Annotated in this window: 63 protein-coding genes and 2 pseudogenes (2 of these 65 cut by a window edge); 28 read left to right on the top strand and 37 right to left on the bottom strand. The window is 43.0% G+C overall.

Features of this window, described 5'->3' with window-relative positions; genetic code table 11:
- Positions 1-256, bottom strand: the 5' portion of a protein-coding gene (locus J7I96_RS08150) for a YugN-like family protein (protein WP_214773116.1). The gene continues 149 nt to the left of window position 1, outside the view; the window shows 256 of its 405 coding nt (coding positions 1-256); its start codon is at positions 254-256; its stop codon lies off the left edge, out of view.
- Between the two features lie 414 nt (positions 257-670).
- Between J7I96_RS08150 and J7I96_RS08145 the strand changes: the two genes are divergently transcribed.
- On the top strand, positions 671-1951 hold the full coding sequence (locus J7I96_RS08145; protein WP_214922546.1) for a M20 family metallopeptidase: 1281 nt from the start codon (positions 671-673) through the stop codon (positions 1949-1951).
- A gap of 704 nt (positions 1952-2655) precedes the next feature.
- Here the strand turns inward: J7I96_RS08145 and J7I96_RS08140 are convergent.
- Together J7I96_RS08140 and J7I96_RS08135 are read right to left on the bottom strand one after the other, a co-directional pair.
- Positions 2656-4002 carry a glucose-6-phosphate isomerase gene (locus tag J7I96_RS08140; protein WP_214773114.1) on the bottom strand — a complete coding sequence of 449 codons (1347 nt, stop codon included), beginning with the start codon at positions 4000-4002 and terminating at the stop codon, positions 2656-2658.
- Between the two features lie 147 nt (positions 4003-4149).
- Positions 4150-5313 carry an iron-containing alcohol dehydrogenase gene (locus J7I96_RS08135; protein ID WP_214922548.1) on the bottom strand — a complete coding sequence of 388 codons (1164 nt, stop codon included), beginning with the start codon at positions 5311-5313 and terminating at the stop codon, positions 4150-4152.
- A 204-nt stretch (positions 5314-5517) separates the two neighbouring features.
- On the opposite strand from J7I96_RS08135, the gene J7I96_RS08130 reads away from it, so the two are divergent.
- Positions 5518-5751 (top strand): DUF378 domain-containing protein, encoded by a 234-nt coding sequence (locus J7I96_RS08130; RefSeq protein WP_034310308.1) that lies wholly within the window; start codon positions 5518-5520, stop codon positions 5749-5751.
- A gap of 136 nt (positions 5752-5887) precedes the next feature.
- On the opposite strand, the gene yugI is transcribed toward J7I96_RS08130, so the two are convergent.
- Positions 5888-6292, bottom strand: a complete 405-nt coding sequence (yugI, locus tag J7I96_RS08125) for a S1 domain-containing post-transcriptional regulator GSP13 (RefSeq protein ID WP_034310304.1) — start codon at positions 6290-6292, stop codon at positions 5888-5890.
- A gap of 344 nt (positions 6293-6636) precedes the next feature.
- Here yugI and J7I96_RS08120 point away from each other — a divergent pair, with 344 nt between their 5' ends.
- Both J7I96_RS08120 and J7I96_RS08115 read left to right on the top strand, forming a co-directional pair.
- Positions 6637-7980 carry a sodium-dependent transporter gene (locus J7I96_RS08120; protein ID WP_214773112.1) on the top strand — a complete coding sequence of 448 codons (1344 nt, stop codon included), beginning with the start codon at positions 6637-6639 and terminating at the stop codon, positions 7978-7980.
- A 139-nt stretch (positions 7981-8119) separates the two neighbouring features.
- Positions 8120-8467, top strand: a complete 348-nt coding sequence (locus J7I96_RS08115; protein ID WP_214773111.1) for a helix-turn-helix domain-containing protein — start codon at positions 8120-8122, stop codon at positions 8465-8467.
- 159 nt (positions 8468-8626) lie between these two features.
- Here the strand turns inward: J7I96_RS08115 and J7I96_RS08110 are convergent, their stop codons facing one another.
- Positions 8627-9796, bottom strand: a complete 1170-nt coding sequence (locus J7I96_RS08110; protein WP_034310296.1) for an aminotransferase — start codon at positions 9794-9796, stop codon at positions 8627-8629.
- Positions 9793-10293 (bottom strand): Lrp/AsnC family transcriptional regulator, encoded by a 501-nt coding sequence (locus J7I96_RS08105; RefSeq protein ID WP_214922550.1) that lies wholly within the window; start codon positions 10291-10293, stop codon positions 9793-9795. The genes J7I96_RS08110 and J7I96_RS08105 overlap by 4 nt, the downstream gene beginning before the upstream one ends.
- 304 nt (positions 10294-10597) lie before the next feature.
- Here J7I96_RS08105 and J7I96_RS08100 point away from each other — a divergent pair, with 304 nt between their 5' ends.
- Positions 10598-11440, top strand: coding sequence for an alpha/beta fold hydrolase (locus J7I96_RS08100; RefSeq protein ID WP_214922552.1), 843 nt, complete (start codon positions 10598-10600; stop codon positions 11438-11440).
- A 277-nt stretch (positions 11441-11717) separates the two neighbouring features.
- Here J7I96_RS08100 and J7I96_RS08095 read toward each other — a convergent pair whose 3' ends face one another.
- Entirely contained in the window at positions 11718-11978 is a 261-nt protein-coding gene (locus J7I96_RS08095) for a DUF1871 family protein (RefSeq protein ID WP_048882924.1), read from the bottom strand.
- 103 nt (positions 11979-12081) lie between these two features.
- Here J7I96_RS08095 and J7I96_RS08090 point away from each other — a divergent pair, with 103 nt between their 5' ends.
- Positions 12082-13257 (top strand): MalY/PatB family protein, encoded by a 1176-nt coding sequence (locus J7I96_RS08090; RefSeq protein ID WP_214773109.1) that lies wholly within the window; start codon positions 12082-12084, stop codon positions 13255-13257.
- Between the two features lie 39 nt (positions 13258-13296).
- Here J7I96_RS08090 and J7I96_RS08085 read toward each other — a convergent pair whose 3' ends face one another.
- A complete protein-coding gene (locus J7I96_RS08085) occupies positions 13297-14052 on the bottom strand; it encodes a TraR/DksA C4-type zinc finger protein (protein ID WP_095390931.1) in 756 nt (251 codons plus the stop codon).
- A 143-nt stretch (positions 14053-14195) separates the two neighbouring features.
- On the opposite strand from J7I96_RS08085, the gene J7I96_RS08080 reads away from it, so the two are divergent.
- Positions 14196-15053 (top strand): manganese catalase family protein, encoded by an 858-nt coding sequence (locus J7I96_RS08080; RefSeq protein ID WP_053536722.1) that lies wholly within the window; start codon positions 14196-14198, stop codon positions 15051-15053.
- A 40-nt stretch (positions 15054-15093) separates the two neighbouring features.
- On the opposite strand, the gene J7I96_RS08075 is transcribed toward J7I96_RS08080, so the two are convergent.
- The 4 genes from J7I96_RS08075 to J7I96_RS08060 all read right to left on the bottom strand — a co-directional run bounded on the left by J7I96_RS08075 (position 15094) and on the right by J7I96_RS08060 (position 17340).
- Positions 15094-15708 carry a PH domain-containing protein gene (locus J7I96_RS08075; RefSeq protein ID WP_214773107.1) on the bottom strand — a complete coding sequence of 205 codons (615 nt, stop codon included), beginning with the start codon at positions 15706-15708 and terminating at the stop codon, positions 15094-15096.
- A gap of 40 nt (positions 15709-15748) precedes the next feature.
- A complete protein-coding gene (locus J7I96_RS08070) occupies positions 15749-16225 on the bottom strand; it encodes a GNAT family N-acetyltransferase (RefSeq protein WP_214922554.1) in 477 nt (158 codons plus the stop codon).
- A gap of 166 nt (positions 16226-16391) precedes the next feature.
- Positions 16392-16616 (bottom strand): hypothetical protein, encoded by a 225-nt coding sequence (locus J7I96_RS08065; protein ID WP_034310272.1) that lies wholly within the window; start codon positions 16614-16616, stop codon positions 16392-16394.
- Between the two features lie 133 nt (positions 16617-16749).
- Positions 16750-17340, bottom strand: coding sequence for a peptidylprolyl isomerase (locus tag J7I96_RS08060; protein WP_034310270.1), 591 nt, complete (start codon positions 17338-17340; stop codon positions 16750-16752).
- A gap of 178 nt (positions 17341-17518) precedes the next feature.
- Here J7I96_RS08060 and kapB point away from each other — a divergent pair, with 178 nt between their 5' ends.
- Positions 17519-17905 (top strand): kinase-associated lipoprotein KapB, encoded by a 387-nt coding sequence (gene kapB, locus J7I96_RS08055; protein WP_214922556.1) that lies wholly within the window; start codon positions 17519-17521, stop codon positions 17903-17905.
- A gap of 37 nt (positions 17906-17942) precedes the next feature.
- On the opposite strand, the gene kapD is transcribed toward kapB, so the two are convergent.
- Positions 17943-18566 (bottom strand): 3'-5' exonuclease KapD, encoded by a 624-nt coding sequence (gene kapD / locus J7I96_RS08050; RefSeq protein WP_034310264.1) that lies wholly within the window; start codon positions 18564-18566, stop codon positions 17943-17945.
- Between the two features lie 269 nt (positions 18567-18835).
- Here kapD and J7I96_RS08045 point away from each other — a divergent pair, with 269 nt between their 5' ends.
- Complete coding sequence (locus J7I96_RS08045; RefSeq protein WP_214922558.1) at positions 18836-20695, top strand: transglycosylase domain-containing protein; 1860 nt, start codon at positions 18836-18838, stop codon at positions 20693-20695.
- 621 nt (positions 20696-21316) lie between these two features.
- Here the strand turns inward: J7I96_RS08045 and J7I96_RS08040 are convergent.
- A complete protein-coding gene (locus tag J7I96_RS08040; RefSeq protein ID WP_214773194.1) occupies positions 21317-21874 on the bottom strand; it encodes a DUF5366 family protein in 558 nt (185 codons plus the stop codon).
- Between the two features lie 333 nt (positions 21875-22207).
- Between J7I96_RS08040 and J7I96_RS08035 the strand changes: the two genes are divergently transcribed.
- From J7I96_RS08035 to mnhG, 7 genes are read left to right on the top strand one after another with little or no spacing between them, the layout of a single operon-like run.
- Positions 22208-24613, top strand: coding sequence for a Na+/H+ antiporter subunit A (locus tag J7I96_RS08035; RefSeq protein WP_214922560.1), 2406 nt, complete (start codon positions 22208-22210; stop codon positions 24611-24613).
- Positions 24610-25032 (top strand): Na(+)/H(+) antiporter subunit B, encoded by a 423-nt coding sequence (locus J7I96_RS08030; RefSeq protein ID WP_034310256.1) that lies wholly within the window; start codon positions 24610-24612, stop codon positions 25030-25032. Before J7I96_RS08035 ends, J7I96_RS08030 begins: the two co-directional genes overlap by 4 nt.
- Positions 25032-25373 (top strand): Na(+)/H(+) antiporter subunit C, encoded by a 342-nt coding sequence (locus J7I96_RS08025; RefSeq protein ID WP_214922562.1) that lies wholly within the window; start codon positions 25032-25034, stop codon positions 25371-25373. The genes J7I96_RS08030 and J7I96_RS08025 overlap by 1 nt, the downstream gene beginning before the upstream one ends.
- Positions 25366-26847: a Na+/H+ antiporter subunit D gene (locus J7I96_RS08020; protein ID WP_214922563.1), complete on the top strand. Its 1482-nt coding sequence runs from the start codon at positions 25366-25368 to the stop codon at positions 26845-26847. Before J7I96_RS08025 ends, J7I96_RS08020 begins: the two co-directional genes overlap by 8 nt.
- A 6-nt stretch (positions 26848-26853) precedes the next feature.
- On the top strand, positions 26854-27330 hold the full coding sequence (locus J7I96_RS08015) for a Na+/H+ antiporter subunit E (protein WP_202315671.1): 477 nt from the start codon (positions 26854-26856) through the stop codon (positions 27328-27330).
- 11 nt (positions 27331-27341) lie between these two features.
- On the top strand, positions 27342-27614 hold the full coding sequence (locus J7I96_RS08010) for a Na(+)/H(+) antiporter subunit F1 (protein ID WP_370023645.1): 273 nt from the start codon (positions 27342-27344) through the stop codon (positions 27612-27614).
- Positions 27598-27936: a monovalent cation/H(+) antiporter subunit G gene (gene mnhG, locus J7I96_RS08005; protein WP_048687653.1), complete on the top strand. Its 339-nt coding sequence runs from the start codon at positions 27598-27600 to the stop codon at positions 27934-27936. The genes J7I96_RS08010 and mnhG overlap by 17 nt, the downstream gene beginning before the upstream one ends.
- A gap of 53 nt (positions 27937-27989) precedes the next feature.
- Here mnhG and J7I96_RS08000 read toward each other — a convergent pair whose 3' ends face one another.
- The 6 genes from J7I96_RS08000 to J7I96_RS07975 all read right to left on the bottom strand — a co-directional run bounded on the left by J7I96_RS08000 (position 27990) and on the right by J7I96_RS07975 (position 32877).
- A complete protein-coding gene (locus J7I96_RS08000) occupies positions 27990-28709 on the bottom strand; it encodes an MOSC domain-containing protein (RefSeq protein ID WP_214773100.1) in 720 nt (239 codons plus the stop codon).
- 96 nt (positions 28710-28805) lie between these two features.
- Positions 28806-29204 carry a hotdog fold thioesterase gene (locus J7I96_RS07995; protein ID WP_214922565.1) on the bottom strand — a complete coding sequence of 133 codons (399 nt, stop codon included), beginning with the start codon at positions 29202-29204 and terminating at the stop codon, positions 28806-28808.
- Positions 29205-29320: 116 nt separating this feature from the next.
- A complete protein-coding gene (locus J7I96_RS07990) occupies positions 29321-29884 on the bottom strand; it encodes a 5' nucleotidase, NT5C type (RefSeq protein WP_214922567.1) in 564 nt (187 codons plus the stop codon).
- A gap of 15 nt (positions 29885-29899) precedes the next feature.
- Positions 29900-30997 (bottom strand): FAD-dependent monooxygenase, encoded by a 1098-nt coding sequence (locus J7I96_RS07985; RefSeq protein WP_214922569.1) that lies wholly within the window; start codon positions 30995-30997, stop codon positions 29900-29902.
- 22 nt (positions 30998-31019) lie between these two features.
- A complete protein-coding gene (gene ribD / locus J7I96_RS07980) occupies positions 31020-32114 on the bottom strand; it encodes a bifunctional diaminohydroxyphosphoribosylaminopyrimidine deaminase/5-amino-6-(5-phosphoribosylamino)uracil reductase RibD (protein ID WP_214773097.1) in 1095 nt (364 codons plus the stop codon).
- Between the two features lie 13 nt (positions 32115-32127).
- Entirely contained in the window at positions 32128-32877 is a 750-nt protein-coding gene (locus J7I96_RS07975) for a GTP cyclohydrolase II (RefSeq protein WP_057278041.1), read from the bottom strand.
- Between the two features lie 255 nt (positions 32878-33132).
- Between J7I96_RS07975 and J7I96_RS07970 the strand changes: the two genes are divergently transcribed.
- Complete coding sequence (locus J7I96_RS07970; RefSeq protein WP_214922571.1) at positions 33133-33504, top strand: YuzC family spore coat inner layer protein; 372 nt, start codon at positions 33133-33135, stop codon at positions 33502-33504.
- 63 nt (positions 33505-33567) lie between these two features.
- Here J7I96_RS07970 and J7I96_RS07965 read toward each other — a convergent pair whose 3' ends face one another.
- Entirely contained in the window at positions 33568-35073 is a 1506-nt protein-coding gene (locus J7I96_RS07965) for a leucyl aminopeptidase (protein ID WP_214922573.1), read from the bottom strand.
- A gap of 269 nt (positions 35074-35342) precedes the next feature.
- Between J7I96_RS07965 and J7I96_RS07960 the strand changes: the two genes are divergently transcribed.
- The gene (locus tag J7I96_RS07960; protein WP_214922575.1) at positions 35343-35825 is read left to right on the top strand and encodes a divergent PAP2 family protein; all 483 of its coding nucleotides are present in this window, start codon (positions 35343-35345) and stop codon (positions 35823-35825) included.
- 9 nt (positions 35826-35834) lie between these two features.
- Positions 35835-36623, top strand: coding sequence for a cobalamin-binding protein (locus tag J7I96_RS07955; protein ID WP_214922576.1), 789 nt, complete (start codon positions 35835-35837; stop codon positions 36621-36623).
- A gap of 60 nt (positions 36624-36683) precedes the next feature.
- Here J7I96_RS07955 and J7I96_RS07950 read toward each other — a convergent pair whose 3' ends face one another.
- The 4 genes from J7I96_RS07950 to J7I96_RS07935 all read right to left on the bottom strand — a co-directional run bounded on the left by J7I96_RS07950 (position 36684) and on the right by J7I96_RS07935 (position 40049).
- Complete coding sequence (locus tag J7I96_RS07950) at positions 36684-37376, bottom strand: 3D domain-containing protein (RefSeq protein WP_048687644.1); 693 nt, start codon at positions 37374-37376, stop codon at positions 36684-36686.
- Between the two features lie 354 nt (positions 37377-37730).
- Entirely contained in the window at positions 37731-38048 is a 318-nt protein-coding gene (locus J7I96_RS07945) for a YuiB family protein (protein ID WP_214773092.1), read from the bottom strand.
- Positions 38049-38155: 107 nt separating this feature from the next.
- Positions 38156-38635, bottom strand: coding sequence for an NUDIX domain-containing protein (locus tag J7I96_RS07940; protein WP_214773193.1), 480 nt, complete (start codon positions 38633-38635; stop codon positions 38156-38158).
- Positions 38636-38834: 199 nt separating this feature from the next.
- Positions 38835-40049, bottom strand: coding sequence for an NAD(P)/FAD-dependent oxidoreductase (locus J7I96_RS07935; RefSeq protein WP_214773091.1), 1215 nt, complete (start codon positions 40047-40049; stop codon positions 38835-38837).
- A gap of 474 nt (positions 40050-40523) precedes the next feature.
- Here J7I96_RS07935 and J7I96_RS07930 point away from each other — a divergent pair, with 474 nt between their 5' ends.
- Together J7I96_RS07930 and J7I96_RS27970 are read left to right on the top strand one after the other, a co-directional pair.
- Positions 40524-41516, top strand: a complete 993-nt coding sequence (locus J7I96_RS07930) for an NAD(P)/FAD-dependent oxidoreductase (RefSeq protein ID WP_034310210.1) — start codon at positions 40524-40526, stop codon at positions 41514-41516.
- A gap of 150 nt (positions 41517-41666) precedes the next feature.
- Positions 41667-42305, top strand: a pseudogene (locus tag J7I96_RS27970) (NAD(P)H-binding protein).
- Between the two features lie 363 nt (positions 42306-42668).
- On the opposite strand, the gene J7I96_RS07915 reads toward J7I96_RS27970, so the two are convergent.
- Positions 42669-43031, bottom strand: a complete 363-nt coding sequence (locus tag J7I96_RS07915; RefSeq protein WP_063574759.1) for a HesB/IscA family protein — start codon at positions 43029-43031, stop codon at positions 42669-42671.
- A gap of 173 nt (positions 43032-43204) precedes the next feature.
- Here J7I96_RS07915 and J7I96_RS07910 point away from each other — a divergent pair, with 173 nt between their 5' ends.
- Positions 43205-43951, top strand: a complete 747-nt coding sequence (locus J7I96_RS07910; protein WP_285289442.1) for a DUF2225 domain-containing protein — start codon at positions 43205-43207, stop codon at positions 43949-43951.
- A 51-nt stretch (positions 43952-44002) separates the two neighbouring features.
- Here the strand turns inward: J7I96_RS07910 and J7I96_RS07905 are convergent, their stop codons facing one another.
- On the bottom strand, positions 44003-44239 hold the full coding sequence (locus J7I96_RS07905) for a YuzB family protein (RefSeq protein ID WP_214773087.1): 237 nt from the start codon (positions 44237-44239) through the stop codon (positions 44003-44005).
- 288 nt (positions 44240-44527) lie between these two features.
- Here J7I96_RS07905 and J7I96_RS07900 point away from each other — a divergent pair, with 288 nt between their 5' ends.
- Positions 44528-45595: an NAD(P)/FAD-dependent oxidoreductase gene (locus J7I96_RS07900; RefSeq protein ID WP_214773086.1), complete on the top strand. Its 1068-nt coding sequence runs from the start codon at positions 44528-44530 to the stop codon at positions 45593-45595.
- Positions 45596-45667: 72 nt separating this feature from the next.
- On the opposite strand, the gene J7I96_RS07895 is transcribed toward J7I96_RS07900, so the two are convergent.
- Entirely contained in the window at positions 45668-45997 is a 330-nt protein-coding gene (locus J7I96_RS07895; RefSeq protein ID WP_214773085.1) for a YuzD family protein, read from the bottom strand.
- A 133-nt stretch (positions 45998-46130) separates the two neighbouring features.
- Here J7I96_RS07895 and J7I96_RS07890 point away from each other — a divergent pair.
- Positions 46131-46398, top strand: a pseudogene (locus J7I96_RS07890) (NifU family protein); the annotation flags it as partial.
- A gap of 197 nt (positions 46399-46595) precedes the next feature.
- Here J7I96_RS07890 and thrB read toward each other — a convergent pair.
- The 5 genes from thrB to yutH form a co-directional block, all read right to left on the bottom strand.
- Positions 46596-47540, bottom strand: a complete 945-nt coding sequence (gene thrB / locus J7I96_RS07885) for a homoserine kinase (protein WP_214773084.1) — start codon at positions 47538-47540, stop codon at positions 46596-46598.
- The gene (thrC, locus tag J7I96_RS07880; protein ID WP_214773083.1) at positions 47537-48598 is read right to left on the bottom strand and encodes a threonine synthase; all 1062 of its coding nucleotides are present in this window, start codon (positions 48596-48598) and stop codon (positions 47537-47539) included. The genes thrB and thrC overlap by 4 nt, the downstream gene beginning before the upstream one ends.
- Positions 48595-49893: a homoserine dehydrogenase gene (locus tag J7I96_RS07875; RefSeq protein WP_214773082.1), complete on the bottom strand. Its 1299-nt coding sequence runs from the start codon at positions 49891-49893 to the stop codon at positions 48595-48597. Before J7I96_RS07875 ends, thrC begins: the two co-directional genes overlap by 4 nt.
- A 190-nt stretch (positions 49894-50083) precedes the next feature.
- Positions 50084-50998 carry a L,D-transpeptidase family protein gene (locus J7I96_RS27965; RefSeq protein ID WP_251025352.1) on the bottom strand — a complete coding sequence of 305 codons (915 nt, stop codon included), beginning with the start codon at positions 50996-50998 and terminating at the stop codon, positions 50084-50086.
- 105 nt (positions 50999-51103) lie between these two features.
- Positions 51104-52105, bottom strand: coding sequence for a spore coat putative kinase YutH (yutH, locus tag J7I96_RS07865; RefSeq protein ID WP_214773081.1), 1002 nt, complete (start codon positions 52103-52105; stop codon positions 51104-51106).
- Between the two features lie 206 nt (positions 52106-52311).
- On the opposite strand from yutH, the gene J7I96_RS07860 reads away from it, so the two are divergent.
- Entirely contained in the window at positions 52312-52809 is a 498-nt protein-coding gene (locus J7I96_RS07860; RefSeq protein ID WP_251029116.1) for a phosphatidylglycerophosphatase A family protein, read from the top strand.
- Between the two features lie 59 nt (positions 52810-52868).
- Here the strand turns inward: J7I96_RS07860 and J7I96_RS07855 are convergent, their stop codons facing one another.
- Entirely contained in the window at positions 52869-53636 is a 768-nt protein-coding gene (locus J7I96_RS07855; RefSeq protein WP_214773079.1) for a TIGR01457 family HAD-type hydrolase, read from the bottom strand.
- A gap of 24 nt (positions 53637-53660) precedes the next feature.
- Complete coding sequence (locus J7I96_RS07850) at positions 53661-54098, bottom strand: DUF86 domain-containing protein (RefSeq protein ID WP_214773078.1); 438 nt, start codon at positions 54096-54098, stop codon at positions 53661-53663.
- Between the two features lie 342 nt (positions 54099-54440).
- Between J7I96_RS07850 and J7I96_RS07845 the strand changes: the two genes are divergently transcribed.
- Both J7I96_RS07845 and J7I96_RS07840 read left to right on the top strand, forming a co-directional pair.
- Positions 54441-54707, top strand: a complete 267-nt coding sequence (locus J7I96_RS07845) for a DUF3055 domain-containing protein (RefSeq protein ID WP_034310182.1) — start codon at positions 54441-54443, stop codon at positions 54705-54707.
- A 70-nt stretch (positions 54708-54777) separates the two neighbouring features.
- Entirely contained in the window at positions 54778-55065 is a 288-nt protein-coding gene (locus tag J7I96_RS07840; RefSeq protein ID WP_170946935.1) for a cytosolic protein, read from the top strand.
- A gap of 30 nt (positions 55066-55095) precedes the next feature.
- Here the strand turns inward: J7I96_RS07840 and J7I96_RS07835 are convergent, their stop codons facing one another.
- Entirely contained in the window at positions 55096-55371 is a 276-nt protein-coding gene (locus J7I96_RS07835) for a YutD family protein (RefSeq protein ID WP_034310177.1), read from the bottom strand.
- Positions 55372-55483: 112 nt separating this feature from the next.
- Here J7I96_RS07835 and J7I96_RS07830 point away from each other — a divergent pair, with 112 nt between their 5' ends.
- Complete coding sequence (locus J7I96_RS07830; RefSeq protein ID WP_214773077.1) at positions 55484-56146, top strand: YhcN/YlaJ family sporulation lipoprotein; 663 nt, start codon at positions 55484-55486, stop codon at positions 56144-56146.
- Between the two features lie 39 nt (positions 56147-56185).
- Here J7I96_RS07830 and lipA read toward each other — a convergent pair whose 3' ends face one another.
- Positions 56186-56974 carry the 3' portion of a lipoyl synthase gene (lipA, locus tag J7I96_RS07825; RefSeq protein ID WP_034310172.1) on the bottom strand. 126 nt of this gene lie beyond the right edge of the window, so only the last 789 of its 915 coding nucleotides appear in the window; its start codon lies beyond the right edge, outside the window; it ends in the stop codon at positions 56186-56188.

The following is a 56974-nucleotide window of genomic DNA, read 5'->3' as shown; positions in this document are numbered from 1 at the left end:
CGTCCTCGTACTTATGAGATAACAAAAACGGTTGTAAGAGTTCGACCATCACCCCGTCCTGATCGAGTGAACCATCCACAGCCTTGAAAGGGACCCGCAGGAATTGGTAGCCATCACTGTCATCAATCTTATAATCAAAAGACCCGTGATCATAATCCCATCCTCCGCCTATCGCATATCCTTCCGGTTTTAACTTTGTCTCCAGATCGAACAAACCGAATGTTTTCCCTTCCAACTGAGAAGAAATCTTAATCATTGTATAAAACCTCTTTCGCTAATTTTCTATTAGCTTAACCAAAGTGCCTAAAAAAAAACCTGGAACAACTCTATTGTCCCCTTGATCAAGCATAAAGGAAGATTGGCTTCCTCACTGATTTCCAAGCTTTCCTTACGCTTTATTTCAGCTTCGTCGCTCCCTCCTCCTCCTTCATTCGTAATTACTGGATTTTCTGCTGGCAGCGTCAGGAAAATGCGGATTTACAACGTTAAGCACATTTTCCTGACGCTACCCATATATAACTTTGGCTCTTTGGCTCATTAAGTTTAACTATAGCATTGAACGAGACTTTAAATCCCCCACTTTTAACCTCAGAAATATGAACTAGGAACAGCACATAGAATATTATAGAAATACTGCGGCTAATACTGGACATGGAGGGGATGTATTTATATGAGTACCAGAATGATCCGGCAACTGATAAGGTCAAGGCAACAGGAATTAGTCGAACTTGCTGCTTCATTTATTCGAATTCCATCTGAAAATCCATCGCCCGAGTTTAAGAATAGGTCAGCAGAAATGGGACGCCATATTAGCCGATACCTAGCAGCAAAAGGGTTCTTGATTACCGAGCACCGCCGTAGCGAAAATGCGCTGGTTACCGTGGTCTGTGATGCTCCCTTAACCAGGGTACCTGGTCCACGGCTCCTATTTTGTGGACATACAGATGTCGTACCTGCAGGCGATTGTTCACATTGGATCTTCGATCCTTTCTCAGGAGAAGTCAGAGCAGGTATGCTTTTGGGTAGGGGAGCCTCCGATATGAAAGGAGGCTTGGCATCACTGATTTTTGTGGCTGGACTACTTCAGGAGTTCGCCCCCACTCTTAATTTGAAAGGTAGCCTAGGAGTTATTGCCTCTCCGGATGAAGAGACTGGCGGCATTGAGGTGGCCTCGCTCCTGGATCAAGGATTGATTAAGGGTGATGCTTGTCTGATTGGTGAACCAACGGACCGCTACCATCCGAATGCCGGTGAAAAGGGCAAGGCATGGATGCAGGTGATCATACCAGGTCAGACGGATCATGGCAGCCTACAACCGCTTTATGGAATCTCCGCCGTACGAAGAGGGGCAGCCGCGGTCGAAGCACTAACCAAGCTATGGGAGCTCAAGGCAACGCCTCCGCCAGAGCCTTGTCAACTTTTGTACAATACTGAGTGGCTCCTATCTCAGAATCTAGGAAATCCCTTACTGTCACAGTTACTTTATCGTCCCTCTTACAATCCAGGTGTAATCCAGGGCGGAACAAATGTGAACGTCGTCGCAGACAAGTGTATCATTAAAGTGGATACCCGGGTTCCATTCGGTATGAAGCCCGAGTTTGTCCTTGATGTCGCTAGGAATCTTGTTAGTGCTGTAGCGCCAGGTGCGGTTGCAGAGCCAATGGTACCCTGTACTAACCCGAACTGGACCTTAGAGGATCGTCCAATTGTGAGGGCCATAGAACTGGGAATCCAGCGTGTCCTTGGAATGGAGGAACCCGTCTTCAGCGTACTTTTGCTTGGTTCAAGTGATGCCAGTCACTTCCGGCGCCATGGCATTGAAACCGTCCTTTACGGTCCTGGGCTGGAACACACTATCCATGGGTACGATGAACGGGTTTCAGTGGAGAACTTAGTAGAATCTGCCGAGATATATGCTGAGACTGCAATCAAGTATCTTAGGTCATTTTAAATCTATTTTTCACTAAACTTTATGCAGGTGCAGGGTATGCTGCACGCGCTACTGCTAATGTTCTCTCTCAAGGTGTATATGGTGGTGGTCATTGGTGGGAATAGTTATATACTCTTTGGTATTAATTCTTTAGTTCAATGCTAAACTAAATATATTCATTGCATGTTTTGATCAAACTTTGTTTCAAATTTACATGAAGACCAAAAGCTAAAAAAAAGAGCCTGGAGCAGAAAAACCGCTTCAGGCTTTTTTCTTTTTGGGAAAAGTGGGAATTCCTTTTTTCACTGAATGAACTAGGATTTTTTCAAATAATTCTTTGCCTTCTTTTTTAGTCAGGTTCACTTTCTGTATTATTAACATCTGACCTGTAGACAAACCAAGGGTTACAAGGAAGGGCTAACAGCAAGGAGAGATAAAGGATAAAACCCTAGCACTAAACGATATAAAAACATTTAAGTTCTCCCAATATGATTTCCTCCAGTTTTGATTTTCTCTTGTTTTAGCATCTTACATCTTCTTCTTTCCATCCGGCAGGCAGGCTTCTTGCGGACCAGGTAACCGTTCTCAGTTTCTCTAGCTCCTCGATACTAATTCCCCCCACTTTCATTTTCGATACCAGTATCGAATATGTTTATTCTTACCCTTTGGCGTTCAACCAAAAAAGGCATCAAGCCGGAGGTTATTCCGGCTTGATGCCTTTTTTTTTATAAGCGCTGTTCAAGCTCCGCTTTTTTCTTTTCATAACCCGGCTTGCCTAAAAGAGCAAACATGTTCACCTTATAGGCTTCCACTCCAGGCTGATCAAATGGATTTACACCCAGTAAGTAACCGCTCATTGCACAAGCTTTCTCGAAGAAATATACAAGGTAGCCGAAAGTATAAGCATCGAGCTGAGGAACCGTTACGATCAGGTTGGGAACGCCACCGTCCGTATGGGCTAACAGCGTACCTTCAAATGCTTTATTATTCACGAATTGCACCGATTCACCTGCTAGATAATTCAGGCCGTCCAAGTCATTGGCCGCTTCTTCAATCAAGATTTCATGACGGGCCTTTTCCACTTTGATGACCGTTTCAAAAAGATCACGCCGTCCTTCCTGGACATACTGGCCTAATGAATGCAGGTCAGTCGAGAAGTTAGCCGATGAAGGGAAAATCCCTTTTTGATCCTTTCCTTCACTTTCCCCAAATAACTGTTTCCACCACTCAGAGAAGTATTGAAGTCCAGGCTCATAGTTTATCAGCATTTCAATCGTTTTCCCTTTATTGTAAAGGATATTACGAACCGCCGCATATTGGTATGCCTGATTCTCCCCTAGCTCGGAAGAACTGAAGTCGGCCCTGGCACGCTCGGCTCCCTCCATGATTTGATCGATATCCGCCCCGCTGACAGCAATCGGAAGCAGCCCTACAGCCGTTAAGACCGAGTAACGTCCGCCAACATCATCAGGAATGACGAAAGTTTGGAAACCTTCCTCCGTTGCTACCGTTTTTAATGCGCCCTTCTCTTTATCAGTCGTAGCATAAATGCGGCTTTTAGCTTCTTCAACGCCGTATTTTTGTTCAAGCAGTTTCCTGAAAATCCTGAAGGCCAGTGCAGGCTCCGTGGTCGTACCGGATTTAGAGATGACGTTGATCGAGAAATCCCTATTTTCCAATAGGTCCATCACGTCCTGCATATATGTAGAGCTTATATTATTACCGACAAATAAAATTTGCGGTGCTTTCCTTTTATCCGAAGGTAGAATGTTATAAAAACTATGTTGAAGCATCTCAACTGCTGCCCGTGCTCCCAGATATGATCCACCGATTCCGATAACCAGCAGCACTTCTGAATCTTCTTTTATTTTCGCGGCCGCTTTTTTGATTCTTGAGAACTCTTCTTTATCATAATTGGCAGGTAAATCAAGCCAGCCAAGATATTCATTGCCTGCCCCTGTCTGCTCATGCAGGGAATGGTGTGCCACTTTTACAGCATCCTGTAGATAGGTAATTTCATGCTCCCCGAAAAACGGCAGGGCTTTTGAATAATCGAAACGAATATGGGCCATTCAAATTCCTCCTTGAATTCTTTAGTTTCCCTTTCACTTTATCTGATGTAATTCTCATAATCAAGAAATCGATCAAGTAAATAACGAATTATGCATATAAAGCAATCTCCCACCTGGCACGGAGGGAGATTGGATCATATCACTTGTTTATAAGGAAGCCCGTAAAATGGCAAGGACATCTTCACGGTTGAGGACTTTGAATCGTCCAAATTCCCCTCTGCTCATCGCTTTATCAGCCATGACTTCCAATTGTGAGTCATCGATGCCATAATCCGAAAGATTGGTCGGCGCCCCTAAGCTGCTCCAAAATGACCTTAGTCTTTCAATGCCTTCAAGGGCCGCTTCCTCATCCGTTTTACCTTCCGGATCCACATGGAACACACGGACTGCAACTTGTTTAAAGCGTGCGACATTTTCATGGAGCACATGCTTCATCCAATTCGGGAATAAGATGGCCAATCCTCCTGCATGCGGGATATCATAAACAGCTGAAACGGCATGTTCAATGTTATGCGTTGCCCAATCACCGCTGTAACCAACCCCAAGCGACCCATTCAAAGCTAGGTTTCCGGCATACAGGATAGTGGCCCGATGCTCATAATCCTCCAGGTCTTCCAATAGTTTAGGTGCCGTCTCAATCACCGTCGATAACAGCGATTCACAAAAACGGTCTTGCAGCGGTGCATGCGTTTCCGGGTGGAAGTACGTTTCGAATACATGGGACATCATATCAACCATTCCGTATACCGTCTGGTCTTTTGGTACTGAAAAAGTATTTTCAGGGTCCAAAATGGAGAATTGCGGAAATACCAAAGGACTTCCCCATCCATATTTCTCTTTCGTTTCCCAGTTTGTTATGACAGATCCGGAATTCGCCTCAGAGCCTGTTGCCGCTAAAGTCAGCACCGTTCCGAATGGAAGGGCCTCTTCGACTGGTGCCTTCTTAATGACAAGATCCCATGGATCCCCCTCATATTTAGCACCTGCAACGATGGCCTTCGTAGCGTCTATAACGCTTCCCCCCCCAACCGCAAGAACAAAGTCGATCCCATGTTCTTTACAAAGGTCAACACCCTTCCGGACTGTTGAGATTCGTGGATTCGGTTCAACTCCGGAAAGTTCGTGCACCTCTGCATCGACCTCTTTCAAGACATTGATCACTTTTTCATATAAGCCATTTTTCTTTATGCTTCCTCCACCATATACAAGTAAAACTTTATCGCCATAGGCGGGAATTTCAGTTTTTAAGCTTTCAAGCTGACCTTTCCCGAAAATTACTTTTGTAGGATTTTTATATGTGAAATTCTCCAATGGTATCTCTCCTTTAATGCCACATTGACCCCATTTTTCAAATGAACGACAGGGCCAAGTGCTAGTTTTTCTTTATTCATTATGACCAATGTTCCATTTAAATACAAAATATCCGCCCGGAACTTTTGAGTGGATGTATATTTACATGCTGAAAATGCATGATAAATAAAGAACTGATTTTTTCAAAAAAAAGGAGGCTGTACAATGAGTGGAATACAAAGAATTGCACTTGTTCTTACAATAATCGGAGCAATCAACTGGGGGTTAATAGGGTTTTTCCAATTTGACTTGGTCGCTTCGATTTTCGGAGGGCAAGATGCTGGAATGGCCCGTATCGTTTATGGATTGGTTGGAATTGCCGGTCTCATTAATCTTGGTCTTCTCTTTAAACCAAGTCCTGAAATTTCCAGGGAACCTGAAACCAAACCGACTCGTTGAGATCTTGACCCTGGACAATGTTATATTCTATAAAATAAAGCCGGACCATGGATAAACACATGACCCGGCTTTATTTCATTCATATGCCCCAAGACAAAAAAAACCGGCTGATCGAGGATCTGCCGGTTCTAAAAAATTATTTTTTGATTAAGTCTTCGCGTTGAGATTGTTCAATCCACTCTTGAAGTTTGTCTTTCAATGTGTTGAAACCTTCAGTAGATTCGATGTGAGATGTCGCTTTAACAGATGCTTGGCGTTTTTTCGGAGCTTTTTTCGGAGCTTCAGTACGCTCAGGAGCTTCTTCTGTAGCGCGGATCGATAAGCCGATTTTTCCAGCAGCTGAATCGATGGAAAGAACTTTAACTTTCACTTCATCGCCCACTTTTAAATGTTCGTTGATATCTTTAACGAAGCCGTGAGTGATTTCAGAAATGTGAACTAAACCTTGAGTTGATTCATCTAGAGCAACAAATGCACCGTATGGTTGAATACCAGTAACTTTACCAGCAACTACCGCACCAATTTCGAATTTTTCAGACATGGTAACACTCCTATTTTATATATATTTTTTCGTCTTTTCACGCAATAAAAAATTATATCACATAATTGGAAAATAATCAAAGTTAAGTATACCATACTTTTCGGGATTTTACTCATTAAAAATGTTTGTTTTTTGGAAATAATAAATATTATAAGATCTTTGTATATAACTTAACCTAAAAATTTGCAAATAACCTCTATTTCCCTTAAGATATTTACTCATTTTTCTAAAGATTGTAATATTAAACCTATCCAATTGCCCATAATCATAGTAAGATGAGAAAATGTTTTAAAAAAAATAATATACAGCTAGATATTCTTTACATCTAAAGGAGTTTTTCCATCATGTCAAAACAAGATCAATGGACTTCAAAACTTGGGTTCATCCTGGCAGCCGCGGGATCCGCTATTGGATTGGGCGCCATCTGGAAGCTCCCGTATATGACTGGGGAAAATGGCGGTGGGGTCTTTTTCCTGCTCTTCATTATATTCACCCTGCTTATCGGGGCACCGATATTAATAGCGGAATTCACGATTGGCCGCAATGCACAGAAAGATGCCATTAGCGCATATAAACATATCGCCCCTGGAAAGCCTTGGGCATTGATTGGATATGGCGGTGTCGTCGCTTCAATCATCCTTCTTTCCTTCTTCAGTGTTGTTGGAGGCTGGATCATCTCCTATTTAGCAAGGAGCTTTACAGGTTCCCTCTCAAACTTGACGCAAGAGGAATATGGGAACTTCTTCAATACGATAATCAGCAATCCTTATGAAACGGTCATCGCTCAGTTATTATTCATGGTCTTTACCATTTGGGTCGTGCAAGGCGGCGTTTCCAAGGGAATTGAGAAGGCTAATAAATATATGATGCCTTCATTGTTCATTCTTTTCATCATCCTTCTTATCCGATCCTTGACGCTGGATGGAGCGATGGAAGGTGTTAAATTCTTCTTGAAACCCGACTTTTCCGCATTAACGGGGGAAACGATCCTTTTGGCACTCGGCCAATCCTTCTTTGCACTAAGTGTCGGTGTTTCCGTGATGGTAACCTACGCATCCTATTTAAGTAAAAAAGAAGATATTACAAAATCGGCCTTTTCGGTAGTCGGACTGAATATCTTCATTTCCTTGCTGGCAGGTTTGGTCATTTTCCCGGCTGTTTTCGCACTGGGTTTCAGCCCTTCAAGCGGGCCTGGACTGGTATTTGTCGTGTTGCCTGCCGTCTTCAATGAAATGGCGCTTGGCGGGATCTTCATGTCCATTTTCTTCATATTATTATTATTTGCCACCCTTACGACGGCATTCTCCATTCTCGAAATCGTCGTTGCAGCCATGATCAAGGGGGATTCCGCAAAACGGAAGAAGGCTTCTTGGATAGCTGGTATCACCGTTTTCCTGATTGGGATTCCAAGCGCATTATCTTTCGGGGTGCTTTCGGATGTGAAGGTTTTCAATTTATCCATATTCGATTTCGCTGATTATCTGACAAGCAATATCGCGCTGCCAGTCGGCGCCTTGTTCATATCCCTTTTCATCGGCTATCAAATGAAAAGGATCGAGGTACAAAAAGAGTTCGAAACTGGCGCTGATCCCGGCCGATCACTTTTTAAACTTTGGTACTTCCTGATTCGCTACATCGTGCCGATCATGATCATACTCGTATTCCTTAAGTCAACTAATCTCATTTAACATTCAACGTGCCGTTTCGTTAATCCCGATGCGGCATTTTTTTCACAAAACTTACATATTCCGTTCCTTCACTTAAGTAATAATATGGTAAAATAATTACATAATAAAAATATATTTCCTGAAAAAGGAGTGTCTGACCATGTCAAATATTGCGAAGAATATCCGTCAATACCGAGAAGATCACAACCTAACTCAACAGGAACTGGCTTTGAAATTACGAATCGGCACGAAGAAAATCGAAAAGTATGAATCGGGTGAATCGGTTCCTGATACACAAACCATTTTACGGCTTTCCACCGTTCTTGACATTCCGGCTTCAGAATTCCTGAAGGAGAGCGGTAACGCCGCTGGTATCGACGAGGACATAAAAAAATTGATTGAAGAAATCGGAACCAAAAAAGCTGAGCTCATTCTAAGAACAGCCAAGGACTTTAGCGAAGAACAAATTCTGAAAGTTATGCATACTTTATATAATACACAAGCTTAATTCAAAAAAATGGGTCGTAGTATATGTATTTTTTTTCTGGGTACTGGATATACTATGATTAACACTTTCTATGTTAATCCATTAGATTAACTCTTTTTTCTAATTCCCCCTATGGAAAGGGATCCGGCTGCTAATGGCCGGATCCCTATTTTTTTGCTTTTATTGGCAATGATTCTTCATGAAACGTTCCATTCTTCTGAGGGCCTCCTGAAGCTGTTCCATGGAGGATGCATAAGAACAGCGAATATGACCTTCACCGCTTTCCCCGAACACATCTCCCGGTACAACGGCAACAAGTTCTTCCGTCAGAAGTTTTTCAGCAAATTCCATCGAAGTCATCCCCGTTCTTTCGATTGATGGAAAAGCATAAAAAGCGCCGCCGGGATTATGGCAATCCAGCCCCATATCGTTAAATGATTTCACGATATAATTTCGTCTTCTCCGATAACTCCGACGCATTTCTTCCACATCCTGCATACCGTTCTTTAAAGCTTCCAATGCAGCATGCTGCGCAACGGTCGGCGCGCACATCATCGCATATTGGTGAAGCTTAAGCATCGCTTCGGAAATTTCCTTAGGTGCACAAACGAATCCAAGACGCCACCCAGTCATCGCAAATCCTTTCGAAAACCCATTGATGACAATCGTCCGCTCAAGCATGCCGTCAACGGCAGCAAAAGAAGTGAATTCCTCATCATAAGCAAGTTCGGCATAGATTTCATCGGAAATCACCAGCAAGTCATGCTTTTTAACGATGTCAGCAAGCATCACTAATTCTTCCTGCCCAAGCTGGGTTCCCGTCGGGTTATTCGGTGAACAGATTAAAACGGCCTTCGTTTTAGGCGTGATCGCCGCTTCGAGTTGTTGGGGGGTCAACTTAAAGTCTTCTTCCTTGGATGTTTGGACCGTGACCGGTATTCCCCCTGCCATTGTCACAAGCGGTGCATAGGCCACGAAACAAGGTTCGACGACAATGACTTCTTCACCTGGATTCAAGATGGTCCTCAGGGCAATATCGAGGGCCTGGCTTGCTCCGACCGTGACAATGATTTGATCATCCGGTCTATACGAAACATGGAACTGTTTCTCCATATACCGGCTGATTTCCGACCTTAATTCAAATAATCCGGCATTGGCCGTATATGAGGTATATCCTTCCTCCAGGGAGTTGATCGCCGCTTCCCTTACCGCCCAAGATGTAACGAAATCCGGCTCACCTACACCAAGCGAGACGACCCCTTCCAAATTGGCTGCCAAGTCGAAAAAGCGGCGGATGCCTGATGGCTTAAGCTCTGCAATCGTTTTTGAAACATAACTCGTTTTAATCATGGTGACACCACTATCCGCTTATCTTCTTCAGTTTGATCGAAAATGGTGCCATCATGCTTGTATTTTTTCATTATGAAGTGAGTCGTCGTAGAAATGACGGAATCCAGTGTCGAAAGTTTTTCCGAAACGAAGCTTGCCACTTCGTTCATCGAACGCCCTTCGACAATGACTGAAAGATCATAAGCCCCAGACATTAAATATACGGACTCGACTTCCTTGAATTTGTAAATCCTTTTTGCAACATCATCGAAACCGACGCCGCGTTTTGGAGTGACCTTTACATCGATCATCGCTGTGACACCATGGTATTCATCCACTTTAGCCCAGTTAATGACTGTTAAGTAACGTACAATGACCCGCATATCTTCCAATTTCTTTAATGTTATTTCAATGTCCGATTTTGATTGATCGGTCATTTTAGCCAAATCCTTCAGATCAATCCGGCTGTTATTTTCAATGATTCTCAAGACTTCCAATTCCTCTTCATTCAAGTGCATTGGAAAACCCCCCTTTTGGAATTCACTAATTTAGCTGTGATGGTTCGGCTGGCAGATAGTCTCACGAATTACCTTATTAGACTTTTTAAAAAACCTATATGACAATATAATTTAATAAGTCCTATGCTGTCAGGATAAACTTACACTATTATATCAAAATTGGTTGAATACCTGTTATAGTAATTGTGTTTTTTCATCGTTATTATTACAATTACTGTTATGCAACAGTATTATAGGACCTTTTTTGGAATATCCAGGGTAACATGGGTTTTTTATTATGGAACAAAACGGAGGAGGAGCTTATATGGAAAGGCATACAATCAAAGGTCTCGAACGGGTAGGGAATATCGAAATCTATTTTGAATATGACCGAATCGATGATTCTCTCCCCACCCTTGTCCTGCTTCACGGATTTTTGTCATCGAGCTTCAGTTTCCGTAAATTAGTCCCCCATTTAATCAAGGAATATAATGTGATCTCCATAGACCTCCCGCCATTCGGGCAAAGCGGAAAAGATTATCGATATACATATTCATTCCGAAACATCGCTAAATCCGTCGTTATGTTCCTGGAGGGAAAAGGCATCAGGAAATTCAATATCATCGGCCATTCCATGGGCGGGCAGATATCCCTGCAGCTCATCAAGTCATATCCTGCTCTTGTCGACCATGCCATTCTACTTGCCGGCTCAGGCTATCAGCCCGGCTATTCGGAAAAAATGAAGATGGTCAGTTACCTGCCTTTCTTTTCATACGGGATAAAACGGTATCTGCAAAAATCGGGTATCGAAAAGAACTTGAAAAATGTCGTCCATGACCCGGCGATGATTGACGATGAAATGCGGCAGGGATATCTAGGGCCATTCATAAAGAAGCATGATATTTTCCGGGCATTGGGAAGGATGCTTCGAGATAAGGAAATCGATTTGCTGAAGGAGGACCTTAGTGATATTCATACACCATGCCTGCTTATTTGGGGAAGACATGATCGAGTGGTGCCATTGAATATCGGCGAAAGGCTCCATAAAGACCTGCCTAATTCAGAGCTTGTTGTCATTGAGGATTCCGGGCACCTTCTTCCAGAGGAGAAACCTGAAGAAGTGTATCAACTAATTAAGGGGTTTATCGGAGTAGCCACCCCAACGTAAACTCACGAGTAAATGGGTGAAATTCATGAGTAAATGGGCGAAATTCACGAGTAAATGGGCGAAACTCACGGGTAAATCACTGAAACTCACGAGTATACTGCACAAACTCACGAGTAAAAGCACAATTCACCAATAAATCGCCGAATCTCACGAGTAAATCACTGAAATTCACGAGTAATCTGCACAAACCATCAGTTAACTGAACAAACTATGGGTATAGAGCAAAAAAACAACGTAAAAAAGGTGCCCCTGATTTCCGGGTACACCTTTTTCACCTTTATATCGAACAGCTGGCATCATTTTTTATGATGAGCAGCTTTCGCGCAACGTCCAGGCACTTTTCCATCTGAATGGATTCATCGAATGCGAACTCGTAAATGGATTTTATTTTTTCCGCCAGTTCCTTCGGGTCATCTATATCCCGGATTGCTACGACCGTATCTGCAATTTCCGGCTCATATAGATCCCAACCTATCTTGAAAGGGTCCCATTCTTGTAAAACGGCAACCAATGCTAAATTCATTTGCTGTGTATCCATCTAATTTATCACCTGCTCAATATTTTCAAAGAACATGATATCATAGTATCATAACAACAGGCTTTTCGCGAAGACGACAAATTTTTATTCGGTGGTGTATATTTTGAACAAATCAATTTTTGAAGAACAAATCAACAGGGAAAATTCAGGGTCTGCAAAATGGGATAAAAACTTCCTCACATCCTTATATGGGCGCGAGGATGTTCTGCCAATGTGGGTTGCCGATATGGACTTCCCATCTCCTGAGGGCATTCAAAAGGCATTGATGGAACGCTTGAATCATCCGATTTTCGGCTATACCGTCCCTTCTGAAACAGTTTTCACTGAAATTCAAAGCTGGCTTAAAGACCGGCACTCCTGGCAAATCGATAAGAAGTGGATTTCATTCAGCTCCGGTGTCGTTTCCGCAATCGGTACAACGATCCAGGCATTCACGAACCCGGGTGATAAAATACTGTTACAATCCCCCGTCTATACCCCATTTTTTGATATGATCAAAAATAATGACCGGGAAGTGGTCAATAGTCGCCTTATCATAGAAAAGGACCGCTTCGAGATTGATTTCAGCGATTTTGAGGACAAGCTGAAAAGCGGAGTGAAACTATTCCTTTTTTGCAGTCCGCATAACCCTGGCGGACGCGTTTGGACAAAGGACGAACTCCTGCGGATCGGGGAGCTATGTGAAAAATATGATGTAGTCATCGTCAGTGATGAGATACATGCCGACTTATTCCATACAACATCCAAGCATTATCCGATCGGCTCGCTTTCAGAAAAATTAGCGGATAGGACCGTTACTTTGATGGCGCCAAGCAAAACTTTCAATATTGCCGGCCTTCAGGCTTCATTCCTGATCACCAGTAATGAAAGATTGCAGAAGCAATTGCAAATGGCGCAAACGAAACTGGCCTTCCATGGCCTTAACATCTTTGCCTTAACAGCAATGGAAGCCGCGTATCGGGAGGGCTTGGAATGGCTTGAAGACATGATTGGCTACATTGAGGAGAATATAAAAGTGGCAGAGGAATTCATTGCAGCCGAAATTCCTTCACTGCATGTCATGCATCCGGAAGCCTCTTACCTTTTATGGATTGACTGCCGTGACCTTGGATTGAACGACAAGGAAATAAAGGATCGACTGATCCATCAAGGGAAGCTGGCATTGGAGCCTGGTTCTAAATACGGACCTGGCGGAGAAGGTTTCGTCCGCATGAATCTCGGTTGTTCACGCAGCGTCCTGATGGATGGGCTAAACCGGTTGAAATTGGCTTTTTCTTAAATAAAAAAGAACCAGGCTTAGAATCCTGGTTCTTCTTTTTCAATCTTTTTCTTCATCCACATAAGGATCATGCTCATATCGGGGCAAATCCCCAAACGGGGTTTGAATATTTTCTTCAAAAAGTTCTTCCTTCAATTCTTCATATTGGGAGTTCGGATAAACCGTTACCTCTTTACCGTATATATCCACACCAACGAAATTTTCATAATTTTCCACATAGCCGACATTTTCTTCGGACTCGACATACATATCTTCGTAATCGTTTGGCGGATTTACGAAATCGGAAGGCGTTTCAGATGTTCCATAACTGGCAACATCCTGCCAAGAATCTTCCGCATCGTACGCGACCGATTCATGCCGGTCATCATAATCAAACCTCCCGAATGGGGGTCCCAGCACTTCCTCTTCCACCGGCCTATTGTCCGAAGTTTCCTGTGAGGGGGTATGTTCGACACAATAAGTCGTAGTAGGGATTGCTTTCAAACGTTCAAGAGGTATTTCCTTTGAACAAACCTCGCATTTTCCATACTCACCTGCCTCGATGGCAGAAAGCGCTCGTTCAATATCCCTTATTTCATCCCGATCATGCTCGGAAAGGGCCAAATCCTTTTCCCGTTCATATAACTCGGTTCCTTCATCTCCGGGATGATTATCGTAACTCGATAACTCACCAGTCGAATCCTCCAGGCTTCTTCTTAAATCGTGGTTGCCTGAATCATTTAATCGCTCTTCCAACTCTTGCTTCGTTTGCTGCAATTGCTGTTGAAATTCTTTTAGCTGCTGATTGGATAGCATGTGCAACATCCTTTCAAAATCGTTCTTCCCTCTAGTATTTCTCTCTTCCCGTCATTCCATAAAGGTACTTTTTACCTTAGGAATAATTTAATTCAGATAACAGAAGCTAACTTAGAAATATTAATTTTAAGGAGTGCTTCCATTTGTATTTCTATAAAGAAGACTTAATCAATATGATCGTTCCCGATAAGCCTGATCCAAATGCAGCAAAAGTGCTTCAGGAAACGCTTGGAGGGCAATTCGGGGAAATGCGGACAATGATGCAATATTCTTTCCAAAGCGCCAACTTCCGCGGCAAAGCTAAACAATATCGTGATTTAATTCGCGGGGTTTTCTTAGAGGAACTGAGCCACGTCGAACTTGTCCAATCAACCATCAATCAGCTGCTGAATGGTGCTGGCGGGGATATGCCTGGAGATTCCGGTATCGATGGCGCCCCATTGGATGAAGTCATCAAAGGCGGTGCAAACCCCCACCATTTCATCGTCGGTGCGAAAGCATCCCTGCCCGTCGATGCTGGCGGCAATCCATGGAACGGATCATGGGTTTATGATCACGGTAATCTTGTGGCCAACCTTTTGAACAATGTCATGCTTGAATCTACGGGAGTCCTGCAAAAGTCCAGGATTTATGAAATGAGTTCCAATAAAACAATGCGCGAAACACTGGCATTTTTAATGGTTCGCGACAATTCCCACCAAAATGCATTTGCCAAGGCACTGGAAACGCTTGGGGTCGACTGGGGAAAAATCTTCCCTGTACCTAATTATGACTTGAACAAATATCCTGAATGCCGCAAATATGTGGATTTAGGCTACCATAATGCCCAATTCAATTTCAGGATGGACCAAACACGTATCAGTCAGATTTTCCAAGGCGAGACCCCGAGCCGAAATGGCGGAAACCTTGCTGTTACCGAGCCGCCAAAAGGATTCCCTGTGCCTGAAATGCCGGATATGCCTAATGAACATAGCCCTGGATTGAGTGATTTGAATAATTAAAAAAGAAGGCGGACACATCATTCTGTGTTCGCCTTCTTTTTTAATTATTGATATATTTCTCAAAAACAAAGCCAAAATCTTTCACATGGTACTTTTTCCGGCTGTCCATCAACCATTCAAAAGCGGCCGAATTAATTTCCTTGAAACTTGCAGCCATTTGGCTTCCATCAGTTCGAACCTGGTTCAAGGTGGAAGAAGCAAGGTTTACGCTTTGCTGGGCATATTGAAGGGCAAACTCATTCTCATGGCAAATTTCCGATATTTTCACGAGTGATTTGAACAAGTCCTTTAATTCTTCAATGAATTTCTTATGGACATCAATGGAGAAAGTCTTTGCACCGATCGAAAATTTAATTTCCGCATCCAAATCCACTGTACCTGCTGTTTCAAGCGTGGCATTGGAAATCGTATACTGGCTGTAGCTATATCTTGTAAGTGTTCGCTTTTTGCTAATCGCACTTGTGCCGTCCAAATGTATGAACGCTTGATTCGTGAAACAGTACTCATCGGTTTTCGATTTAATCAGGAAATAAATTTTTTCCCCATCTTCATGCATGATATAATCATCTGCATCCACCTTATCAAAATCTGCAGGACTAATCACACTTCCAATGTCACTAAGACCAAGGGCATCAGCCGCCATTTTCTTAAACATAACTATTCCCCCTATCAATATCCAGGTGAATTTCACCTTATTATAAGCATTTCTCCAGTATGATCTCATCTCGGATCGGAATTCCATCAAAACTGTAAAATGGTATTTCCGGCTTGATCTTCCGTGATTCTTCCACGGCATTTTTAACGATTTCCGAAATGACATAACCACGCTTTTGAAAAAACTTCAACGCCTGTAGATTATCGTTCGTTGTAATTGCTTTAATAGTATGGCAATTTTTTTCCTTAGCGATATTTTCCATCACATAAAGCAATGATGAGCCCACACCTTGATTCTCATGCACACTGTTCAAAGAGATGATCTGACATACATGGTCGGATAATTTGTATGTTCCCAACCCCGTGATTTTTCCATTCTCGTCCACCACCCCAACACCCTCAAGTTCCGCATAATGAAACAAGCCTCTTGAAAAAACGACTTGAGTCGTCTCCCAGTGCTGAATGAAAAAATCCTTGACCGTATCTGCCGCAATCATTCTTTTAGCTACGATTTGCATAACCAATTACGCCCCCAAAATTTCTATCTCTATGCTTCTAGTATAAAATGCTTATGCTAAGAAGGGAACATTTAATTCTTTACGACCTTCTAACAAAACATAATACCATTCATATTCAGATAATCATATCCAAAAACGGGGCTCGCGATGCAGGCACCTTCCGGGATCAGGAAATGGTATCATCCTTTATACGCTGGTTCCTTCTGGTGACCTCATCTTCGAATTGCTTCGTTTTCAATTCTTCCTTCTTTGAATATCTTATAATTGCCCTCATCGTAAAAACGGCCGCCACTAAAAAAATGAAGCAAGTTATACCAGCCGAGATATATTCAGTCTTGTCTTCCGGAAAGTAAAGAAACAAACCTAGTAAAGCATGATTGAGAAAGTCCATCCGTTACATCCTTCCTGATAGGGAATTAAACTGCATTCTCTCATTATATCAATTACCAGAACAATCCACTAGTGGGCCTAATCCACTAAAACATAAAAAACGAGAGGCTCTGAGCCCCTCGCTTCTCTTTTATTCATAAAATGGTGATCCCTTTAATGACAACGTCCACTGCTGGCTTGTCTCCCGCAACTGTCTCTACGTTAGCAATCGTATCAACAACGTCCATGCCTTCGACCACTTGTCCAAAAACAGAGTGTTTATGATCCAGCCATGGTGTGCCTCCTTGTTCCATATAAGCACTGATGATTTCTTCCGGATAACCGGCTTGCTTCATTTGCTCACCCATCCTGCTGTCCACATGCTGGGCTTGTACGACGAAGAATTGGCTGCCGTTAGTTCCCGGGCCTGCATTAGCCATGGAAAGAGCTCCGCGCAGATTGAATAATTGCATGGAGAACTCGTCCTCAAATGGAGCTCCCCAAATACTTTCTCCACCCATTCCAGTCCCTGTAGGATCTCCGCCTTGAAGCATGAAATCCTTGATGACACGGTGGAAGATGATTCCTTCGTAATAACCGTTTTCAGCATGTGTCAAGAAATTCTCCACTGTCTTTGGAGCCAGTTCAGGAAATAGTTTAATTTTAATATCGCCCATCGTCGTTTGCATGATGACCGCTTTTTCATTTTCCAAAACTTCACTTGTTAATTGCGGAAAGTTTGTCATTGTACATAACCTCTTTCTTTTTAAAATAAAATGGCATGAAACACCATTTTTCATCTTCATTCGTACACTTTACACGATTTTCATAAAAAAAGCATCTTTACGAAATTGAACAAATTCGCTGTGAAAAATCGTTGTTCTTATGTATCATGAAGGGAGTTAAAAGAAAGGTGGTAGGGAAATGTCAGAACAGGATTTTAAAATCGGCGATAAGGTTATCGCCATATATAAAACTGGAAAATACATCGGGGAAGTCACCGATATCAGACCTGCTGCATATCTTGTTAAAGTGTTGGCTGTTTTGAAGCACCCCATGCAGGGAGACCTTCATAACCCGAAGCAAACGGAAGTGTCCATGTTCCATCAGCGGCGTGCTCTTGCATTCCGGGAGCAAACCAATGTACCAAAGAATATGGTAAGGACTTTCAATGAGGAGATTCCGGAGTATAAGGAATCCTTAAGAGAAGCTGTTGCGAAAATGAAAGGCACTTTAAGCGAAGCCCAAACAGAGTGGAATGATAAAAGCTTACAGTTGCTTGAAGATCTAGCGGCGGATTATTTCAAATAAAGCTTAAAAGCCAAATCAGTAGTATATGATTTGGCTTTTATAACGCTAAATGATTCAATACTTTTGATAAATCAATGCGGTCGCCAATTGTCGTCGGTTCATGATTTTTCATATAACTTTTATCTTTCTCCACTAACTTAAAGATATTATATGTCGTAATCGCATCATCCAGCGCCCTGTGATGCTTGCCTGTCCCTTCTTTGCCATAGGCCTGTACAGCCTTCCAAAGTCCGGTTTGATTTTGATCCCCGAAAAAGCGTTTATACTCCAGGCAAAGATCATTTTCCTTCCCTGAAAAAGGGAAATCCAATCCTGCCTTCTGACAATTCTGGCGAAGCACCTTCATGTCCATATTTCCCCAAGTAACAATCGTCGTCGGGTGCTGTTCATCTATTTTCTTCAATAACGCAACCAGCTCTTCAAATGATATCCCCCGGTCCACCTGATCCTGGGTAATGTTCAAGAACTTCTTGCATCTTCCCGTTAAAACTGGAAATTTCAATGGGTTAACAAAAGATGAGAATTGTTCCTCAATGGTTTCATTAATGACCGTGACTAAACCAACCTCAATGATTTCCGGATAAAACCCCGTTGGATTGGCTTTTCCTTCCGGCATCGTAAATTCAAAATCTATGAATACATATTGCTGTTGTTCCTCCATTTTTATGACCCCCTTCATATTCCTGACATCAACATATAAACAAACATGGATTTTCTCACGAGATTATTATAACAGAAGATTTAGAAATTTTTTTCTTTGGATCGCAACACACCATTCGGATACCGCGCTTACTGTCATACCTAATTTACCCAAAACTCTTTATTGTCTACCTTTTTTGGATTATGATGGATGAATGAACCAAAAGTACCATTTTTCCACGCCTTCATTCCAAGGACATACTAAAAATATATTAGTTAGGAAGTTGAACTATGCGCACGTATCTTGGCTATATCACGATTTCCCTCTTAGTTCCCGTATTGATCCTTTTCATTTTCCTTTCCCATCAGGAGTGGTCCTTAGCGCAATCTCCCTATCATGTACTCGACGAGCGGATTCCTGTTGAATCGATAGAACTGGCTCAGAATAGTTACATGAAGGCCGCAAATGGAAAGGTCATCAGTGAAATTTCCACTGGTGAGAAACGGACTTACTTAAAACTTGAAGACATCCCCCTTTTCCTGGAAAATCTGTTCATCGTTACAGAGGACCAGAAATTTTATGATCATGCAGGAGTCGACCTATCCGGCATAAGCAGGGCGCTTCTTATCAATTCACAAAATAAAACAATCGAACAAGGCGGCAGCACCATTACCCAGCAACTTGCCAGGAATGTTTATCTATCACATGATAGGACATATAACCGAAAACTCAGCGAACTCATTTATGCCTATCAGATAGAACGAAAAAAATCAAAACCGGAAATCATGGAACTGTATTTGAATGCCATCTATTTCAGTAATGGAGCTTATGGAATCGAAGCTGCTTCCCAATATTATTTCAGTAAACCGACTGGAGAGTTAACCAAGGCGGAACTTGCCTTCCTTGCCGCAATCCCTAATAATCCGGAATACTATAATCCCCTTGAACATTTCGATGCGACGAAAAAGCGGCAGGAGAGAATGCTGGAACAAATGGTTGCCAATGGTGCTTTAGAACAGGCCGAGTACGAAAGGCTTATCAAAAGTACGATTAAATTAGACTTGTCCACCCCGGTCGACCTATATCCCGATTACGTAACATATGTTCATCAGGAATTGAAAAACCTGGTGGCATCCTCCGAGGGTCTCGACAAATCTCTGCAAAGCACTGATGTCGCTATACGTAAGAACGCGGAAGCCGAGCTGGATAAAAAGGTCAAAGAGCTTTTAAATTCCGGTGTAACCATCCATACCGCACTCGATACTAAACTGCAAACACAATCAAAGACTGCTGTACAATCAAAAATCGGTGTCAATGATATCGAGGGAGCTTTAGTGGTTATACAGCATCATACGCACGAGCTTGTCTCTTTGATTGGGGGAAAAGATTATAAAAAAAATTCTTTCAACCGGGCTTACCAAAGCTATAGGCAGCCAGGGTCAGCGATTAAGCCACTTCTCGATTATGCTCCTTATTTAGAAGAAACGGATGCTGGCATCAATCAGCTCATAAGCGGAGCAAGCTATTGCAGCAATAGCTATTGTCCAAAGAATTATAGCGGCGACAGCTATGGGATGGTCACACTAAGAACTGCCTTCGCTCAGTCCTATAATACACCTGCCATAAGACTCTTTGAAAAGACGGGGGTGGAAACGAGTTTCAAGTACCTGGATGCTTTCGACTTTAAAAAGGTGAGCAAAAAAGACCACCATACGAGTTCGGCCATAGGCGGATTCGAATATGGCATGAGTCCCCTTGAACTCACAAATGCCTATACTTCCTTCCATGACGGAAACTATCAGCCAGCGCGTGCCATCACAAAAGTCACCGACCAAGAAGGTAAAGTCCTTTATAAATGGAAAGATCGCTCTAAAGAGATATGGAACAAACGAACCGTAGCCAAGATGCGGCAGCTGCTCCATGAAACAACCCTTTCCGGGACAGCCCGCAAAGCCTACTTTCCTACAGACTATGTCGGCGGTAAAACCGGTACGACCAATGATGTCAAAGACATGTGGTTCGTCGGTCTGACAGCAAACTATACAACAGGGGTTTGGATTGGAAGGGATAAGCCATCCAATCTACAATCCATTTATTCACATTCACCCCATCTATTGATTTGGAAAGATATCAGCCAGACTGCCGAGTGAAAAAAGAAGGTGCCGATGTGGCACCTTCTTAGTTTGTCAATAAAATGAGGTTCGGAATGGTCTCAATCCCTGCACGATTTAATCATGGAATTATTACCATGATTTTAAAACAAGACATGGTCCTACTCCATGATTTGTTTGACAGGGGATGAAACCTGAATCGATTGAAAAAATTCTCGACACGCCTGTCCAATAACCAGCTAGCCAAGCCCCTGCTAGACGCTTACTTTGATGAGGCTTGGCAGACAGCCGGCGGAAAGGGAGAGCCTGAAGTGGAAATCTACGTTCATTTAATTTTACACTCCCTCAAAATAACTGTAAGGCAACTCCATTATTATTAAGTTTGTCTACATTCTGATGGCACCTTCCTGTTGTCGATAAAAGAAGTTCCATCTAAATGTTAAAACAAAGTTGATTGGAACGTAAGGTACGAGACTCCTGCGGGAACGCGCGTCGAAGGGAGACCCCGCAGGCGCTGGCGCCGAGGAGGCTCCCTGACCGCCCGCGGAAAGCGAGTGCCTGGAGTGGAAATCAACGTTCATTTAATTTTACAAAAAAACTGTAGGCAACTCATTATATTGTCTACAGTCTGTAAGGTGCCGCATGGCACCTTCTTTTTTGCTATATGGGAAGACTTGCAATGACGCTGTTATAGAGCTTCAATCCCGCAAAAGCGACTATTGAAATCAGTGCCGTCCAAACGAAGATTGGAAAGAAAACCAATCCCACTAGCCTCGACAAATTCAGGCTCGGGCTCAACTTATTGACAAAATAAATTAAAGCCACGACATTCGTCGCGATAAAGATCGACCCAAGTCCGAAGATGAATTGAACACTGAACAATGAACAGGCACCGCCAATCACATAAATGACTGACCCCTTTCTTACACTGTTCAAGGCTTTCCCCTCCGAATCCTTGGAAAAGAATAATAAAGACAGCTCCATTATCGTATCGGAAATCAGCTTCAATGCAGCAAAAACCATGAAGAATAAAAGGAGCAATACGATCAGCAGCGCCAGCTTGATGCCGGCTTCAGAAAAGAACTCCAGCATCCCTTGGTAGATTCCCAAATTTCCAAATAACTTGAGCATTTGCATTTCCCCATAAATGGAAAAGGAGAGGCTGAATAATAGTGTTGATATGATTGGTAAATAACTAAATAAATAGGTGTTTTTCATGATTTCTCCATCCATGCGCCTTTTATCCTATATTATGCAAGATAATCCACGATTTCACAATGGGTACTCCACTCATTCACCGTTGAAAAACTTTTTTTAATAAATTTTTCAGGGTGGTTACCCCTCCTTTTCTACCTATATATAAAACATCATTCAAGTTGGCCTTCACCGTTTTTAAAGCCATGCAAACCCACATAAATTGCGTTATACTTTTAAGCGAGGCAAGGATTCGATAAAAAAATACATATTCAACGAAGTTTCCTAACGTCTAGGATTGCCCGAAAAAAGCATAATAAGACGACTGACTTCGTTTTAAAAAAAGGGGGGGAGTTTATGTCTTTACTTCATTGGGCGGTATTATCACCGTTTCTATTAGCAATTATTGTACCGATATTGTACAAACTATTTCGACAAATACATACAGGATGGTTTGTATTGATTTTACCGATTCTCCTTTTCACCTATTTTTCAAGGTTCATTTCCTTGACCAAACAAGGGGATATCATCATGGAAAGCGCAACATGGATTCCTTCTCTCGGAATTGATGTTGATTTCTATGTGGATGGACTAGGGCTTTTGTTTGCCTTGCTCATTACAGGTATTGGTTCACTCGTCGTTCTTTATTCAATTTTCTATTTATCGAAGGAAAAAGAAAAGCTGAACCAATTTTACGTCTTCCTTTTGCTTTTCATGGGGGCGATGCTTGGTGTCGTCCTTTCCGATAATCTAATAGTCCTTTATTCGTTTTGGGAATTCACGAGTTTATCATCTTTTCTATTGATAGGATATTGGAATGAGAGGGAGCGTTCACGTTATGGGGCGCAGAAATCGCTGCTGATCACTGTGCTTGGGGGCTTAAGCATGCTTGGAGGCTTCATTCTCCTTTCCATTATGGGGAACACATTCAGCATACGTGAATTGATTGCCCAAAGCGGGGAACTTATGGACCACTCGCTCTTCGTTCCTGCCCTTTTGCTTGTGCTGCTTGGCGCGTTCACTAAATCCGCACAGTTCCCGTTCCATATTTGGCTTCCTGACGCGATGGAAGCCCCTACTCCGGTCAGTGCTTACCTTCATTCCGCCACAATGGTCAAGGCTGGTATTTATTTGGTTGCCCGATTAAGCCCTGTTTTTGCAGAATCAGGATTATGGTTCTGGCTCGTTTCGATCGCCGGCTTGATCACCCTGTTCTGGGGCTCATTCTCTGCAATCAAGCAGACTGATTTGAAGGGGATTCTCGCTTTTTCCACCATCAGTCAGCTCGGATTGATCATGTCGCTTTTGGGACTTGGTGCTGCGGCACTCCACTATGAAACGTTGGGGGAAAATATATACTTGGCAGCCACGGTTGCAGCAGTATTCCACTTGATTAATCATGCGACCTTTAAAGGGAGCCTATTCATGGTTGCAGGCATCATTGATCATGAAACCGGTACGCGTGATATCAGAAAGCTTGGCGGATTGATGCAGTTGATGCCCATCACTTTCACTGTCGCTGTGATAGGTGCTTTTTCAATGGCTGGACTTCCGCCCTTCAATGGTTTTTTAAGCAAGGAAATGTTCCTGGCCAGCATGGTGAATGTATTGGAATTGAATATCTTCAATATGGAGACATGGGGGTTCCTGTTCCCTGTGGTTGCATGGGTAGCCAGTGTATTCACTTTTATTTATAGCATGATTGTCGTGCTCAAACCCTTTACAGGTAAACTTCAGTTACAACTTTTGGAAAAGAAACCCCACGAGGCACCGGTCGGGATGCTGATATCCCCGATCATCCTTGCTTCGTTGGTCATCGTTTTCGGTATTTTTCCAAACTTGCTGTCTTCATCCATCATTAAACCTGCGGTAGCCGGCATACAGCCAAGCTTGGCGGGACCGGATTTCCGAGTCCATATCGCCTTCTGGCATGGATTCGGACCAGAAGTATGGATGACCATCGGCATCATAGCATTTGGAATTCTATTATACAAAACGCTTCCGAAGTGGCAGAAAGTCACTCAGTGGATTCCTGAACGCATCTCCCTTAATGCTTTGTATGATAACGGGGTAAGAGGGCTCGAACGTTCAGCTTCCTTCGTCATGAAAGTATTAATGACAGGTTCGATTAGGACGTATCTGCTATCAATCTTCCTTTTCTTCATTCTTTCCTTGGGCTTTACCCTCTATTGGAAGGATGCATTTAAATTGGATGCAGGGAATTTTGCCCCAATCGGCATATATGAATTGGTATTGGCTGGAATCATTGTGATTGGCTCTGTCGCCATTCTGTTTGCAAAGTCCCGTTTAAGTTCCATAATCATCTTAGGAGCCGTCGGTTATACGATTTCCCTATTTTTCGTTTTGCTGCGGGCACCGGATTTAGCCTTGACTCAACTAGTCATCGAAACGATTTCGGTATCGCTGTTTTTGCTCTGTTTCTACCACCTCCCGTTAATGGCAAGCAGAAAGGAAGAGCGGATGACGTTCAAGTTGAATAATGCCATGATATCTATTGGTGTAGGAGTCATCGTGACATTGATCGCCTTATCGGCACATAGCAATAAACTATTTGATTCCATATCCAGTTACTATCTTGAAAATGCTTATAAGGAAGCAGGCGGGAAAAACGTCGTAAATGTCATTCTCGTTGACTTCCGCGGACTTGATACAATGTTTGAAATCACTGTCCTTTCCATTGCTGCGCTCGGGATATTCGCGATGATCAAATTGCGTTTGACAGGGGGGAAAGATAAATCATGAAGCAAAATGACCTGATTCTCCAAACGGTTACGAAAGTCGCCGCCTTTGTTATCTTGCTGTTTGCGGTAGCCATCTTTTTAGGCGGGCATTATTCGCCAGGCGGCGGGTTTGTCGGCGGTTTAATGACTTCAGCCGCCATAGTCCTGCTGTTGCTCGCTTTCGACATTAAAACCGTCACCGGCATTTTGCCGATCGACTATAAGTTAATGATCGGTTCAGGCCTGTTCATATCAAGCCTGACCGTGGCAGGCGGGCTGGTATTCGGGGTGCCCCTCATGACACATGTTTATCAATATGTCGATCTTCCGCTTCTTGGGCACATCTCGCTTCATACCGCGGTACTTTTTGATCTGGGTGTTTATCTTGTGGTTGTTGGTGTAACGATGACCATTATTCAAACGATAGGGGAGAGTGAATAATGGAACTTTTAATGGCCATTGTCATTGGAATACTATTTATGTGTGCGACCTATTTAATGCTTTCCAAAAGCATTTTAAGAATCATAATCGGTACCGGGCTGCTCAGTCACGGCGCCCACCTTTTGATTTTGACTATGGGCGGTTTGAAAGGCCGTTCCGTTCCATTGTTAAGTGATGAAGCTGCATCCTATGTCGATCCGCTTCCGCAAGCGCTTATCTTGACGGCGATCGTCATCAGTTTCGGGGTTACATCATTTCTGCTGGTACTTGCTTATCGGACCTACCAGGAACTCGGTACGGATGACATGGAAGAAATGAGAGGTACGGAAACGAATGAATAATCTTACTTTCATGCCTGTTTTATGGCCGCTTTTCACAGGCATACTACTCATATTCTTTGCCAAGAAAATCATGCTGCAAAGAGGGATATCGCTTTTTTCCTCTCTTATCGGAATTGTAATTTCCCTTTATTTAGTGGTTACGGTCCATTCTCAAGGGATCTTGACTTTAGGCGTCGGCAGCTGGGAGGCGCCATTCGGGATCGTTATCGTCGCAGATATGCTTTCTTCGCTGCTCGTACTGACCACGAATATCATCGGATTGGCCATACTGCTTTATTCGTTTTACTCCATAGGGGAAGAACGTGAAAGACATTATTACTATCCTGTATTTCAATTTTTGCTGATCGGGGTAAACGGTGCCTTCCTAACGGGGGATCTTTTCAATCTATTCGTATTCTTCGAAGTCATGCTGATGGCTTCCTACGTGCTGCTTGTGCTGGGAGGTACGAAAATCCAGCTGAGGGAATCATTGAAGTATATCATCGTCAATGTGCTATCCTCTTCCTTTTTCGTCATCATGGTGGCGTATCTTTATTCAGTTCTAGGCACATTGAACATGGCTGACATCAGCCAGAGGATAACGGAAGTCAACCAGCCTGGAATCATCTCGGTGATAGCGATTGGCTTTCTGATCGTCTTCGGTTTGAAGGGAGCCATTTTCCCGCTTTTCCAATGGCTGCCCGGGTCTTATTATGCTCCGCCCATTCCAGTGATGGCCCTATTCGGGGCATTGCTGACAAAGGTCGGGATCTATTCCATTTTCCGGACCTATACACTGATGTTTTATCATGACCAGGATTTCACCCATACATTCCTTGCGATACTGGCAATCTTGACCATCATCATCGGTGTCATTGGTGCGATAGCTTATTGGGATGTAAAAAAAATAATCATTTACAATATCATCATCGCCGTCGGGGTTATCATATTCGGCATCTCCGTCATGAATGAACATGCCTTATCGGGTTCCATTCTATATATCATCCATGACATGCTGATCAAGGCTGCACTCTTCCTTCTGGTGGGCATCATGATCAAAATCAGCGGATCGGATGATTTACGGGACATGGGCGGCTTGATCAAGCAATACCCTGCGGTTGCATGGACCTTCTTCATAGCGGCCATATCATTGGCGGGAATCCCGCCGTTCAGCGGTTTTGCCGGCAAGCTCCTTATTCTTCAGGGAGCTGCAGAAAAAGGGGCATACTTGGGAATGGCCGTTGTCTTAATTTCAAGCTTGATGGTCCTCTATTCCGTCATGAAAATATTCATGAATGGCTTTTGGGGAACTCCAAAAGCTGATTATGCCTTAACTAATGGAAAGGTTAATAAAATGCTGGTTCCGGCAGTCCTCCTCGTCATCATTTCCGTTTTATTCGGAATAGGGACAGAATCGGTTTACCCATACATTACACAAGCTGTAGATTCATTAATGAATCCCGAAATCTATAACAAAGCGGTTTTAAAGGAGTAGTGCCTGATGTCATTCCAAATTTTACTGAATGTGTTCCTTGCGTTTATCTGGATGTTTTTAAAAAATGAGTTTAACGGGAGCACTTTTATCATCGGATATTTATTGGGGCTCGGCATCATGTTCGTCTTCCGTCATTTTTTCAATGATCGTTTTTACTTGAAAAGGGTGAATGCCGTCGTTCTATTGCTGCTCATATTCGCAAGGGAACTCATACTTTCCAACATAAGCGTCCTTAAGGCTGTGCTTAAACCGAGCCTGGATATGAGACCTGGCATATTCGCATTTGAAACCGTGCTGACCAAGGATTGGGAAATTACGATACTATCGAATTTAATTACACTTACACCAGGAACACTTGTCGTTGAAGTATCGGAAGATAATCGGATTCTTTATATCCACGCGATGGATATTGCCGACAAGGATGAGGCTGTGGACAGCATTAAAAATACATTTGAAAAAGCGATTATGGAGGTGGGCAAATAATGTTCGATCTAATGCTTAAAATCGCGTTGCTCGGTGTTTCCCTTTCCATGATAGGATTCTTATACCGTTTAATCAAAGGGCCTTCCGTGCCGGATCGGGTCATCGCACTCGATGCAATGGGAATCAATCTTATCGCAATCGTTGCACTTGCCTCCATTGTCATGGATACAAGCGCATATCTGGAAGCCATTCTTCTGCTCGGAATCCTATCTTTCATCGGAACGGTCGCTTTCGCCAAATTCCTTGAGAAAGGGGAGATAATCGAAGATGACCGCAATCGTTGAAATCCTATCGGCCCTATTCCTATTAATGGGAGTCTTTCTCTTTTTAGTCTCGGCTTTCGGCATCATCCGGCTGCCCGACGTCTATACAAGAAATCACGCTGCCTCAAAAAGCTCGACACTTGGAATCATGTTCATCCTGATCGGCACCTTGTTATATTTTTATTATAAACATAGCCATTTCGATTTCCGGGTCGTGCTCGCGATCATCTTCATCTTCATGACCAGTCCTGTTGCCGGACATTTAATCATGCGCTCGGCTTATCATACTGGCGTAAAAATGTGGGATCGGAGTGTCCAGGATGATTTAAAGAAAACCCGGTGATCCCTGCCATTGCAAAAGAGCTGCCCTGATTACAAGAGCAGCTCTTTTCTATTTCAATCTATTAAAAGTACCTGGTCGCCCACTCTAATTTCACCTGTTTGCATGACCGAGGCGTATACGCCAAAATGATTTTCCCTTTCCTTGACGACAGTTTTCAGCAGTGATGGATCTCTATGTGAATCGCTTGGATCGACAGTTATGATCATACAGCGCTCACAATGCCTTTTGATCTCCAATTCCACTTCATTTCCAATTAGAATCCTTTTTCCGAACCATTGCTCTTCTAAAAAGGGGGTTTTGTTCACTAAGGATATAATTAAATTTTGCCTGAATCTCCTGCCATCCAGTTCTTTTCCCCAAAGCTTTGTCAATTCGCCAATCGAGGCATCACTGACAAGCAGGATGTTTTCTTCCTCAATCGCACCTAACGGAATATGTGCAGGATGATAAACAACTGGTTCTGCATCCTGTTTCAATAACCGTTCCATTTCCTCCTGAAAGGCTCCCTCTCCCCATGTCAAAACGTTTCCTGAAGGGGTCTTCACTTGGATTTCCGGATATTGGTCAAGTGCTTCCTCACCAGAAAAAGCAGCTTGATAACGGACCATTTCCGGGACTTGGGTTATCGTCAGGAACTTCCCATTTTTGCCTTTAAAGGCATGGCTGCGATCTCCATATAGTCCATAGTCCATCACCTTCGTTTTTTGCACCTGTTCACCAGTGAATGATTTTACAGGATGACGGGTGATTTCTTGAATATGACCCACCAGCATAAAAAAACCTCTCTTCATACATTAGTCTACTGCCCTTATTATACGTAAACCGGATAATGCAGAATCAGTGCGCCAATTTGCGATTGTTCTTTTGATTCACTTTGACTTCGGTAAGTCGATAACGGCCAATGTACAGCGTGAAATGCAGATAAGATGATCCTCTTCATCATGGATCTTCACATCCCACACCATCGTGGTCCTCCCACGATGGATGATGTTCCCTTCTGCGGTAACAAAACCTGAACGGACGCCCCTAACATGATTGGCATTGATTTCAAGGCCGACGACAGCTTGTTTTGTACTATCTACCAGCTGCATCCCGCCAAAGCTTGCAACGGATTCCGCAAGGGCAACGGACGCTCCCCCATGCAATAAACCATACGGCTGCCTAGTCCGTTCATCGACAGGCATCGTCGCAATGACTTTCCCCTCGCCTACTTCTTTCATTTCAATCCCAAGCGTGCCTATCAATGACTTTTCAATATTTCTCTCCATCCCATTACCCCCGACTCTCTTGTTTTTTTTACCAAAAAATGAATCGTTATTCATATTAGTATACAAAAAAAGGATGACCCAAGTCTATCAAGTCATCCCTCAATCATGTAAATGTATTATTTGGAGAGGATTTCTTTTAATTCAAACCAGCTTGTCAGTCTTGGAATATCCATTTCCCTGTTATAGGAGTTATCCATTGCGTACACTTTCGTTGGAATATCCAATAAAGTTTCCAGCACTGCCGGTTTATCATCAAAATAATAATCCAATTCCAATTTGCGGATCGTATCAATTTTTTCATGATCCTTCATCCCGCAGTAAAAATTTTCATCCTTAACCGGAAAGCCGTTTTCGATCAGCCATTTTTTTGTCCGTTCACCATGCTCCGCTTTTCTGGCGGTGATGTAATAGATTTCATGGCCATCGCGTTCAAGCTCCTGCAGCGTTTCCACTGCGCCCTCGAAGGCTGGACAGGATGAGTAATACACTTCATCGGCAAGGCTGTTCCACATCTTGCCCCCAGCCTCTTTATCAAGCCCGAATGCTTCATGGATCTCCAACGTCTTTAAAGCCGTGAATTTCGTTAACTCTACGTTCGTATTAAGCTTTTCATTATAAAGATGGAACGCAAACTCCCTCAAGTTAATAAGGGTATCGTCAATATCAAAACCGAATTTCATATCCTTCACTCCTATTCAAACATAAGCGGCGGCAAACTGTGATGCGAAGGACATCTCCTTGTCCACCTGAATGGCCTGTAATCTTTCAATCTCGGCTTTTCTTTTTGGCTCAGCCGTTTTAAGTCCAAGGAAGCCAGTATCCCCCTGCAGGATGCATCCAGAAATAAGCTCGGCCAATATATCGGCATCCTTCATGGCACAATTGAGTCCGAACGCACCTGTAGGCGTCATCGTATGGGCTGCATCACCTAATAAAGCAACGCCATCCTTTGTCCACGTTTCACAATAGCTGCTGTAAACATCCAATAAAATGAAGTCCCGCCAAGAGCGGATATTTTCACACACGACCTTTTTCAATTCAGGAAAGGCAAGAAGCAAATCTTCAATGAACGGATCAAAATGCTGTTTTCGCAATTGGGGAAAACAACCATGCTCTATATTCCAGCCAATTTGGATGAAACCGCCGGCCTGGGTGAAGAGGGCAACCTGGGAGCCATTGACCAATGCCATCTTGATCGAGGGCTTCCACCCCTCCGGAGCAGGAATTTTTGCCCACAGTAAATCATAGCCATGATCTTTAATCACGACTGGTATTCCCGCTTTTTTCCGAACGATGGAAAACCTGCCGTCCGCTCCGATTATCAATGGACTTTGCACTTCCAGGTCATTTCCGCCATTACGGGCCTTGACACCCGTAAAACGGCCCATTTCATTCTGCAACAAGTCGGTAACCCTCGTATTCATCATCAATTGAAAGGAGTCCAGCTTTTCGGCTTCATTCAATATGGCTTTAAGCAGATGGTTTTGAGGGACATGTATCCCAACATGATCGACAGGCCATTCCGGGAAAATGCTTTTGAACATTTGGCCGCCATGCCAATATTCAATTTGTTCCATCCTAAGCAAGCCAAGTTTTTCCACACTATTGAATAAACCGTGCTTTTTAAGAATGCCCTCTCCTTCATCGTTCAAGAACTCGCCCCTGAACTCCCTTGAAACTTCAGAATGCCTTTCAAGCAATACGACTGAAATGTCCTGCTTGGCCAATAGGTAAGCCAGCAGGGCACCTCCAGGACCTGAACCGATTATGCATACATCTGATTTAACCAACATGCCTCTTCACCTGTTGTCCATTTTATTTAGGATAAGCCGTGATGCGTATGTCCTCACCAAACGTTTCCACGCCAGAGAAGGAAACATCCATCGCTTCATCCATCGTATCCACATTCATGCCGGTATACGGTGTCAGTGAGTTTCTACCGCCCAATAGTTTAGGGGCTATATAAATCAAGTATTTATCGATGAGCCCTTCCCTAAGGAATGAGGCATTCACTTCGCTTCCGCCTTCCAGCAAGACATCCGTAATCCCCTTTTTATACAGCTCTTCCATTAATGCCTTTAGATTCAGTCCCGTCTCGTTTTTGGGGACGAAAATGAATTCGATCCCTTTTTCACGTAAAAGGTCCATTTTATCCGCAGGTGCATTTTCCTGCGTTACTATCAAGGTTTTCGCATCTGATACTTGTACAACTTTGGCATCCAATGGAACCCGTAATTCACTGTCCAAAATGACCCGGATCGGATTTTTCCCTCCGCCCTCCGGAAGTCTGGTCGTCAGTGATGGATCATCGGCCAACACAGTCCCGATACCAACTAGGATGGCATCCACCTCATCACGAAGCAAATGAACGGAATGACGTGATTCTTCTCCTGTTATCCACTTTGAATGGCCTGTGTGGGTTGCAAGTTTTCCATCGAGCGTCATCGCATACTTCGAAATGACAAATGGACGATCCGTCAGCATATTGTGAATAAAACGCTCATTCAACCTTTGGGCTTCCTTTTCCAGGACGCCGACTTCGACTTCAATGCCGGCATCCCTTATGATGGTTATTCCTCTGCCGGCCACTTCCGGATTAGGATCTTGAGTCGCAACCACCACTCGCCGGACACCTGATTCTTTCACCAAATTTGCACAAGGTGGTGTCTTTCCATAATGGGAACAAGGCTCAAGAGTCACATAAAGCGTTGCACCTTCTGCATACTCACCCGCCATTTTGAAAGCATGTACTTCCGCATGCGGTTCACCCGCTTTACGGTGGATCCCTGTCCCGGCTATCACACCGTCTTTCACTATGACTGCCCCGACCACTGGATTTGGATTCGTCTTTCCTTTAGCACTGGCCGCCAAATCCAATGCCAGCTTCATGTAATATTGATCATCATTCATTCTATAGCTCTCCTTATACAATCAAAGTTGGCTTCTTTGTGGGAATATGTCCAGACTTCTTAACCTTTGTATCGAGATAGAAACTATTATCTTCCGTCAAACCGCCCCAAAGCGGAATATGGTCCTTTGCCGCAAGTCCATGCTTCATGAGGGCATCCAGCTTTTTGGGGTTGTTCGTGATTAAAGTAACCGGATCCTTACGCAGTTCCCTCAACACGCGAATGGCTCCCTCGTAAGATCGCGTATCGTCTTCGAATCCTAAAGCCTCATTCGCCTCGACCGTGTCATAACCTTCCTGCTGAAGCAAATAGGCAAGAGATTTGGAGAACAGGCCAATCCCTCTTCCTTCATGGTCCGCAAGGTAAAAAATGGCCCCGCACCCATGCTCGGCTATCATCTTCATCGATTGGTGGAGCTGATAGCCGCAATCACAGCGTTTACTGCCGAAGATATCACCTGTGTGGCAGATGCTATGCATCCGGACAAGTGCATCCTCCGACTTTTCAAAATCACCATAAACCAATACGGAGGATTGCTGTCCAAAAGCGAGGTTCGCTTCCGAAAGCGAATCAAGCACCGTATCCTTGTCATTATCCGCACCGTCAAGCTGTAGCCATGTATACCATTGGAAAACCGTTGAGAAATCTCCTTGTTCAACCGGCAGGTTCACAGGTCCCACAAGGCATATATCAGCTTTACCGGGGGTTTGGATGATATTCATTTTATCTATTAAAAGGTCTTTTGTTTCCTGGGTTATTTTCATGTTAACATCACCTATTTTTATAATTTATAGTGTGCCTTCTCCTTACTTTAGGTAAGTAAGTATATTACTATACACTATACCTGTCAATGAAGCAGTTTACAAATAATAGTGTATCTTTGATCATAATTTCCAAGAAGTTTTTTTGCAGAAAATGGTCATACACAAACCGCTATCATATCGGCTGGCCTTTATACATATTTTAACGTATAACGAAAACGTGTCTATAGACAGACCTAATGAAAGGAAGGAAACCTTTTGGAGGATTTCCCTTATTTTTTATATGATCCTATCCTATTTCCGCCTCACGCCAGGAATCAGACATTGCGCCCCTACTCGGCAACCAATCCAGATCTGCTAGTCAAATCGGCAAATGCCTCGCAATTTTTGATGCTTGATGTAAAAAAGGTCATGGATACTTTAGCCGCATCCAAGCCTTTCTCGAACCGGTTGATGACCGCTGCCCAAGCATCGCAAAAAAATGTCGTGATCGATATGATCCGCAAGATAGGAATTAAGAACGAACCTGATATCACGTATAACCCCGATGGGATACGTTTTGATTTCTATCCTAAAGCAGGGGAAGAAAATTGCCATATCATCGTAAGCTTGAAATGGAGGGATGTATAACGTCCGTTTAACACCTTTTTGGTAAAAAAACCGAAGCCTATTTTCGGCTTCGGATATTTGGGTTCAACTTGTTTTCGTTTCAAAGGTTTCAACCAATAATGCAAGCGTGCGTGCCATGACACCGGTAGCCCCCGATGTGCATAATTCGGAGTTGCTCGAGGTTGTGGAAGTTCCTGCAATATCCAGATGGACCCACGGAGTGTCTTCGGCAAATTCACCGATGAAGGCGCCGCCCATGATCGCATGTCCCGCCCCTCCAGGTGAATTATTCAAATCCGCTATTTTACTATTGCGCACCCGCTCTTTATCCTTTTCCGTAATCGGCAATCTCCAAATGGGCTCCCCGGCCTCCTCTGAGGCTTTGACCACTTGTTCATAGAACTCCGTGTCATTTGTCATTGCACCCGTCATATCCATGCCCAGAGCCGTTATGACACCACCCGTTAAAGTGGCAACGTCAATTAGATACTCAGCACCATGATGTTTAGCGTAAGTCATGGCATCCGCCAAAACCAGCCGGCCTTCCGCATCCGTATTCAATACCTCTATCGTCTTGCCGCTCATGGCAGTGATCACGTCATCGGGCTTGAATGCATCACCGCTGATCATGTTATCAGTGGAAGGAATGACCGCCACGACATTTTGGTCCGGTCCCAATTCGCCGATGATTTCCATTGCACCTAAAACGGCTGCAGCACCGCCCATATCAGTCTTCATTCCAACGATACCAGCCTTCGTTTTCAATGAGTATCCACCCGTATCGAATGTGATTCCTTTACCGACCAACCCGATAACATCCTTCCATTCATCCTTACCTTGATACTTCAGGACGATCATTTTCGGAGGCTCGACCGAACCTTTATTGACAGCAAGGAGTGCGCCCATTCCCAACTTGAGCATGTCTTCCTTCTCGAGGATCTCCACTTCAAAACCATAACGTTCGCCCAAGGCAGATGAATAATTCGCCAAATCTGTGGAAGTCAGCAAATTGCCGGGTGTATTGACCAAAGTTCTGGCTGAGTTCGTCGCCCTTCCGAAGATCCTCCCTACATGAAGAGCGGCACCGACCTCTTCTTGATCAAATTCACTGTAAACCGTAATCGATTCAAGGCTTTTTTCGACCTGGTTCGATTTTTGCTTGTATCCGTCAAACTTATAGGAAGCAAGTTCAAAAGCCTCGGAACAAGCATGCGCTGCGTCCAATGCATCCGGATTTTCAGTCGTGAATGTATCCAACGCGATCGAAAGTGTCGTAATCTTGGATTCTCTAATCGTCTTACGCGCTTTTCCCAACGCTTCGCGGAGCGTTTCAAAAGATAGCTCCTTTTCCTTGCCCAATCCTACAAAAATCAATCTCTTTACGCTTAATTTACCTAATGTATGTATTTTGACCACTGTTTTTTTCTTGGAAGAGATTTCCCCGGCTTTCACTAACTCCGTCAGCTGGCCATCCAATCGTTCATCCGCTTCTTTCCCTATCCCTGTGAACTTTACGGGTCTGTCAAATACGCCTAGAACCAGGCATTCGTCAATCAAATCTATATTTAAGGAATTTTTTACTGTGAACATTCTGCTATCTCCTCCATTCTATTACTTTCATTATAACGAAATCTTCAAAAATTTTCGAATAAGGTCCGCAAAAATAATAATAACAAGGTATATTGTTTAGAATGGGTGACTTTAGAGTAATAGTATAAGAAAGATCATATTTATACTTATGCCGGCAGGGAATCGACAGGACTGAATGGAACTAATAATAAGGTCCTTATTCCGAACAGATGCATTTACCCATATATGGATTTCATCTTTACTTATAACTAGAAAGAAGGCTGATACTCTTGGAATTATTACTCAACTTCCCTTTAATCGCAGCATTGATTGCCATTTTCTTTGCTCAATTCATCAAAGTTCCCATCCACTTCATAGCATTTCGTAGAGTGAACTGGTCACTCATTAACTCCACAGGCGGTATGCCAAGCTCCCACTCTGCGGCCGTATCAGCCCTGACCGTGGCGGTGGGGATCGAAACCGGAATGGATTCCCCTGTATTTGCCGTTGCCGCGATCTTTGCAATCATCACGATGTTCGACGCGACAGGAGTGAGGCGGCAGGCAGGAGAACAGGCAGCCGTCTTGAACCAGCTCGTTACCGACTTCAATACCTTTGTCGAGCAAGCAAAGAACTGGCAGAAAAAAGCAGATAAACAGAAACAGCAGCAATTAAAGGAACTGTTGGGCCATAAGCCAATCGAGGTATTTTTCGGAGCCTTGACAGGAGTATTCATTGCATTGGCACTTCACTTCTTCATCTTTCAAGGGTAGGTGTTCAATTTGAAAATAATCTCTCTTTGCCCCAGCAATACGGAACTATGCACATATCTAGGAATCGAAGATCAGCTGATCGCCATCGATGACTACTCTGATTGGCCTGAAACCCTACAGCATCTTCCTAAGGTGGGGCCCGACTTATCAATCGATATCGATCATGTGGAATCACTAAAACCCGATTTGGTGCTGGCTTCACTGAGTGTACCGGGCATGGAAAAAAACATTGAGGGGCTAAAAGAACGGAACATCCCACATATCATCTTCAACCCGCAATCGCTTGAAGATATCGCAAAAGATTTACTGACCTTGGGCGAGGCGATGGATCTTAAGGAAAAAGCAGAGGAACAGGCTGCCAAATTCCGTGATGCCATCCTTCAATATAAAAACATCGCCGATAAAATCGAAACAAAGCCATCCCTGTATTGGGAATGGTGGCCTAATCCCTTATTCAGCCCCGGGGGAGTTAATTGGTTATCCGAGATCAGTACGCTTGCGGGAGGATATAACCTTTTCGAGGATGTCGATATGGCAAGCATTCAAGTTACTTCCGAAGAGGTCCAAAAAAAGGATCCCGACCATATTTGCTTAGCTTGGGTCGGTGTCCCTTTACGTAAAGTAACCCCGGCTCTTGTCAAGAAACGGCAAGGGTGGACTGATATGAAGGCCGTCCGGAATAACCATATTCACATCATGGAAGAACCTTTATTCTGCCGGCCTTCCCCGCGTTTGCTGGATGGGCTGTCCATATTGGCAAAGACTCTGCATCCTGAAGCCTACAAAGGCATGCCCTAAGGACGTCCCAAATGAAACAGAAAAGGGTGCCTCAATTGAGGCACCCTTTCACTTTCCTCTTTAAAAAGCAAAGGAAGCTACATTCTCATTCAATGTTTTCTCAGCGATTTTCGGCTTGAATACCTGTTTGATCTTGGTTTCATTCAACCTGCTTAACTGTTGTTCGGATAACTCGCCGTTCCCTTTTTGGACAACATATACTTCAAGGGTTTTCTTTCCCCAGTTCTCGTACACATCCTGTACCGTTTCGTAGTATAGATCCAGGTGATTCCCTTTGATCGCACCGCCCTTGTCCGCTACAACCCCATATCCATAGCCCGGAATCCAAAGGATGGTTCCGAGAGGGAATATGGCAAGATCGGCGGCAATGGTGGAAAACAAATCCCGTTTCACCTTCACCCCTGAATATGTGATTCCATAAGATGGGCTTTCCGGGTACTTTCCGGTTGATTCATACCCTGCTGTATATCCTGTGGCCAAAACTTCATGCTTCGGGTATTTCGAAAGCTCGATCGCCTCCGCTATCGTCGTGGGACCATTGCTCGCGGATGCCGATGCCATTAGCGTTGCCACTTGCCCCCCACTATGAATCGCTTTATATTCGAGACCAAGCATTCGATGTTGTCTCATTGCCTCTTCAAAAGGATGATCTTCAGGAACTGCCCCAAAAACATGATTCAAGGTCGATTCGATGGCCAAGATAAATAATATGATAATAGCAACCCTCAAAAATAATGCCTTTACAATCTTCATATGTACCAATTCCACTCCTCTCACAAGGATATTTGTTCCCTTAACAGAGTGAAAGTATTCAAAAAGCATGGAAAGAACCAATTTTTCTTACAAAAAAGGGTCTTTTCGTAAAGATCGTTGTTTTTAAAACGAAACTATTTAAGGCTGATTGGAGCGGAAGTGCCAGACTGCCTGCGGAAGCAGCGGGACAGGTGAAGACCCCACAGGGTTTACGCCGAGGATGCTCACCGCCCCGCGGAAAGCGAGAATCTGGAGGGGAAATCAACCCCACCGCACTACTTGGTAAATAGCAACAAAGTATGCAAAACAGCCTATAAAAAAAAGGACCATCCAAACATGACGGCCCTTCCCTTATTAAAACATTTGATATCCTTTATTCCTTAGAATCCTGATGACCACACCGGCTAAAACCGCGCCAAGCAGCCCGCTTGATAAAATAATGATGTCTGCCATATGCAGGGATGTAAGGTTCTTACCAAGATTGGAAAAAGATATTCCCGGATTCCTAAAATATTCTATTAGCTTTGTTTCATTGACAATGATGATGAAGACGATTGGAAATAAGAAGACCATGATCCACGAAGAACGAAAGAGCATATTCAGCAAAAAGCCAATTCCGAAAAACAATATGAAAAATAAGAGTATTGAGATAATTAAAACAGGCAATGGCATGTTATTCTTGACCCTCCTTAAAAGCGACACCTTTAGTTTACTGAAAAAATAATTGCTGCGTCAACGACTTATACCAAATAATACCGAAGAAAAGATAATTACCCAAATTACAAGAATAGTTTATATGATGTATATCCAAATTGATCTCCCGGATTCAACCCGTCAAGCATCGTCTGCATTCTTTCCTTTTTAAAAGCTAAAAGCTGTTCCAATAGTAACGATTGCTTCCCCTCCTTCATGAGTAAATCAGGGTGATAAAATTTAGCTTCATATAATTCATCCAATTGAGCATGTACTTCAAAACTGAGCGGTTTAAGTAAAAATATCAACATATTATCACTTATATCCCCTTTGATGACTCCGCTTCTCACTCCTACGATGCCTTCGATTTCTGTATGAATGCCCGTCTCCTCCAACACTTCCCTTACGACAGCCTCATCGACGGTTTCATCATTTTTGACAAAACCTGCCGGAAGCGACCATTGCCCTTTCAATCCGCCATACCTTTTGTTCACGACAAGCCACTCACCTTTATCGGATATCACAAGGCCGGACACTGCCAGCCAAACATTTTTGCATCGTTCCACCAAAACCCACTTCCCCTACATTCATTATTTAGTAAGATGATGCCAAAGATAATTTCCTTGATCAAACTTCATCATCCCCATTATATTCCACACAAAAAAATGCATACTCCGCTCTGACGCACTCATCGATGGATGGGCTGCCAATGAAAAGGCCATTCAGGGACAATCCCCAAATGGCCATTATTGATCTATCGAAAAATTAAAGGACGTTGAATTTACCTTTTTTTGCAACAAGTGAGGCTCCGCCAATCATTAACAATGCCCTGTTATCAACCATTTTCTTCATGAATGATGCAGTCTTACCTGTAACTTTCTTGCCGAAGACAACACCAATCGCATTATCTTCACCGAGTGAACATACCGTTCCTTTGTTTTCGAAAGTGAACGTTTCCAGGTCGCTTTCGTTACGCACCAATTTAGTCAGGTTCTTCGCAATGACCTCACCTTGCTGCATCGCTATTTGTGCAGTAGGTGGATATGGACGATTAATTTCCTCGTTGATGATCAAAGCGCAATCCCCTACGATGAAGATATCGTCATGCCCCGGTGCCCGCATGTCAAGGTTCACTTTAATACGGCCGCGCATGGCTTCAAAACCGGAAGCCTCTATCACGGAGTTTCCACGTACGCCAGCTGCCCATACAACGGTGCCCGCTTTTATTTCTTCCACTTCATCTTCGCCTTTTGCCACGATGATGCCTTCAGGAGTCGCACCCTTGATCGGTGTGCCGATTTTGAATTCCACACCTTTTTTCTCAAGGTAAGATACTGCATAATCCACCAATTCCGGATCGAAGCCAGGAAGGACGGCTGGGGCTGCCTCCACACAGTACATGCGGACCTTTTGGAAATCGATGTCGTATTCTTTGCAAAGTTCAGGGACACGGTTAGCCAATTCGCCAAGGAATTCGATACCCGTAAATCCTGCTCCTCCAACAACGATCGTCAAGCGGTCTTCATTCTTTTCGACCTCCGTACTGTACGTAGCGAATTGCAATTGGATATGGTCACGGATTTTACGTGCCGTGTTCACGTTAGAGATAGAGAAAGCATATTCTTTTAGCCCCTGGATTCCGAATGTTTCCGATTCAGGTCCAAGACCAATCACTAAGTAATCATAAGAAATTTCGCCGTTTTCAAGGATGACTTTTTTGTTCTCCGATTTCACTTCCAAAACGGAATCCTGGATGAATTTAACTTTGCTGTTAATGACACTTTTGATTGGATAGCGCACACGATCATGATGAAGCGTTCCAGCGGATGCTTCATGCAGCCATGTTGTTTCATAGTGGTAATCATTTTTGTTAACTAATACGATTTCTGCTTCATTTCGACCTAATGCCTTCTGTAAGCGAGTAACAGTCATCAATCCACCATAACCTGCTCCTAAAACAACGATTGTTGGCTTTTTCAAAAGTATTCTTCCACCTTTACGATATTTTCTTGTGATGCTTTCCATAACTAAAATATATTGTCTATCTTTATAATTTCCATTATAAAAAGCACTCTTATACATTTGTGACGTATTTCACGTAACACTTCATAAATGTCATAAAATATTCATAAAAAATTTACCAAATGATATCTAAGTAAATATTAGTCTTTTTCCTTACCTTTTTCAAGTAACAAACCAAACTTCTTCGGGTTAAAATATAGCCGAAAAACATTATTTCTCACCCAGTTGCGACCATATTCATACGATATGCTCAACATTGGCAAAGGGCAATTTCACCCGGATTTGAAAGCGGATACAGAACATCAATCAGGAAACCGCACAAATATAGTCGAAACTTTCCCACTTTTCTAACTTTCTCCGTTTTTTAAAAGATCATCTATGTTAAAATAAGAGAATAAATTTCAGCAAACCTAGTATATCGGAGGGATAACGTTGGAAGTTAATGAAAAAGTTTATGATATTACAATCATTGGCGGAGGCCCGGTTGGATTATTCACTGCATTTTATGGAGGAATGAGACAGGCATCCGTAAAAATCATCGAAAGCCTGCCACAATTAGGCGGACAATTGTCGGCCCTTTATCCTGAGAAATACATCTATGATATCGCTGGTTTCCCCAAAGTGCGCGCTCAGGAGCTAGTGAATAATTTGAAAGAACAAATGGCAAAATTCGAACAGGATGTCGTCCTGGAGCAAGCCGTTCAAGAAGTGGAAAAGCAAGCCGATGGAGTGTTCAAGTTAACGACTGATAAAGAAATCCATTACTCCAAAACGATTATCATCACAGCTGGAAATGGGGCTTTCCAACCCCGCCGCATCGAAATTGAAGATGCAAAAAAATATGAAAACGGCAACCTTCACTATTTCATCGATGACCTCAATCATTTTGCCGGCAAAAAAGTGGTCGTCTTCGGCGGTGGGGATTCAGCAGTGGACTGGGCCTTAATGCTGGAGCCGATCGCCGAGAAAGTGAGCATCATTCACAGAAGAGATAAGTTCCGTGCCCACGAACATAGTGTAGAAACACTTAAAAATTCAAAAGTGGAAATAAAGACTCCATACATACCTGCAGAGTTGATTGGAACAGACGGACGTATCCATACAATCGTCATCAAGGATACAAATGGTGACGATACAGAGACCATGGATGTAGATGCAGTCATCGTCAATTACGGCTTTGTTTCTTCTCTTGGTCCCATTAAGGAATGGGGACTTGATATCCAGAAGAACAGCATTTTGGTGAATTCCAGAATGGAAACGAATATCCCGGGGATTTATGCAGCAGGCGATATTGCAACCTATGATGGCAAAGTAAAATTGATTGCCAGTGGTTTTGGTGAGGCACCCACTGCCGTCAATCACGCCAAACAATATATTGACCCAAAAGCAAAGGTTCAGCCGATGCACAGTTCTTCCATGTTTTAACTATATTACGCAAAAACCGGCTTTCATGGCCGGTTTTTTTTGTCCCCAATTCGATGATTGTGGATAAGTTTTTAAATTAGTTATCCACAGTGCTCTCCCTTGTCATTCTTGGGTAAAGCGTAGAAGAAGCCATGAAAGGGGAATGCATCCATGAATATTTTAATTGCAGGGGCCCAGGGAACGACCGGAAAGCAGATCATTGGGGAATTATCAAAAAATCCGCAAATGAACGTATACGGGATGATCAGGAAAGAGGAACAGGCTCAAACGATAAAAGAACTCGGTGGGCATCCAATCCTTGCAGATTTAGAGGGAAATGTGGATAAAGCAGTGGATAACATGGAAGCCATCATTTTTGCCGCGGATCTGGACCCAAAACAGGACCGGATAAAACGACAACTGTGGATAAGAATGGAGCCATTAAACTGGATGGTGCCGCCAAAAAGAAAGGGATCGAACGTTTTGTCATGTTAAGCTCTGTCGGTTTCTGATAATCCGGAACATGCCCAAGAAGGAATGCGCCATTATCTTGAAGCAATACATGATGCCGATGTTTTAAAAGCCAGCGGGCTGACATACACGTTTGTCCGGCCGATTGTTTTGACAAATGAACAAGCGATCGGAAAAATCTTTGCGGATGTGAAAGTGGGTCATACTAAAAAGTCCATTCCAAGGGTCGTTGTCGCTTCCGTTCTTGCCCAATCTGTCACAGGGGAGAAAACGTTCAATAAAACATTCGAGATATTATGCGGCACGCTCCCAATCAAGAAGGCTCTGAACAATATGTAAGGCAGAATGAAAAAGGGGCAGTTGTTAAATTCCTCCCTGGACTAGACTGTAGAAACATTCAAAGAAAAGCATGTTTGCCTACCGTTTTTTCTAAAAAACGTTGTAGTTGATTTCAGAAATCCGCTCCCTTTCCGCCGACTGTCTGCCAAGCCTCCTCGACGCAAGCGTCTGTGGGGTCTTGGCTAGCCAGTTATTCGGCAGGAGTGTCGCAAATTTCTTCAATCCAATAAGGTTTACAATAAAAAACAGTAAGGATAATCTAGTCTCGTGTTAGGATGAGACCACCTTGAATCCCTTTTGTCAAAACAAACTAAAGGGGGCACTTGTTAAAGTGCCCCCTTTTTCCGAAGTATTGGAGTTTACTTAGCAGTTCTCCGGCGTGCCGGCGTTTTTTGCCGTTTTGAAGGAAGACCCGCAACCGCATGAAGCGATGGCATTTGGGTTTTCGATCGTAAAGCCTCCACCCATCATCGTTTGTTTATAATCAATTACCGTTCCATTCAATATATCTGCATCCTCGGCATTAACAAGGATCTTAATTTCAAACTGTTCCAGCTGGCTATCTTTTTCTCCGGGCTCTTGTTCAAAGCCCATTCCGTAGGATAATCCACTGCAGCCTCCGCCTTTAACGGCCACTCTTAAAAAGGAACCCTCTTCACCATTATGTTTCATCATTTCTTTTATCTGAAAAGCGGCAGCTTCCGTTATTTGAACAACTTCACTCACAATAAATCCCTCCTTCTTCTGAATATGTGAGATAGAACCATTTCTCCTTATAGTATATACCAAAGAAATTCCCGCGCTCAATTTTCCAGCTTGGAAAAATTCATATTCCCCCACCTATTTTACCAACTAACATTAGTCTATAATAATAGGTATAGGTATAATGGATCAATCCATTGAACCCAATCTTAAATTACAATAAGGGGGTAATCACCATCGAAAGTATACATCCTCTATATGACAAAAGCATGGAATGCCTTTTATGCAAACAAAAATCAACCACTAAAAAGGTACGGTCACGTTTTGTAAAAGTTGCTAAATATGACACGGACTTTTGTCCCATTCATGCTGATTCAGCCGTGAACCCACTTTACTATAATATTTTTGTGTGCCCTCACTGCGGCTTTTCTTATTCCGAGGATTTTTCACGGCACTTCCCCCCCACTACAATGGAAATCATTTTGGAAAAAGTCAGCTCCCAGTGGGTTCCCCAACATTTTAGCAAGGAAAGATCCATTAAAGACGCGATCAATACATACAAGCTGGCGAGTTATTGCGGATCTTTAAAAAAGGAAAAACATATAATCCTTGCTGGAATCTGTTTACGGATTGCCTGGTTATATCGGATCAAACAAAACAATGAACAAGAAGAAAGATTTTTGAGGTTCGCCCTAAAGGAATATGAAGCATCGTATTCAACAGGGGACTTCAGCGGCACCCAGGTATCCGAAGCCCGGATCCTTTATCTCGCTGGCGAAATCTCAAGAAGGATAGGCAATGAAAAGGCAGCCATCAAGTTTTTTTCATTGGTGTTCGAAAGACAAAAAAATGCCCGGGAAGCCTCCATCATCCAGATGGCCAGGGACCGCTTTCAGGAACTCAAACGGACCCCGGAAACTCCCCACCATTTGCTGCAACGCTGATAAAAAAAGGGCTGTCCCTTCCAGGAACAGCCTCTTATCTGCCGTTGATGATTAAGACATTTCATATTCATCAATGTACTTATATATTTTATCTACCAATTCATCCGTTGTGTCACCAAAAACCACTTCACCGTTTACAAGTGCATATAAGTTACTGGAGCATCTGCCGCAATATCCCAGGCAACCATATTCTATGATATCCAAATTCGGATCCCGCTCCAATCTTTCCAGAGCCTCCTGAGCCCCGCTGGCTAGATTGCTTACGCAAAATTCAATAATCGGGTACATTGTTTCACCTCACAGTCACTAACAACCCATCTTATTACTTTTCCCATTAACAGTCAATATTTACGCATAAAAAATAAGCCTATTTCAAGATATCGGTTGTGATTTCCTTTTATATTCGTTATACTTTTGTCGGGGTACGTAAAAAAAGAAAATTATCTAATTTTTTATTCTTACTACAAATTGGGGTATATATATTTAATTAAACTTTTAAGGGGACCATTTGGGGGAATCCTATAGTTAAGTGCTAATCAAATTTTTCAAGAGATCAAATAAAGGGGAAAATATCATATGAAGAATCTAGTCATACTTGGTGGCGGGTATGGTGGTATGCGCATGTTGCAAAGATTGCTGCCTAATCAGCTTCCTGAAAATGTGAGCATCACGCTTATCGACCGTAATCCTTATCACTGCTTAAAAACGGAATATTATGCTTTAGCAGCAGGTACCATTCCAGATCAGCACATCCGTGTTGCATTTCCTGAACATCCTCGCTTGAAGAACGTATACGGAGAAGTACTTTCCATCGATATGGAAAATAAACAGGTCATTATAGAAAATCAAGATCCTGTCGTTTATGATGATTTAGTCATTGGCCTTGGCTGCGAAGATAAATACCACGATATTCCTGGTGCAGACTTACACACTTACAGTATCCAAACAATCGATAAATCACGCCGCACATATTCAGCTTTGAATAATTTAGGTGCCGGTGCAACCGTTTCTATCGTTGGTGGCGGACTGAGCGGTGTTGAGCTTGCAAGTGAATTGATTGAGAGCCGTTCAGATTTAAACGTTAAGCTATTTGACCGTGGGCCGCATATTCTATCTGCTTTCCCAGAAAGATTAAGTACTTTTGTCGAATCATGGTTCGATAAACATACCATCGAAATCGTCCATCATTCAAATATTACGAAAGTTGAACCAAACCTTCTCTATAATGGAGACGAAGCCGTTCAAAGCGACGTCATCGTATGGACAGCTGGAATTCAGCCAAGCAAGATCATCCGCGATATGGATATTGAAAAAGACCGTCAAGGAAGAGCCGTTCTGACTCCTCAGCATTTCCTTCCTAATGATGACAGCATCTTTGTAGTCGGCGATTGCGCGAGCCTGCCTCATGCACCTAGTGCTCAATTAGCGGAGTCCCAAGCTGAGCAAATCGTCCAAGTCCTTGTGAAGAAATGGGCAAATGAACCACTTCCGGAAAGCTTCCCTACCATGAAATTAAAAGGAACATTAGGTTCCCTTGGGAAGAAACAAGGTTTTGGTCTTGTTGCAAATCGCCCAATCACCGGCAGAGTGGCACGCCTAATGAAATCAGGCATTCTCTGGATGTATAAATACCATAACGGTTGATTCATAAACTGGCCCATTGAGCTGCATGCAGCCCATCCATGGGTCAGTTTTTCTTATTTCTTCCATTATATATCACTCCCGCACCGAGTATCCATATTTCTCCATCGTTTCCACCACTTTTTTGAGACGGACATTTCCTTCCGCAATGATTTCACCTTCGATGAGGACCAATGGATAAAATAAATCTTCCTCGATCATCTTCTCGGCAAAGCTCTTTTGCTTCAATGTTTCTGGTGGGTTATACATATCTATATAGGATATTTTGAATGGCTGCTCAGGAAATTTTCTCGTTAAAGCGGCTTCAAGCCACTCGCAGGTATCTTTCGAAGAGGGGAGATTCACACAACTCGCGCAAATTTGCTCCGCTCCATACACTTCTATTTCAATATCTTTCCTTACCATACTCTTCCTCCTTCAGTTTATTATAGTTGCTTCATTTGAATAATGTTTAAAACTTCACCTGTTTCCATCATACCAGAATAATATAGATTATATTTCCGCAAAGTTACAGTTGGATTTTTTATTACCTTCGCATTATAATATGATTAGGAAAGGAGTCGATTGCAATGTCTGAACAAACAATGGAAGTTCAAGTTCAAGAAGTCCTAGATAAGCTTCGTCCGTTTCTTCTTCGTGATGGCGGTGACTGTGAACTAGTTGACGTAGAAGATGGAATTGTAAAATTACGATTACTAGGAGCTTGTGGAAGCTGTCCTAGTTCGACCATTACGCTAAAAGCTGGGATTGAGCGTGCCCTTCTTGAAGAAGTTCCTGGTGTAGTGGAAGTTGAACAAGTTTTCTAATAGCCCTTTAAATAACATGCAGCGTATGGATGAAGGGTCACTTCATCTTTACACGTTCAACCTTTTTTCATGCAGGCCGGAATCTTTTTGCGGACTGTAATAAAAATAAAGCTGACTCGGCTTTTGCCCTATCAAATGAATTGATACGGCTTGACACGGGTCAGCTTTTTTATTTGTGGACGGCAAATGAACACCGCTCACGATTTCAAAAACTTCAATTCCTTTTTTTCCTGTTCAGAAAGGATTGCCGTATAACTTCCATCATTATCGATTTCCAATTCCTTCACATGGAATTCCGGAAATCTACCCTTCAATGCAGTGAGCAAACCTTCACTTTTTTCTGGAGATGCCAAGCATAAAACAGTTGGACCTGCTCCGCTTAGTGCCGCACCAAATCCGCCTTCATTAAGGACGACTTCTTCTATAAGCGCTAAATGAGGGACCAACTCCGCTCGATATGGCTGATGGAAACGATCGCTTTGCATCATCTCACCAACAAGTTTCCAATCTTTCGATAGAACGCCTGCAAGCATTACATTTGCGGCTGCGCTCCCGCTTATCGCATCTTTATAGGAAAGCGAATTCGGAAGGACATTTCTTGAATCCTCAGTAAGCAATTCAAAATCGGGAATGACAGCGATGACCTTGACTCCCTCGATCGGAAACGACAGGACATCCGTCCTTTCCTCCGTATGAAGGCCCACAACCAATCCGCCATACACAGATGCCCCCGCATTATCGGGATGCCCTTCAAAGAGGGAAGCATGCCTATTCTTCTCCTCATTTGATAAATGAAGCTCACCAACGATGTTCGCCAATTCAATTCCCGCCACAATGGCGGAGGCGCTGCTTCCAAGCCCCCGCGCCAGTGGAATTTCGCTAGAGACGAAAAGCCGGCATGGGGATAGTTCCTTTCCATAGGAAGCCGCCGTTTCCTTGGCAATTTGGACGATATAATTACGATCATCCCTTGGAAAAACAGACATTTCCTCTGAAAGCGGGACGACTTCCCAATGATCTGATGTTGATCCGTGTATTTCCAAGTAAAGTCCTAGCGCCAATCCGATGGAATCGAATCCTGGCCCTAAGTTGGCCGTACTTGCCGGTACACGGATCAAGAACATCTCTGATTCCGCACTCATGCCTGTTTCACACCCTGCAGATGTTCCAAAATGACTTCTTCATCCATTGGCAGCAATGTAGGTTGAATCGTACTCGTATTGACTGCCACATTCGGATCCTTCAATCCATTTCCAGTCAATACAGCAACAATCTTACTTCCCTTTTTGATTTCACCGCTTTTTAATTGTTTATAGATACCTGCAATGGAAGCACATGATGCCGGCTCTGCAAATACCCCTTCTTTTTTAGCAAGGAAATGGTAGGCTTCCAGAATTTCTTCGTCTGTCACCTCATCAATTTTGCCTTTTGATTCATTTGCCGCTTCCACAGCAAACTTCCAACTAGCAGGATTTCCAATCCGGATGGCCGTTGCAATCGTTTCTGGATTTTCAATAATGCTATCCCGGACAATTGCAGCCGCTCCTTCCGCTTCGAACCCTCTCATTTCAGGAAGGCCCGTTTGTTTCGATTCGTTATATTCCTTAAAGCCTTTCCAGTAAGCCGTTATATTCCCTGCATTCCCGACTGGCAGCGCCAAAATATCCGGTGCGGAGCCGAGAGCATCACAAATTTCGAAAGCGGCTGTCTTCTGCCCTTCAATCCGGTATGGGTTGACCGAATTCACAAGAGTTATCGGTGAACTCTCACTAAGTGAACGGACGATCTTTAAAGCTTGGTCGAAGTTCCCTTCGATCGAGATGATTTCCGCTCCATACATAACAGCTTGGGCAAGCTTGCCCATCGCTATTTTACCTTCCGGGATGACGACGATACAGCGCAGGTTTGCACGGGCCGCATAAGCTGCTGCAGCGGCTGATGTATTCCCAGTGGAAGCACAGATGATCGTGTCACTGCCCTCTTCTATCGCTTTGGCGACGGCCATGACCATTCCGCGGTCCTTAAATGACCCAGTTGGATTTGCCCCTTCATATTTTACATGTAAGTCGATTCCCCACTCTTCGGATAATCGATTCAGTCTGATTAAAGGTGTATTGCCCTCCAAAAGGGTTAGTTCAGGCGTGTTTTCATTAACGGGTAAAAAATCTTTATACGTGCTTATAAGTCCTTGCCAGCTCATTTGATGTCCTCTCCTTCAACTCTGTATGTGCTTTTCACTTCTCTTACCATATTGTAATCATGTAATTTCTGTATTATTTGCTCAAATGCTGCCTTTGTGGCAGTATGCGTAACTAATACGATTTCGGAAGATTCCTTTTCATCCAGAGGCAATTGTAGGATTTTATCGAATCCTACCCCGTGCTCGGCAAATAAATTCGTGATTTTGGCTAAAACGCCCACTTCATCCTGAACATGTAACCGAATGAAGAATTTAGCGAAAATCTCAGTGGCATCCTTTAATTGTTTCGGGTACTGAGGTGCAACGGCACTGCGGCCATTTACGCCCAGCCTCATATTCTTGATGACCGTCACCATATCCGAAACGACTGCAGTCGCAGTAGGAAGACTGCCAGCCCCCGGTCCGTAAAACATCGTTTCCCCTACGGCTTCCCCATAAACGTATACAGCATTATACTCATTATTTACCGATGCCAATGGATGTGCTTCCGGAAGAAGTGCAGGCTGGACACTTACGTCGACCCTATCCCCCGCCCTGGAAGCGACCCCGATCAATTTCATTGTATACCCAAGCTTCTTGCTATATCTCAAATCCTCTTCGGATATTTCGGTAATGCCCTGTACCTCAACATCATTCAAACCAATGTTCATTGAGAACCCGAGTGTTGATAGGATCGCCATTTTACGGGCCGCATCCAATCCGCCTACATCGGCTGTCGGATCGGCTTCAGCAAATCCCAGCTCCTGGGCTTCCTTCAATACGTCATCATAAGCTCTGCCTTCCTTGCTCATTTTCGTTAAAATGAAGTTTGTCGTTCCATTTACGATTCCCATCATTTTCGTGATGCGGTCAGAAGATAACCCATCGACAAGACCGCGTAAAATCGGAATTCCCCCTGCAACACTTGCTTCATAGAACAAATCACATTGATTATCGGTGGCCAATTCCAACAGTTCCGGTCCATGTAAAGCCATTAGGTCTTTGTTGGCCGTAACGATATGCTTTTTATTTTTTATCGCTTCTATTAGATAGCCGCGTGTTTCTTCGATTCCGCCCATCACTTCTATTACAACATCAATCTCGGGATTCGAAAGGATATCCTCAGGATTGTCCGTTAACATTCCTTTTTCGATCGCGACAAGCCGCTCCTTCGTCGTGTCTTTCACTAGTATCTTCTTAATGGATATGGAACAGCCCACTTGGTGCATGAGCTTGTCCTGATGCCTTTCAATGATTTGGACGACTCCTGATCCGACTGTACCTAACCCCAATAAACCGATCGAGATGGCTTTCATAATTTGGTTCCCCCTTAAAACTGTTTGCCTGTAAAAAACATTTGTATTTGTATAGTAGACATTATAAGTTCAATTCACATAATTATCAATAGTTAGAAAAGATGGATGCACGAACTTTTTTCGTCCATCCCTTGAACGAGTAAGGACGGGTACCGTTAATTTTTTTATGGGAAAACCATTTTGATGATTATTACTTAATGCTCTTCAATGAATCATTTGTACCCATTACAATATGTGGCTTTTGCACGGGATCCATCCACTTCAGTAAACTGAGGACATTCCTTTCGGCCGTGGCTGTACATCCCGCCGTCGGTTTTGTACCCCCTCTCCATATATGGAGAAAGATTGCACTGCCTTTTCCTTTTATGATGGGATCCGTATTATAATTGATGACCGCTCCATACCTATACAGTTCATGATTCATCCTTTCAAAAGACTTCCATTTAACTGCAGGATTCCCTTTATAGGTTTTCCACTTGTTATAATCCTTGGATGTCTGATCATCAATCCAGTAGTCATATTTGGTCGTTTTCTTATATCCCATTTTCATTCCGGCCGGCTTCGTTTCGCTTCCAAAGGCCGTACCAAAGGAATAAATTCCAACCGGGGATTTCCCATCCCCTTCTTTTTTGCTCTTCGTGAAGCCGTTCTTCCCAATGACACCCTCCATCTTCTTCAATGCCCGGCGCCATTCCCCTTGTTTCTTCTCATAAGTCTGGATCGTGACCTTCGTATCATTCATCGATTTACCTGTCGCCGATACAACTTGGTTAACGCCTTTCCTCCTATCGAATTTCTTCAGAAGAGCTTTTTCATCGGTACTGAAAACCTCTTTTACATCTGCCATATTGATATATGCGGCCTTATTTGCGTGACAGATTTTATACCAGTTTCCAGTTCTCCCGCTTGCCGATAATTCTTTGTTTTTCTTATACGTTTTTAACGTTTTACTGGCAGCCGACGCCTTTTCTTTCACATCCGCTTCAGACTTCAAGACAATCTTGTATTGAGCGGATTCGCAACTTGTTCTCGATTCAGCTTTCGCAAGATTCGCTGTTTGGATGATTAAAAAGGCTATGAGGGCGGCCATCATCAATCCTTTCATGATCCCATCCTTCCGCAGTGATTAAATAACTAATTATTCTAAAAAATCTTGTTATCATCATAACATAGTAAGTAAGAATGAATCATATTTCTTTTCCGTTTTTATCTAAATCCAGTCAATTTTAGGCAAATCATAATGCTTGGCAGGGACCTCTGCCAATTCATAAAAATGTTTGAGGAAGGACTCATAAAGTTGGGAGGATTTCGCGATCGAGGCTATTTTATCCTCCAATTCATTCGACCTTGATTCCGTCGTTTTTGAAAAATACTCTTCCACCGTTTCAAAATAATGAATGGGAAACAGCATCCTCGAATATAACAACCGGGCTGAAAAACTGGAGAAGGGTTCAATGGACTGATATTCGTGAAAGAAATGGCCAATGCCCCGCTGATGGGTATGCACATTTTGAAAATAATGTTCCCTCACCCATTCCGCGACATCCCTTGTTCCGTGGTCAAATACCCAATCGAACGGATTTTTCATCCACTTATTGCTTTTCCAGGTATCATGTAAAAACCGTTCATAACATACGGTTCCGCTATCGACAATTTGCGGGGTATCATCAATTTCCGTGTCGACTAAATATTGAATCGCATTTTCACCTAGGACCATATAATAGGGAAAGGTTTCTATAAATAATTTTTCAAACTGGTTATCAGGATGGGCGTTGAGCTTATCCCGCCAAATCTTTTCTAACTGATCGATCCTTCGTTCCCAGAGTTCTTTCCATTTACCGATTCTTGAACATGTTCGAATCGTTTCATTAATCGTTCTCCCACGCTGATGGAATCTTGCCAGACGTCTTCCCGGGTTGAAATTTCTCGGACCTTCCAATGCCTGATTGGCGAGAAGGATGAATAATTGTTCATCCGCTTCCGAAACATAACTTCCATGATTGGCAAGGACAAAGGCGGATACGTGACGATCACCTTGTGAAATCAGATGTTGAGACATTTTATACCGTTCCACTATTTCCTCCTGCTCCATATTTTCAATGGGAACGATACTGTACACCATATTTCCTGAACGGAAGCTTGGAAACCTGACATTGGCTTCTTCAAGCTCCACCTGTATGCCATAATTATTAAAAATGATTTCTTCTATCATGGAATGGCCTCCTTCATCAAATGGATATAATAGAAATATTGGACATCATATACTTATATATATGTGGAATAACCCGTTTTCTGAATGATTATCGAAACCTTATTAGAAATTCCAATCAAAACATCCTCCATAGGTTTTAAGTTTAATCAAACCAAACTGCCTGCATTAGAACTATCCCTTTAAAATATAGAGAAATGGGTGATGAAATGGCTAATATTGAACAATCAATGTCTGAAAAAACGGCTCGGAAATGGCTAATTGAACGAGGAGTGAAATTGGAGGATATCGCTGAGCTTGTCATGTATTTACAATCCAGCTACCATGAAAATCTCCAAATGTCTGATTGCCTTCACAATGTCGAACGGGTCCTTTCAAAACGTGAGGTCCAAAATGCCATCCTTACCGGCATACAGTTGGATATTCTGGCTGAGAAAAAACTGCTCGAGGAGCCTCTGCTGAGCATCATTGAAATAGACGAAGGCCTATATGGGGTCGATGAAATATTGGCTTTTTCAATTGTGAATGTTTATGGATCCATCGGCTTTACCAACTATGGTTTCATCGATAAACAAAAGCCGGGTATCTTAAAATATTTAAACGATAAAAGCACAGGTAAGGTGAACACCTTTTTAGATGATATCGTTGGGGCAATTGCCGCTGCCGCTTCAAGCCGGCTTGCCCATAGAACCGAAAATGCGGAATAGTAAACGAATGATATTCCGACATGAAAAAACCAGGGCTGCATTCGCAGACCTGGTTTTTTTCATTCAAAGCGCCATAAGTCAAGGGTGTCCACCACATGCGTAGGCTGCTCCTTATATTGCTTTAAACGTTCTTTTGTCGTTACGCCAGTATGTACAAGCAGTGTATCGATCCCAGCATTAATGCCGGCAAGGATATCCGTATCATAGTTATCTCCAACCATGATTGTCTCTTCTTTAGGAACCCCCAATACTCTTAGGGCTTGCTCCACTATGACGGATTCTGGCTTTCCGATGAAAATCGGCTGTACCTGGGTCGAAACGGAAACAACGGAGGTCAAGGAACCATTCCCAGGCAAAAGGCCTTGCTCGGTAGGAATAGCAATATCACCATTGGTCGAAATGAAAACAGCACCATTTCTTACAGCAAGACAGGCTTTTGACAACTTTTCATAATTGATGCCGCGGTCGATGCCCATGACCAGAAAATCCGGATGCTCTTCCACAAGCTTCATTCCTTTTTCCTTAAGAGACTCGATGATGCCTTCTTCACCCACCACATAGACCGATGCACCTTTCTTTTGTTCAGCTATGTAAATGGCCGTGGCCATGCTTGTCGTGAAAACCTGGTCATCCTCCGTCGATATGCCGAGGCTTCTCAATTTATCCGCTACCTGTGCCGGAGTTCGGGATGAATTATTGGTGACGAATAAATAAGGGATATCCCTTTTCCTTAAGTCATTAATAAACCCTGCCGCTTCCGCAATTTGTTCCGTTCCGCGATACATGGTGCCATCCAAGTCAATTAAATATCCTTTATACGACTTCATTTGAAATTCGCCTTCCTAACGCTGCTAGTTTTTAAAAGCTGAAACAGGTCCCAATTCATTCGTTAAATAGTTCCTCACCAAATCAGGGAATTGCTTGAATGCCTCGATATTTTCCGAAAATACGGCATGCAGTTCTTTGTGGTTCACTTCAATGAAGTCTTGAACCAGCATTTTCCTTAATGGCAAAACCTTTTTGAATTGCATCGCTTTTTCTTCTGAAATCACTTTTTCATCTTGAAGGATATCGATAATATCCTCATAACTTCCTGGATCACGCATAATGAAACCATCAATTACCGCATTTCCTACATCCAACACGGAATCGATGGAAGTTTGTATAAGCCTTTCAGCGATAAGTTCCGAATGCTCTCCATCCCAATTATCCTGCCCCTCAAAAAGTCCAAGCTGCTTTTCAAGAAAACCTAATATTTGTTCAATCTTTTGGCGGTCTACAAAGTACATTTTTTCCAGATCCTTTCTGATCTAAGATGATATAGGGAATCATTGGTTGAGTGAGCGGCATAGTTAAAAGCTGTACCGAACCAACCTTATTCCTTGATGATACCATAGCTTCTCCCTTACTCTCAATTCCTTCAACCACACATTGCCTTTTCTACGGGGATGCATTTCCAGACGTACACTCCCGATTCCATTTATATTCTTGCCATTTTCATTTAATCGATGAATGCCATTATTGCCGAAGCGAAATGTTCAACCGGAACCCCCGAAAAATGTCTGTTCCCCTATTGAAGTCACTTTGTTATGATGGAACTACAAATGTGAAGATAAGAAGGGAATGATACTATGGAAGATCGTTTTTATTTATACAATGACGTCGTTGATTCAAAAACCCGGTTCATAAGCTTCATGGGAGAGGAATCAAGATTCGATCTGGCCATTACGGCAACCGATCGTTTCTATGGAAAGAAGCTTGTTTTAAATATGCAGAGTAACCGTTTCGCGATTATTGGGCCTGATGATTTGGAAGAGGAAGGCTATCTTGAGCATGCCTTTCAATTGTCGGAAGCGGAAGCCGAAGAACTTCGTCACTTTTTAATGGAAATCGTCTGAGTGCTGAAGTTTTTTAGCTTAAACGGGAAACCTACTGAGTGTAAGACCGATTACATGAGGGGGGATAATCTTGGACAAAGAAGAATACCACGATTTTTCCAATGTCGAAAAACAGAGGGATTATTTAATTCCTGAAGAATTTCCCGAAGGACCTTTTGGATCAGCCATAGCAAAAGATGAACCAGTTCAGAATAAAAATACCCCGTGGCAGGAAGGGCAACGATATCAAAGTGCCTTTAATTATGAAAATAAATCGTTACATGAGGGTATGCCTCGACAATATCCTGGGGCACATCCGACACATGATGATTCAGAAAAAGACGAACAGCCTCCATATAAAGGATATGGTAACTCTTAACATGGAAGGCCAGAGTGAATTCTGGCCTTTTTATTTCTTTATTTTCTTCACGACGAAATAAGGACAGCCAAAATTGCAGTATTCATATAAATATTCACTCAGCGTGCTTATTTTCGTATCAAAGGTGGCTTTCTGATTGGAATCATCAAAAAATCCACGCAGCCTCAATTGCCCGTAACCCCAATCGCCCACTATATAATCATACTTCGTTAAAATCTCACTGTATCTGGCTTTAAACGCTTCTTCGTTATAGCCTTCCCTTTCATCCTCAATTATTTCATAGGTCATGTTATTGATGTTAATCATGTTTTCACCTCTCATATATAAATTCCTTCTTTAAATTATAACTGATTCCCCATCAATTACTAAGCGAAAAATAGAGAAATATGTTCATCCTAAAGTTATGGGGGTGTTATTGATGAAAAAAACGATAATAACGATAGGTTTAAGCTCGATTATTGCACTAACCGGATGTGCTGATAAAGAAAAAGACCAGGGGCTAGGTGCAAAAAACAATGCCGGTAACCCAACGAACGTAAATAATCCAACTCAATATTATGACGAGGATTATCGTAATAATGACAATAAAAGTGATGATTTCGGTTTTACCCGCACAAATAGTGCAACCATTGACGGCCGTAACATTTCCAACAAAGCTGCTTCCATTGACCGTGAACAACTTTCTGATGTCATCTCTAAACTGAGTGTTCAGATTCCAAATGTCAATGATGCCGCTACCCTCGTTACTGATGAGGAAGTGCTTGTCGTATATGATACCAATGCAAAGGATCGGACGGAAACCGCAGACCAGGTTAAACGTACTGCCATGTCCGTCGTGCCTCGCTACTATCATGTCTATGTCAGTGATGATTATCAAACCCTTGCCCAAGATGTCGAGAATTTCGCTACAGTGAAATCCGGCAGCAGAGGGATTGACTATACGATTGAACAAACCATCAAAAGAATGCTGAAGTCGCCTCAAGGATACAAAATGAGTGATGGTGAAAATGAAAACGGCGAAATGGTTAACGATAAAAGAGATCATCACGATAACATCCATCAAAAAATGGATAACCGTTGAATACAAAAGGACCGAATTTTTTCGGTCCTTTATTTCACTCTATTTCAATAATTCTTCACCTTTGCTCTGCTTATGTTTAGCCGCAGCATTAACCTGTTCATCCGCATGATAGGACGAACGGACAAGCGGACCTGATTCACAATGGCTGAACCCTTTTTCCAATGCACGTTCTTTCAGTTCGGCAAATTCTTCAGGCGTGTAGTATTTCAGCACTTTTAAATGCTTTTTAGTCGGCTGCAAATACTGGCCGATCGTCATGATATCCACATTATTAGCCCTTAGGTCATCCATTGTCTCAAGGATTTCCTCACGCGTTTCACCCAGCCCCACCATTAAACTGGACTTTGTCGGTATTTCCGGATACAGTTCCTTGGCTCTTCTTAAAAGCTCCAATGAACGATCATACTTGGCCTGAGCCCGTACACGGTCGGATAAACTTCTGACAGTCTCTATATTATGGTTCAGGATATCCGGTTTAGCATCCATCAAAGTCTTGATATTTTCAAACACCCCGCCCATATCAGACGGCAATACTTCAATTGATGTAAATGGATTTTTGCGGCGGATGGCACGGACCGTTTCAGCGAAAACTTCAGCGCCTCCATCCTTTAAATCATCACGGGCAACAGCTGTAATGACGACATGCTTTAAATTCATCAAAACAACGGAATCGGCAACACGCTCCGGTTCAGCCCAATCCAATTCATTCGGACGTCCGGTTGTTACTGCACAAAAACGGCAAGCCCTTGTACAGATTTCACCTAGAATCATGAAAGTGGCCGTCCTTCTAACTGCCCAGCATTCGTGAATATTCGGACATTTTGCCTC

This window comes from Bacillus sp. ISL-78, from assembly GCF_018613455.1.
Lineage (GTDB): Bacteria > Bacillota > Bacilli > Bacillales > DSM-1321 > Peribacillus > Peribacillus frigoritolerans.
Note: the sequence above shows the minus strand (reverse complement) of the source record. Positions and strands in the feature narration are given on the sequence as shown.

Coding starts and splice junctions, on each gene's coding strand:
- J7I96_RS07905 (WP_214773087.1), bottom strand. CDS start 44,239: ATGTACCCGATTATTGAATTTTGCGTAAGCAATCTAGCCAGCGGGGCT.
- J7I96_RS08095 (WP_048882924.1), bottom strand. CDS start 11,978: ATGGATACACAGCAAATGAATTTAGCATTGGTTGCCGTTTTACAAGAA.
- yutH (WP_214773081.1), bottom strand. CDS start 52,105: ATGATAGAAGAAATCATTTTTAATAATTATGGCATACAGGTGGAGCTT.
- J7I96_RS08085 (WP_095390931.1), bottom strand. CDS start 14,052: ATGCTATCCAATCAGCAGCTAAAAGAATTTCAACAGCAATTGCAGCAA.
- J7I96_RS08060 (WP_034310270.1), bottom strand. CDS start 17,340: ATGACAAACTTTCCGCAATTAACAAGTGAAGTTTTGGAAAATGAAAAA.
- J7I96_RS07860 (WP_251029116.1), top strand. CDS start 52,312: ATGGCTAATATTGAACAATCAATGTCTGAAAAAACGGCTCGGAAATGG.
- J7I96_RS07965 (WP_214922573.1), bottom strand. CDS start 35,073: ATGTTCACAGTAAAAAATTCCTTAAATATAGATTTGATTGACGAATGC.
- J7I96_RS07950 (WP_048687644.1), bottom strand. CDS start 37,376: ATGAAGATTGTAAAGGCATTATTTTTGAGGGTTGCTATTATCATATTA.
- mnhG (WP_048687653.1), top strand. CDS start 27,598: ATGACCGCAATCGTTGAAATCCTATCGGCCCTATTCCTATTAATGGGA.
- J7I96_RS08025 (WP_214922562.1), top strand. CDS start 25,032: ATGGAACTTTTAATGGCCATTGTCATTGGAATACTATTTATGTGTGCG.
- J7I96_RS07835 (WP_034310177.1), bottom strand. CDS start 55,371: ATGATTAACATCAATAACATGACCTATGAAATAATTGAGGATGAAAGG.
- J7I96_RS08140 (WP_214773114.1), bottom strand. CDS start 4,002: ATGGCCCATATTCGTTTCGATTATTCAAAAGCCCTGCCGTTTTTCGGG.
- J7I96_RS08110 (WP_034310296.1), bottom strand. CDS start 9,796: ATGATTAAAACGAGTTATGTTTCAAAAACGATTGCAGAGCTTAAGCCA.
- kapD (WP_034310264.1), bottom strand. CDS start 18,566: ATGGAGGAACAACAGCAATATGTATTCATAGATTTTGAATTTACGATG.
- J7I96_RS08130 (WP_034310308.1), top strand. CDS start 5,518: ATGAGTGGAATACAAAGAATTGCACTTGTTCTTACAATAATCGGAGCA.
- J7I96_RS08015 (WP_202315671.1), top strand. CDS start 26,854: ATGTCATTCCAAATTTTACTGAATGTGTTCCTTGCGTTTATCTGGATG.
- thrB (WP_214773084.1), bottom strand. CDS start 47,540: ATGAGTGCGGAATCAGAGATGTTCTTGATCCGTGTACCGGCAAGTACG.
- J7I96_RS08000 (WP_214773100.1), bottom strand. CDS start 28,709: ATGCTGGTGGGTCATATTCAAGAAATCACCCGTCATCCTGTAAAATCA.
- J7I96_RS08020 (WP_214922563.1), top strand. CDS start 25,366: ATGAATAATCTTACTTTCATGCCTGTTTTATGGCCGCTTTTCACAGGC.
- J7I96_RS27965 (WP_251025352.1), bottom strand. CDS start 50,998: ATGAAAGGATTGATGATGGCCGCCCTCATAGCCTTTTTAATCATCCAA.
- kapB (WP_214922556.1), top strand. CDS start 17,519: ATGTCAGAACAGGATTTTAAAATCGGCGATAAGGTTATCGCCATATAT.
- J7I96_RS07990 (WP_214922567.1), bottom strand. CDS start 29,884: ATGAAATTCGGTTTTGATATTGACGATACCCTTATTAACTTGAGGGAG.
- J7I96_RS08010 (WP_370023645.1), top strand. CDS start 27,342: ATGCTTAAAATCGCGTTGCTCGGTGTTTCCCTTTCCATGATAGGATTC.
- J7I96_RS07875 (WP_214773082.1), bottom strand. CDS start 49,893: ATGAAAGCCATCTCGATCGGTTTATTGGGGTTAGGTACAGTCGGATCA.
- J7I96_RS07975 (WP_057278041.1), bottom strand. CDS start 32,877: ATGAAAATAACCCAGGAAACAAAAGACCTTTTAATAGATAAAATGAAT.
- J7I96_RS07830 (WP_214773077.1), top strand. CDS start 55,484: ATGAAAAAAACGATAATAACGATAGGTTTAAGCTCGATTATTGCACTA.
- J7I96_RS07995 (WP_214922565.1), bottom strand. CDS start 29,204: ATGGAGAGAAATATTGAAAAGTCATTGATAGGCACGCTTGGGATTGAA.
- J7I96_RS07895 (WP_214773085.1), bottom strand. CDS start 45,997: ATGGTAAGGAAAGATATTGAAATAGAAGTGTATGGAGCGGAGCAAATT.
- J7I96_RS08105 (WP_214922550.1), bottom strand. CDS start 10,293: ATGCACTTGAATGAAGAGGAATTGGAAGTCTTGAGAATCATTGAAAAT.
- J7I96_RS08145 (WP_214922546.1), top strand. CDS start 671: ATGAGTACCAGAATGATCCGGCAACTGATAAGGTCAAGGCAACAGGAA.
- yugI (WP_034310304.1), bottom strand. CDS start 6,292: ATGTCTGAAAAATTCGAAATTGGTGCGGTAGTTGCTGGTAAAGTTACT.
- thrC (WP_214773083.1), bottom strand. CDS start 48,598: ATGAGCTGGCAAGGACTTATAAGCACGTATAAAGATTTTTTACCCGTT.
- J7I96_RS08065 (WP_034310272.1), bottom strand. CDS start 16,616: ATGGACTTTCTCAATCATGCTTTACTAGGTTTGTTTCTTTACTTTCCG.
- J7I96_RS08075 (WP_214773107.1), bottom strand. CDS start 15,708: ATGTTTAAGAAAATGGCGGCTGATGCCCTTGGTCTTAGTGACATTGGA.
- ribD (WP_214773097.1), bottom strand. CDS start 32,114: ATGAATGATGATCAATATTACATGAAGCTGGCATTGGATTTGGCGGCC.
- J7I96_RS07855 (WP_214773079.1), bottom strand. CDS start 53,636: ATGAAGTCGTATAAAGGATATTTAATTGACTTGGATGGCACCATGTAT.
- J7I96_RS08120 (WP_214773112.1), top strand. CDS start 6,637: ATGTCAAAACAAGATCAATGGACTTCAAAACTTGGGTTCATCCTGGCA.
- J7I96_RS07845 (WP_034310182.1), top strand. CDS start 54,441: ATGGAAGATCGTTTTTATTTATACAATGACGTCGTTGATTCAAAAACC.
- J7I96_RS07900 (WP_214773086.1), top strand. CDS start 44,528: ATGAAGAATCTAGTCATACTTGGTGGCGGGTATGGTGGTATGCGCATG.
- J7I96_RS08070 (WP_214922554.1), bottom strand. CDS start 16,225: ATGCAAATCGTAGCTAAAAGAATGATTGCGGCAGATACGGTCAAGGAT.
- J7I96_RS08115 (WP_214773111.1), top strand. CDS start 8,120: ATGTCAAATATTGCGAAGAATATCCGTCAATACCGAGAAGATCACAAC.
- J7I96_RS08100 (WP_214922552.1), top strand. CDS start 10,598: ATGGAAAGGCATACAATCAAAGGTCTCGAACGGGTAGGGAATATCGAA.
- J7I96_RS07985 (WP_214922569.1), bottom strand. CDS start 30,997: ATGTTGGTTAAATCAGATGTATGCATAATCGGTTCAGGTCCTGGAGGT.
- J7I96_RS08030 (WP_034310256.1), top strand. CDS start 24,610: ATGAAGCAAAATGACCTGATTCTCCAAACGGTTACGAAAGTCGCCGCC.
- J7I96_RS08035 (WP_214922560.1), top strand. CDS start 22,208: ATGTCTTTACTTCATTGGGCGGTATTATCACCGTTTCTATTAGCAATT.
- J7I96_RS07945 (WP_214773092.1), bottom strand. CDS start 38,048: ATGCCATTGCCTGTTTTAATTATCTCAATACTCTTATTTTTCATATTG.
- J7I96_RS07850 (WP_214773078.1), bottom strand. CDS start 54,098: ATGTACTTTGTAGACCGCCAAAAGATTGAACAAATATTAGGTTTTCTT.
- J7I96_RS08045 (WP_214922558.1), top strand. CDS start 18,836: ATGCGCACGTATCTTGGCTATATCACGATTTCCCTCTTAGTTCCCGTA.
- J7I96_RS08040 (WP_214773194.1), bottom strand. CDS start 21,874: ATGAAAAACACCTATTTATTTAGTTATTTACCAATCATATCAACACTA.